Origin of the sequence: Pseudoclavibacter sp. RFBG4, assembly GCF_002931515.1 — a bacterium.
Lineage (GTDB): Bacteria > Actinomycetota > Actinomycetes > Actinomycetales > Microbacteriaceae > Pseudoclavibacter.
Genome location: NZ_PSYC01000029.1, coordinates 115,344 through 169,875, shown reverse-complemented (window position 1 = coordinate 169,875; position 54,532 = coordinate 115,344). Strand labels below are relative to the sequence as shown.

At 67.2% G+C, this 54,532-nt stretch carries 65 protein-coding genes and 1 pseudogene (2 of these 66 only partly in view); 61 read left to right on the top strand and 5 right to left on the bottom strand.

Annotated elements, in window-relative coordinates; genetic code table 11:
* The 41 genes and pseudogenes from rplC to C5E10_RS11990 form a co-directional block, all read left to right on the top strand.
* Positions 1–598 carry the 3' portion of a 50S ribosomal protein L3 gene (gene rplC, locus C5E10_RS12185; RefSeq protein WP_104242682.1) on the top strand. Its footprint begins 56 nt before the window's first position, so 598 of the gene's 654 nt are visible here — the last part of the coding sequence; its start codon lies off the left edge, out of view; the stop codon is at positions 596–598.
* 6 nt (positions 599–604) lie between these two features.
* Positions 605–1,252 (top strand): 50S ribosomal protein L4, encoded by a 648-nt coding sequence (gene rplD / locus C5E10_RS12180; RefSeq protein WP_104299435.1) that lies wholly within the window; start codon positions 605–607, stop codon positions 1,250–1,252.
* The gene (gene rplW / locus C5E10_RS12175; RefSeq protein ID WP_068479290.1) at positions 1,249–1,548 is read left to right on the top strand and encodes a 50S ribosomal protein L23; all 300 of its coding nucleotides are present in this window, start codon (positions 1,249–1,251) and stop codon (positions 1,546–1,548) included. The genes rplD and rplW overlap by 4 nt, the downstream gene beginning before the upstream one ends.
* Positions 1,549–1,573: 25 nt before the next feature.
* Positions 1,574–2,413: a 50S ribosomal protein L2 gene (gene rplB / locus C5E10_RS12170; protein WP_068479288.1), complete on the top strand. Its 840-nt coding sequence runs from the start codon at positions 1,574–1,576 to the stop codon at positions 2,411–2,413.
* A gap of 11 nt (positions 2,414–2,424) precedes the next feature.
* Positions 2,425–2,706 (top strand): 30S ribosomal protein S19, encoded by a 282-nt coding sequence (rpsS, locus tag C5E10_RS12165; RefSeq protein WP_068479286.1) that lies wholly within the window; start codon positions 2,425–2,427, stop codon positions 2,704–2,706.
* 24 nt (positions 2,707–2,730) lie between these two features.
* On the top strand, positions 2,731–3,114 hold the full coding sequence (gene rplV, locus C5E10_RS12160; protein WP_104242678.1) for a 50S ribosomal protein L22: 384 nt from the start codon (positions 2,731–2,733) through the stop codon (positions 3,112–3,114).
* Positions 3,114–3,872, top strand: a complete 759-nt coding sequence (rpsC, locus tag C5E10_RS12155) for a 30S ribosomal protein S3 (RefSeq protein ID WP_104242676.1) — start codon at positions 3,114–3,116, stop codon at positions 3,870–3,872. Before rplV ends, rpsC begins: the two co-directional genes overlap by 1 nt.
* 2 nt (positions 3,873–3,874) lie before the next feature.
* Positions 3,875–4,291 (top strand): 50S ribosomal protein L16, encoded by a 417-nt coding sequence (rplP, locus tag C5E10_RS12150; RefSeq protein ID WP_068479279.1) that lies wholly within the window; start codon positions 3,875–3,877, stop codon positions 4,289–4,291.
* Positions 4,292–4,293: 2 nt separating this feature from the next.
* Entirely contained in the window at positions 4,294–4,623 is a 330-nt protein-coding gene (rpmC, locus tag C5E10_RS12145) for a 50S ribosomal protein L29 (RefSeq protein WP_104299433.1), read from the top strand.
* The gene (gene rpsQ / locus C5E10_RS12140; RefSeq protein WP_104242672.1) at positions 4,623–4,919 is read left to right on the top strand and encodes a 30S ribosomal protein S17; all 297 of its coding nucleotides are present in this window, start codon (positions 4,623–4,625) and stop codon (positions 4,917–4,919) included. Before rpmC ends, rpsQ begins: the two co-directional genes overlap by 1 nt.
* A 40-nt stretch (positions 4,920–4,959) precedes the next feature.
* Entirely contained in the window at positions 4,960–5,328 is a 369-nt protein-coding gene (rplN, locus tag C5E10_RS12135) for a 50S ribosomal protein L14 (RefSeq protein ID WP_068479273.1), read from the top strand.
* A gap of 3 nt (positions 5,329–5,331) precedes the next feature.
* Positions 5,332–5,676: pseudogene (gene rplX / locus C5E10_RS12130) on the top strand (50S ribosomal protein L24); the annotation flags it as partial.
* Positions 5,677–5,801: 125 nt separating this feature from the next.
* Complete coding sequence (rplE, locus tag C5E10_RS12125) at positions 5,802–6,389, top strand: 50S ribosomal protein L5 (protein WP_104242668.1); 588 nt, start codon at positions 5,802–5,804, stop codon at positions 6,387–6,389.
* Between the two features lie 125 nt (positions 6,390–6,514).
* Complete coding sequence (rpsH, locus tag C5E10_RS12120; RefSeq protein ID WP_068479267.1) at positions 6,515–6,913, top strand: 30S ribosomal protein S8; 399 nt, start codon at positions 6,515–6,517, stop codon at positions 6,911–6,913.
* 6 nt (positions 6,914–6,919) lie between these two features.
* Entirely contained in the window at positions 6,920–7,456 is a 537-nt protein-coding gene (gene rplF / locus C5E10_RS12115; RefSeq protein ID WP_104242666.1) for a 50S ribosomal protein L6, read from the top strand.
* A gap of 2 nt (positions 7,457–7,458) precedes the next feature.
* The gene (rplR, locus tag C5E10_RS12110) at positions 7,459–7,830 is read left to right on the top strand and encodes a 50S ribosomal protein L18 (RefSeq protein WP_104242664.1); all 372 of its coding nucleotides are present in this window, start codon (positions 7,459–7,461) and stop codon (positions 7,828–7,830) included.
* A gap of 32 nt (positions 7,831–7,862) precedes the next feature.
* Positions 7,863–8,540 carry a 30S ribosomal protein S5 gene (gene rpsE, locus C5E10_RS12105; protein ID WP_104331901.1) on the top strand — a complete coding sequence of 226 codons (678 nt, stop codon included), beginning with the start codon at positions 7,863–7,865 and terminating at the stop codon, positions 8,538–8,540.
* On the top strand, positions 8,540–8,728 hold the full coding sequence (rpmD, locus tag C5E10_RS12100) for a 50S ribosomal protein L30 (RefSeq protein WP_104242663.1): 189 nt from the start codon (positions 8,540–8,542) through the stop codon (positions 8,726–8,728). Before rpsE ends, rpmD begins: the two co-directional genes overlap by 1 nt.
* Positions 8,725–9,198, top strand: a complete 474-nt coding sequence (gene rplO / locus C5E10_RS12095; protein ID WP_104242661.1) for a 50S ribosomal protein L15 — start codon at positions 8,725–8,727, stop codon at positions 9,196–9,198. Before rpmD ends, rplO begins: the two co-directional genes overlap by 4 nt.
* A gap of 72 nt (positions 9,199–9,270) precedes the next feature.
* Positions 9,271–10,629, top strand: a complete 1,359-nt coding sequence (gene secY / locus C5E10_RS12090; RefSeq protein WP_104242659.1) for a preprotein translocase subunit SecY — start codon at positions 9,271–9,273, stop codon at positions 10,627–10,629.
* Positions 10,626–11,249: an adenylate kinase gene (locus C5E10_RS12085; RefSeq protein WP_104331843.1), complete on the top strand. Its 624-nt coding sequence runs from the start codon at positions 10,626–10,628 to the stop codon at positions 11,247–11,249. Before secY ends, C5E10_RS12085 begins: the two co-directional genes overlap by 4 nt.
* A gap of 209 nt (positions 11,250–11,458) precedes the next feature.
* Positions 11,459–12,631, top strand: coding sequence for an acyl-CoA dehydrogenase family protein (locus C5E10_RS12080; RefSeq protein WP_104331842.1), 1,173 nt, complete (start codon positions 11,459–11,461; stop codon positions 12,629–12,631).
* Positions 12,632–12,640: 9 nt separating this feature from the next.
* Positions 12,641–13,792, top strand: a complete 1,152-nt coding sequence (locus C5E10_RS12075) for a CaiB/BaiF CoA-transferase family protein (protein ID WP_181062751.1) — start codon at positions 12,641–12,643, stop codon at positions 13,790–13,792.
* A 158-nt stretch (positions 13,793–13,950) separates the two neighbouring features.
* The gene (locus tag C5E10_RS12070) at positions 13,951–14,955 is read left to right on the top strand and encodes a hypothetical protein (protein ID WP_146080258.1); all 1,005 of its coding nucleotides are present in this window, start codon (positions 13,951–13,953) and stop codon (positions 14,953–14,955) included.
* Positions 14,933–15,889, top strand: a complete 957-nt coding sequence (locus tag C5E10_RS18890) for a hypothetical protein (protein WP_146080257.1) — start codon at positions 14,933–14,935, stop codon at positions 15,887–15,889. Before C5E10_RS12070 ends, C5E10_RS18890 begins: the two co-directional genes overlap by 23 nt.
* Positions 15,890–15,931: 42 nt before the next feature.
* Positions 15,932–16,771, top strand: coding sequence for a type I methionyl aminopeptidase (map, locus tag C5E10_RS12060; RefSeq protein ID WP_104331839.1), 840 nt, complete (start codon positions 15,932–15,934; stop codon positions 16,769–16,771).
* Positions 16,772–16,921: 150 nt separating this feature from the next.
* A complete protein-coding gene (gene infA, locus C5E10_RS12055; RefSeq protein WP_066056559.1) occupies positions 16,922–17,143 on the top strand; it encodes a translation initiation factor IF-1 in 222 nt (73 codons plus the stop codon).
* 69 nt (positions 17,144–17,212) lie between these two features.
* Positions 17,213–17,326, top strand: a complete 114-nt coding sequence (rpmJ, locus tag C5E10_RS12050) for a 50S ribosomal protein L36 (RefSeq protein ID WP_008361054.1) — start codon at positions 17,213–17,215, stop codon at positions 17,324–17,326.
* A 192-nt stretch (positions 17,327–17,518) separates the two neighbouring features.
* On the top strand, positions 17,519–17,893 hold the full coding sequence (rpsM, locus tag C5E10_RS12045; RefSeq protein WP_068479246.1) for a 30S ribosomal protein S13: 375 nt from the start codon (positions 17,519–17,521) through the stop codon (positions 17,891–17,893).
* A gap of 42 nt (positions 17,894–17,935) precedes the next feature.
* Positions 17,936–18,334, top strand: coding sequence for a 30S ribosomal protein S11 (gene rpsK, locus C5E10_RS12040; RefSeq protein WP_068479244.1), 399 nt, complete (start codon positions 17,936–17,938; stop codon positions 18,332–18,334).
* 149 nt (positions 18,335–18,483) lie between these two features.
* A complete protein-coding gene (locus C5E10_RS12035) occupies positions 18,484–19,479 on the top strand; it encodes a DNA-directed RNA polymerase subunit alpha (protein WP_104242647.1) in 996 nt (331 codons plus the stop codon).
* Between the two features lie 45 nt (positions 19,480–19,524).
* Positions 19,525–20,088 carry a 50S ribosomal protein L17 gene (gene rplQ / locus C5E10_RS12030; RefSeq protein ID WP_104307174.1) on the top strand — a complete coding sequence of 188 codons (564 nt, stop codon included), beginning with the start codon at positions 19,525–19,527 and terminating at the stop codon, positions 20,086–20,088.
* A 98-nt stretch (positions 20,089–20,186) separates the two neighbouring features.
* On the top strand, positions 20,187–21,110 hold the full coding sequence (gene truA / locus C5E10_RS12025) for a tRNA pseudouridine(38-40) synthase TruA (RefSeq protein WP_104331838.1): 924 nt from the start codon (positions 20,187–20,189) through the stop codon (positions 21,108–21,110).
* A 35-nt stretch (positions 21,111–21,145) separates the two neighbouring features.
* Entirely contained in the window at positions 21,146–21,475 is a 330-nt protein-coding gene (locus C5E10_RS12020; RefSeq protein WP_104242641.1) for a hypothetical protein, read from the top strand.
* Between the two features lie 193 nt (positions 21,476–21,668).
* Complete coding sequence (gene rplM / locus C5E10_RS12015; RefSeq protein WP_104242639.1) at positions 21,669–22,112, top strand: 50S ribosomal protein L13; 444 nt, start codon at positions 21,669–21,671, stop codon at positions 22,110–22,112.
* Between the two features lie 26 nt (positions 22,113–22,138).
* Complete coding sequence (gene rpsI / locus C5E10_RS12010; RefSeq protein ID WP_104242637.1) at positions 22,139–22,624, top strand: 30S ribosomal protein S9; 486 nt, start codon at positions 22,139–22,141, stop codon at positions 22,622–22,624.
* Between the two features lie 15 nt (positions 22,625–22,639).
* Positions 22,640–24,004 carry a phosphoglucosamine mutase gene (gene glmM / locus C5E10_RS12005; protein ID WP_104331837.1) on the top strand — a complete coding sequence of 455 codons (1,365 nt, stop codon included), beginning with the start codon at positions 22,640–22,642 and terminating at the stop codon, positions 24,002–24,004.
* 293 nt (positions 24,005–24,297) lie between these two features.
* Positions 24,298–24,555 (top strand): HPr family phosphocarrier protein, encoded by a 258-nt coding sequence (locus tag C5E10_RS12000; RefSeq protein WP_104331836.1) that lies wholly within the window; start codon positions 24,298–24,300, stop codon positions 24,553–24,555.
* A gap of 106 nt (positions 24,556–24,661) precedes the next feature.
* On the top strand, positions 24,662–26,209 hold the full coding sequence (locus tag C5E10_RS11995; RefSeq protein ID WP_181062750.1) for a PTS mannitol transporter subunit IICB: 1,548 nt from the start codon (positions 24,662–24,664) through the stop codon (positions 26,207–26,209).
* Positions 26,210–26,284: 75 nt separating this feature from the next.
* Positions 26,285–26,722, top strand: a complete 438-nt coding sequence (locus tag C5E10_RS19185) for a PTS sugar transporter subunit IIA (RefSeq protein ID WP_181062749.1) — start codon at positions 26,285–26,287, stop codon at positions 26,720–26,722.
* On the top strand, positions 26,719–27,858 hold the full coding sequence (locus tag C5E10_RS11990; RefSeq protein ID WP_104331835.1) for a mannitol-1-phosphate 5-dehydrogenase: 1,140 nt from the start codon (positions 26,719–26,721) through the stop codon (positions 27,856–27,858). The genes C5E10_RS19185 and C5E10_RS11990 overlap by 4 nt, the downstream gene beginning before the upstream one ends.
* Positions 27,859–28,115: 257 nt before the next feature.
* Here C5E10_RS11990 and coaA read toward each other — a convergent pair whose 3' ends face one another.
* Positions 28,116–29,066 carry a type I pantothenate kinase gene (gene coaA / locus C5E10_RS11985; protein WP_104331834.1) on the bottom strand — a complete coding sequence of 317 codons (951 nt, stop codon included), beginning with the start codon at positions 29,064–29,066 and terminating at the stop codon, positions 28,116–28,118.
* Between the two features lie 60 nt (positions 29,067–29,126).
* Between coaA and glmS the strand changes: the two genes are divergently transcribed.
* The 10 genes from glmS to C5E10_RS11930 all read left to right on the top strand — a co-directional run bounded on the left by glmS (position 29,127) and on the right by C5E10_RS11930 (position 39,142).
* On the top strand, positions 29,127–30,977 hold the full coding sequence (gene glmS / locus C5E10_RS11980; RefSeq protein WP_104331833.1) for a glutamine--fructose-6-phosphate transaminase (isomerizing): 1,851 nt from the start codon (positions 29,127–29,129) through the stop codon (positions 30,975–30,977).
* A 6-nt stretch (positions 30,978–30,983) separates the two neighbouring features.
* The gene (locus C5E10_RS11975; RefSeq protein WP_104331832.1) at positions 30,984–31,358 is read left to right on the top strand and encodes a holo-ACP synthase; all 375 of its coding nucleotides are present in this window, start codon (positions 30,984–30,986) and stop codon (positions 31,356–31,358) included.
* Positions 31,355–33,250 carry an alanine racemase gene (locus C5E10_RS19430; RefSeq protein WP_258071107.1) on the top strand — a complete coding sequence of 632 codons (1,896 nt, stop codon included), beginning with the start codon at positions 31,355–31,357 and terminating at the stop codon, positions 33,248–33,250. Before C5E10_RS11975 ends, C5E10_RS19430 begins: the two co-directional genes overlap by 4 nt.
* Positions 33,234–33,818, top strand: a complete 585-nt coding sequence (tsaE, locus tag C5E10_RS11960) for a tRNA (adenosine(37)-N6)-threonylcarbamoyltransferase complex ATPase subunit type 1 TsaE (protein WP_104331831.1) — start codon at positions 33,234–33,236, stop codon at positions 33,816–33,818. The genes C5E10_RS19430 and tsaE overlap by 17 nt, the downstream gene beginning before the upstream one ends.
* Positions 33,819–33,828: 10 nt before the next feature.
* Positions 33,829–34,437 carry a tRNA (adenosine(37)-N6)-threonylcarbamoyltransferase complex dimerization subunit type 1 TsaB gene (tsaB, locus tag C5E10_RS11955; protein WP_104331830.1) on the top strand — a complete coding sequence of 203 codons (609 nt, stop codon included), beginning with the start codon at positions 33,829–33,831 and terminating at the stop codon, positions 34,435–34,437.
* On the top strand, positions 34,437–36,017 hold the full coding sequence (gene tsaD / locus C5E10_RS11950) for a tRNA (adenosine(37)-N6)-threonylcarbamoyltransferase complex transferase subunit TsaD (protein ID WP_181062748.1): 1,581 nt from the start codon (positions 34,437–34,439) through the stop codon (positions 36,015–36,017). Before tsaB ends, tsaD begins: the two co-directional genes overlap by 1 nt.
* On the top strand, positions 36,014–36,550 hold the full coding sequence (locus tag C5E10_RS11945) for a hypothetical protein (RefSeq protein WP_104331829.1): 537 nt from the start codon (positions 36,014–36,016) through the stop codon (positions 36,548–36,550). Before tsaD ends, C5E10_RS11945 begins: the two co-directional genes overlap by 4 nt.
* A gap of 142 nt (positions 36,551–36,692) precedes the next feature.
* Complete coding sequence (locus C5E10_RS11940; RefSeq protein WP_104331828.1) at positions 36,693–37,280, top strand: DUF4190 domain-containing protein; 588 nt, start codon at positions 36,693–36,695, stop codon at positions 37,278–37,280.
* Between the two features lie 156 nt (positions 37,281–37,436).
* Positions 37,437–38,273, top strand: coding sequence for a DUF4190 domain-containing protein (locus C5E10_RS11935; protein WP_104331827.1), 837 nt, complete (start codon positions 37,437–37,439; stop codon positions 38,271–38,273).
* 101 nt (positions 38,274–38,374) lie between these two features.
* Entirely contained in the window at positions 38,375–39,142 is a 768-nt protein-coding gene (locus C5E10_RS11930) for a hypothetical protein (RefSeq protein ID WP_104331826.1), read from the top strand.
* Positions 39,143–39,172: 30 nt separating this feature from the next.
* Here the strand turns inward: C5E10_RS11930 and C5E10_RS11925 are convergent, their stop codons facing one another.
* Positions 39,173–40,363: a class I SAM-dependent methyltransferase gene (locus C5E10_RS11925; RefSeq protein ID WP_104331897.1), complete on the bottom strand. Its 1,191-nt coding sequence runs from the start codon at positions 40,361–40,363 to the stop codon at positions 39,173–39,175.
* A gap of 138 nt (positions 40,364–40,501) precedes the next feature.
* On the opposite strand from C5E10_RS11925, the gene groES reads away from it, so the two are divergent.
* The 9 genes from groES (at position 40,502) to C5E10_RS11880 (ending at position 51,055) form a co-directional block, all read left to right on the top strand.
* Positions 40,502–40,795, top strand: a complete 294-nt coding sequence (gene groES, locus C5E10_RS11920; RefSeq protein WP_068479200.1) for a co-chaperone GroES — start codon at positions 40,502–40,504, stop codon at positions 40,793–40,795.
* Between the two features lie 132 nt (positions 40,796–40,927).
* Positions 40,928–41,866 carry an EamA family transporter RarD gene (gene rarD, locus C5E10_RS11915; protein WP_258071106.1) on the top strand — a complete coding sequence of 313 codons (939 nt, stop codon included), beginning with the start codon at positions 40,928–40,930 and terminating at the stop codon, positions 41,864–41,866.
* Between the two features lie 117 nt (positions 41,867–41,983).
* Positions 41,984–43,489 (top strand): IMP dehydrogenase, encoded by a 1,506-nt coding sequence (guaB, locus tag C5E10_RS11910; RefSeq protein WP_104242608.1) that lies wholly within the window; start codon positions 41,984–41,986, stop codon positions 43,487–43,489.
* Positions 43,490–43,570: 81 nt separating this feature from the next.
* Positions 43,571–44,695: a GuaB3 family IMP dehydrogenase-related protein gene (locus C5E10_RS11905; protein WP_104299419.1), complete on the top strand. Its 1,125-nt coding sequence runs from the start codon at positions 43,571–43,573 to the stop codon at positions 44,693–44,695.
* 89 nt (positions 44,696–44,784) lie between these two features.
* The gene (locus C5E10_RS11900) at positions 44,785–46,629 is read left to right on the top strand and encodes a glycerol-3-phosphate dehydrogenase/oxidase (protein ID WP_104242604.1); all 1,845 of its coding nucleotides are present in this window, start codon (positions 44,785–44,787) and stop codon (positions 46,627–46,629) included.
* On the top strand, positions 46,629–47,579 hold the full coding sequence (locus C5E10_RS11895) for an SURF1 family protein (protein WP_104331825.1): 951 nt from the start codon (positions 46,629–46,631) through the stop codon (positions 47,577–47,579). Before C5E10_RS11900 ends, C5E10_RS11895 begins: the two co-directional genes overlap by 1 nt.
* Before the next feature lie 5 nt (positions 47,580–47,584).
* Entirely contained in the window at positions 47,585–48,124 is a 540-nt protein-coding gene (locus C5E10_RS11890; protein WP_104331824.1) for a DUF3817 domain-containing protein, read from the top strand.
* Positions 48,125–48,180: 56 nt separating this feature from the next.
* Positions 48,181–49,770 carry a glutamine-hydrolyzing GMP synthase gene (gene guaA, locus C5E10_RS11885; protein WP_104331823.1) on the top strand — a complete coding sequence of 530 codons (1,590 nt, stop codon included), beginning with the start codon at positions 48,181–48,183 and terminating at the stop codon, positions 49,768–49,770.
* A 394-nt stretch (positions 49,771–50,164) separates the two neighbouring features.
* Positions 50,165–51,055 (top strand): hypothetical protein, encoded by an 891-nt coding sequence (locus C5E10_RS11880; protein WP_258071105.1) that lies wholly within the window; start codon positions 50,165–50,167, stop codon positions 51,053–51,055.
* 74 nt (positions 51,056–51,129) lie between these two features.
* On the opposite strand, the gene C5E10_RS11875 is transcribed toward C5E10_RS11880, so the two are convergent.
* Positions 51,130–52,008, bottom strand: a complete 879-nt coding sequence (locus C5E10_RS11875) for a Bax inhibitor-1/YccA family protein (protein WP_104331822.1) — start codon at positions 52,006–52,008, stop codon at positions 51,130–51,132.
* Between the two features lie 108 nt (positions 52,009–52,116).
* The gene (locus C5E10_RS11870) at positions 52,117–52,536 is read right to left on the bottom strand and encodes a DUF3054 domain-containing protein (RefSeq protein ID WP_104331821.1); all 420 of its coding nucleotides are present in this window, start codon (positions 52,534–52,536) and stop codon (positions 52,117–52,119) included.
* A 38-nt stretch (positions 52,537–52,574) separates the two neighbouring features.
* Between C5E10_RS11870 and C5E10_RS11865 the strand changes: the two genes are divergently transcribed.
* Positions 52,575–53,600: a glycerophosphodiester phosphodiesterase family protein gene (locus C5E10_RS11865; RefSeq protein ID WP_104331820.1), complete on the top strand. Its 1,026-nt coding sequence runs from the start codon at positions 52,575–52,577 to the stop codon at positions 53,598–53,600.
* Positions 53,601–53,703: 103 nt separating this feature from the next.
* On the opposite strand, the gene C5E10_RS11860 is transcribed toward C5E10_RS11865, so the two are convergent.
* Positions 53,704–54,532, bottom strand: the 3' portion of a protein-coding gene (locus C5E10_RS11860; RefSeq protein ID WP_104331819.1) for an aldo/keto reductase. It continues 128 nt past the right edge of the window; only the last 829 of its 957 coding nucleotides appear in the window; the start codon falls outside the window, past its right edge; the stop codon is at positions 53,704–53,706.

Below are 54,532 nucleotides of genomic sequence, written 5' to 3'. Positions count from 1 at the left end.
CCAGGTCTGGGACGCTGAAAACCGTCTCGTCCCCGTCACGGTCATCCAGGTGAGCACCAACGTCGTCACCGAGATCATGACCGTCGAAAAGAACGGCTACGAAGCCGTTCAGATCGCCGCAGGCGCGATCGACCCGCGCAAGGTGAACAAGCCGGCAGCCGGCAAGTTCGCAGCGGCGGGCGTCACGCCTCGCCGTCACATCACCGAGCTCCGCACCGCTGATGCAGCCTCGTACACGATCGGTCAGGAGCTCGGCGCAGACACGTTCGAGCCCGGCACCAAGATCGACGTCGTCGGCACCAGCAAGGGCAAGGGCTTCGCCGGTGTCATGAAGCGTCACAACTTCTCCGGTGTCGGCGCATCGCACGGTGCGCACAAGAACCACCGTCGCCCCGGCTCCATCGGTGCCTCCGCAACCCCCAGCCGTGTCTTCAAGGGCACGCGCATGGCTGGCCGGATGGGTGGCGACCGCGTCACCGTCCAGAACCTCACGGTTCACGCAGCCGACGCCGAGAAGGGCATCCTCCTCGTCAAGGGTGCTGTCCCCGGCCCCAAGGGTCGTCTCGTTTTCGTTCGCAACGCAGTGAAGGGGGCCTAGTTTCCTATGGCAACCAAGATTGACGTCACCGACGCAGCCGGCAAGAAGTCCGGCTCGGTCGAACTGCCTGCCGCCATCTTCGACGCGCAGACCAATGTCCCGCTGATCCACCAGGTCGTCGTCGCACAGCGTGCGGCTGCTCGTCAGGGCACGCACAAGACGAAGAACCGTGGAGAGGTTTCCGGCTCCGGTCGCAAGCCGTTCAAGCAGAAGGGCACCGGCCGCGCCCGTCAGGGTTCGGTCCGCATGCCGCAGCACAAGGGTGGTGGCATCGTCCACGGACCGACGCCGCGTGACTACTCGCAGCGCACCCCCAAGAAGATGATCGCAGCCGCCCTCATCGGCGCACTGAGCGACCGCGCACGCGGTGGCCACCTGCACATCGTCGACTCCCTCGTCACGGGTGAGAAGGCCTCGACCAAGGTCGCAGCCGCAGCAATCGCGAAGGTCGCGGCGGGACGCAACATCCTCGTCGTCCTCGACCGCAGCGATGAGCTCAGCCTCCTGAGCGTCCGCAACCTGAAGGCACTTCACGTGCTCTTCGTGGACCAGCTCAACGCCTACGACGTCCTCGTCTCGGACGACATCCTCTTCACGAAGGCTGCTTACGACGCGTTCGTCGAGAGCAAGACCAGCAAGGAGCAGGGCGCATGAGCGCAAACAACAAGGACCCGCGCGACATCATCTTCGCGCCGGTGATCTCCGAGAAGAGCTACAGCCTGATCGACCAGGGCAAGTACACCTTCGAGGTCGACCCCCGTTCGAACAAGACCGAGATCAAGCTCGCTATCGAGCAGATCTTCGACGTCAAGGTCGACAAGGTCAACACCTTGAACCGCACGGGCAAGACGCGCCGCACCCGCTTCGGGCTCGGCAAGCGCAAGGACACCAAGCGCGCCATCGTCTCGCTCAAGTCCGGCACCATCGACATCTTCTCGAACGCCGGTTAATCGAGAGCACAGAGGACGAATTCACATGGCTATTCGCAATTACAAGCCCACGACGCCAGGTCGTCGTGGAGCCTCGGTGTCCGAGTTCACCGAGATCACGCGCTCGACTCCCGAAAAGTCGCTGCTCCGCCCCCTCACCAAGTCGGGTGGACGCAACAACCAGGGACGCATCACGACCCGTCACATCGGTGGTGGCCACAAGCGCCAGTACCGCGTCATCGACTTCCGTCGTAACGACAAGGACGGCGTGAACGCCAAGGTCGCTCACATCGAGTACGACCCCAACCGCACCGCTCGTATCGCGCTGCTGCACTTCTTCGACGGATCCAAGCGCTACATCCTGGCTCCCAACAAGCTCAAGCAGGGCGACATCATCGAGTCGGGCGCTGGCGCCGACATCAAGCCGGGCAACAACCTCCCGCTCCGCAACATCCCGACCGGTACGGTCATTCACGCCATCGAGCTCCGCCCAGGCGGCGGCGCGAAGATGGCACGCTCGGCCGGAGCTTCCGTTCGCCTCGTTGCGAAGGACGGCCCCTACGCCCAGCTGCGTCTGCCGAGCGGCGAAGTCCGCAACGTCGACGTGCGCTGCCGCGCGACGATCGGCGAGGTCGGCAACGCCGAGCAGTCGAACATCAACCTGGGCAAGGCCGGCCGCAAGCGCTGGCTCGGCGTTCGCCCGACGGTCCGTGGTGTCGTCATGAACCCGGTCGACCACCCGCACGGTGGTGGTGAGGGCCGCACATCCGGTGGACGTCACCCGGTGAGCCCCTGGGGTAAGCCAGAAGGCCGCACCCGTCGCCCCAACAAGGAGAGCGACAAGCTCATCGTCCGCCGTCGCCCTGCCGGCAAGAAGCGTAAGTAGGAGATCAGAAGATGCCTCGCAGTCTCAAGAAGGGCCCCTTCGTCGACGAACACCTCTTCCAGAAGGTGGTCAAGCAGAACGAAGCTGGCTCGAAGAACGTCATCAAGACCTGGTCGCGCCGATCGATGATCGTGCCGGACATGCTCGGCCACACCATCGCCGTGCACGACGGTCGCAAGCACATCCCCGTGTTTGTCACCGAAACCATGGTCGGCCACAAGCTCGGCGAGTTTGCACCGACCCGCACCTTCCGTGGACACGAGAAGGACGACAAGAAGGGTCGTCGCCGCTAACGCGGCGACGTGAAGGAGGAAAATATGGTGGAGTCAACCGCACGCGTGCGGCACATCCGCGTCACCCCTCAGAAGGCTCGTCGCGTCGTCAACTTGATCCGCGGCAAGCAGGCGCTCGAAGCGCTCGCCATTCTGAAGTTCGCACCTCAGGGTGCCTCTGAGCCGGTCTACAAGGTCGTTGCATCCGCAATCGCCAACGCACGCGTCAAGGCAGACAAGGAAAGCCAGTTCCTTGACGAGCGCGACCTCTACATCGCCAAGGCGTTCGTAGACGAGGGTGCAACCCTCAAGCGCTTCCGTCCGCGTGCACAGGGACGAGCATTCCGCATCAACAAGCGCACAAGCCACATCACGGTTGTGCTGGCGACGCCGGAGCTCGCCGAGGCCGAGAAGGGGAGCAGCAAGTAATGGGCCAGAAGATCAATCCGTACGGCTTCCGTCTCGGAATCACGACCGACCACGTCTCCCGCTGGTACGCAGACTCGACCAAGCCGGGTCAGCGCTACAGCGACTACGTCAAGGAAGACATCCGCATTCGCGAGTATCTCCAGAAGACACTCGACCGTGCAGGCGTCTCCCGCATCGAGATCGAGCGCACGCGTGACCGCGTTCGCGTCGACATCTACACGGCACGCCCCGGCATCGTCATCGGACGACGCGGAGCAGAGGCCGAGCGCATCCGCGCCGACCTCGAGAAGCTCACGGGCAAGCAGATCCAGCTGAACATCCTCGAGGTCAAGAACCCCGAGGCTGACGCTCAGCTGGTCGCGCAGGGTATCGCCGAGCAGCTCTCTGCTCGTGTCGCCTTCCGCCGTGCGATGCGCAAGGGCCTCCAGGGCGCTCAGCGTGCAGGTGCCAAGGGCATCCGCATCCAGGTCTCCGGCCGCCTCGGCGGTGCTGAGATGAGCCGCTCGGAGTTCTACCGCGAGGGACGCGTTCCGCTGCACACGCTCCGCGCCAACATCGACTACGGCTTCTACGAGGCCAAGACCACCTACGGTCGCATCGGTGTCAAGGTGTGGATCTACAAGGGCGACATGACCAACAAGGAACTCGCCCGCGAACAGGCCAACCAGAAGTCGTCCCGTGGGGACCGTAACGACCGCTCACGCCGTGGCCCGCGCCGCGACAACGAGAAGCAGGTCGCCGCAGGAGTTGAGGCGTAACCATGTTGATTCCACGTCGAGTCAAGCACCGTAAGCAGCACCGCCCGGACCGTAGCGGCATGTCGAAGGGTGGCAACACCGTATCGTTCGGCGAGTTCGGCATCCAGGCGCTCACCCCGTCCTACGTGACCAACCGTCAGATCGAGGCAGCTCGTATCGCCATGACGCGTCACATCAAGCGTGGCGGCAAGGTCTGGATCAACATCTACCCGGACCGCCCGATGACCGCTCGCCCCGCCGAGACCCGCATGGGTTCCGGTAAGGGTGCAGTCGACTCCTGGGTTGCGAACGTCAAGCCCGGCCGCGTCCTCTTCGAGGTCGCCGGCGTCAGCGAGGAGCTCGCTCGCGAGGCCCTCACGCGCGCCATCCACAAGCTGCCGCTCAAGGCACGCATCATTTCGCGCGAGGAAGGCGAGTAATCATGGCGATTGGTACCAAGGAGCTCGCCACCACCGAGCTCGACAACTTCGAAGACGGACGTCTCGTCGAGGAGCTCAAGAAGGCCAAGGAAGAGCTGTTCAACCTGCGCTTCCAGGCCGTGACCAACCAGGTCGAAGAGCGCGGACGCATCCGTCAGGTCAAGCGCGACATCGCGCGCATCTACACGGTGATCCGCGAGCGTGAGCTCGGGATCCGCGCAACCCCGGCCCCGGTCGAGAAGCCGGCCAAGAAGTCGAAGGCCACCAAGGCTTCGAAGAAGGCCGAAGCCTCCGAGGCTGCGCCCGAGGCTGAGAACGAGGAGACCAAGTAATGGCTGAAAGCACGACACAGCCCGAGGCAACGGAAGAGGCGCACGAGCGCAACTACCGCAAGACCCGGCGCGGCTACGTCACGAGCGACAAGATGGAAAAGACCATCACCGTCTCGGTCGAAGAGCGCGTCAAGCACCCCCTCTACGGCAAGGTGCTCCGCCGCTCGAGCAAGGTCAAGGCGCACGACGCCGACAACCAGGCCGGCATCGGCGACCTCGTCCTGATTGCAGAGACCCGTCCCCTCAGCGCTACCAAGCGCTGGCGCCTGGTCGAGATCCTGGAGAAGGCGAAGTAGGCCTCGCCTTCTTCGACCACTCAGCGAAGGAATTTGACAGATGCTTCAGCAAGAATCACGAGTCCGTGTCGCCGACAACACCGGCGCCAAGGAACTCCTCACGATCCGCGTACTCGGTGGCTCCGGCCGCCGCTACGCGGGGATCGGTGACGTCATCGTCGCGACCGTCAAGGACGCGATCCCTGGCGGAAACCTCAAGAAGGGTGAGGTCGTCAAGGCCGTCATCGTTCGCACAGTCAAGTCGACCCGTCGTCCCGACGGTTCGTACATCAAGTTCGACGAGAACGCAGCCGTCATCCTCAAGGGTGACAACGAGCCGCGTGGCACTCGAATCTTCGGACCGGTCGGTCGCGAACTCCGCGACAAGAAGTTCATGAAGATCGTGTCGCTCGCGCCGGAGGTGATTTAACCCATGGCAACGATCCGCAAGGGCGACCTGGTCCAGGTCATCTCGGGCCCGAGCCAGGCTCGTGGTGGAGACCGCGGCAAGCAGGGCGAAGTGCTCGAGGTGCTCCGCGAAGAGAACCGCATTCTCGTTCAGGGAATCAACTTCGTGACCAAGCACGTTCGCGTCGGACAGACGCAGCGTGGCACGAAGACGGGTGGCATCGAGACCGTCGAGGCCCCCATCCACATCTCCAACGTCGCACTCGTCGACCCCGAGACCAAGCAGCCGGCTCGTACCGGTGTGCAGGTCGAAGAGGTCACGAAGGACGGCGTGACCAAGACGGTGCGCACGCGCGTCTTCAAGCCATCCCGCCGCGCTGCGAAGCCGGCCAAGGTCGAGAAGGCCGCCAAGGCCGACAAGGCCGAGAAGGCTGAGAAGAAGCCCGCGACGAAGGCCAAGGCCGCCGCACCGAAGAAGAAGGACGACGAGTAGATATGACTGACATCGCCACGGAGGCTGGCAAAATCCAGCCCCGTCTCAAGCTGAAGTACCGCGACGAGCTCAAGGCTCAGCTGCAGGCAGACCTCGGCGTGAGCAACGTCCACCAGGTTCCCGGTCTCGTGAAGATCGTCGTGAACATGGGTGTTGGCGAAGCAGCTCGCGACGGAAAGATCATCGAAGGTGCCATCACGGACCTCACGGCGATCACCGGTCAGAAGCCGAAGGTCACGAAGGCCACGAAGTCGATCGCACAGTTCAAGCTGCGCGAAGGACAGCCGATCGGCGCGCACGTCACACTGCGCGGCGACCGCATGTGGGAGTTCCTCGACCGCCTGCTCTCGCTCGCTCTTCCCCGTATCCGCGACTTCCGTGGTCTCAACGACCGCCAGTTCGACGGAAACGGAAACTACACCTTCGGCCTCACGGAGCAGGTAATGTTCCATGAGATCGATCCAGACAAGATCGACCGCACACGCGGTATGGACATCACCGTCGTCACGACGGCGAAGAACGACGAAGATGGGCGCGCCCTCCTGGGCAAGCTCGGCTTCCCGTTCCAGGCCGGTCTCCAGCAGAACTAGTCTGAACACCCGAGGGTCACGGCGTATGCCGTGACCCCATCGGGCTGTTGCAACCGCAGCGGCCCGTCCACCACAGGTCGCGGGGCCGTGTACGGCCCCGCGAAACCAGGCGAAAGGCACTCATCATGACGATGACAGATCCCGTCGCAGATATGCTGACGCGACTGCGCAACGCGAACTCGGCGCACCACGACTCCGTGTCGATGCCGAGCTCGAAGCTCAAGTCCCACATTGCCGACATCCTCAAGCGCGAGGGCTACATCACCGACTGGACAGTCGAAGATGCACGAGTGGGCCAGACCCTCACTCTCTCGCTGAAGTTCGGTCCGAACCGCGAGAGGTCGATCGTCGGCATCAAGCGCGTCTCCAAGCCAGGTCTCCGCGTGTACGCGCGCTCGACCGAGCTGCCAAGCGTCCTCGGCGGCCTCGGCATTGCCATCCTGTCCACCTCCTCCGGTCTCCTCACGGACCGTCAGGCCGAGCAGAAGGGCGTAGGCGGAGAAGTCCTCGCCTACGTGTGGTAATCCGTCATGTCACGAATTGGTCGTCTCCCGATCAGCGTCCCAGCTGGCGTTGACATCAAGATCGACGCGCAGAACGTCACCGTCAAGGGACCGAAGGGCGAGCTCGCGCTCGTCGTCGCGAACCCCATCGAGGTCAAGCTCGAAGACGGTCAGCTTCTCGTCACGCGTCCGAACGACGAGCGTGAGTCCCGTGCACTGCACGGCCTGACCCGCACGCTCATCAACAACAACATCATCGGCGTCACCGAGGGCTACACGAAGAAGCTCGAGGTCGTTGGAACCGGTTACCGCATCGTTTCCAAGGGCACGGGCGTCGAGTTCGCACTCGGCTACTCGCACCCGATCAACGTCGAGCCCCCGCAGGGCATCACGTTCCAGGTCGAGGGCAACAACAAGCTCACGGTCGTCGGAATCGACAAGCAGGCTGTCGGCGAGGTCGCAGCGAACATCCGCAAGCTCCGCCTCCCCGAGCCCTACAAGGGCAAGGGCGTGCGTTACGAGGGCGAGCAGATCCGCCGCAAGGCCGGAAAGTCAGGTAAGTAACCATGGGACTCGGAACTCGAGGAAAGAGCAAGCAGGCAGCGACCCGTCGCCGCCACGTCCGCCTTCGCAAGAAGGTCTCGGGCGACGCACAGCGTCCCCGTCTCGTCGTCACGCGCTCGGCGCGTCACGTCTTCGTCCAGGTTGTCGACGACACCAAGGGCATCACGCTCGCATCGGCATCCACCATGGAAGCCGAGCTGCGTGAGTTCGACGGTGATAAGTCGGCCAAGGCAAAGCGCGTCGGCGAGCTCGTCGGCGCACGCGCCAAGGACGCCGGCATCGAAAGCGTGGTCTTCGACCGCGGCGGCAACAAGTACGCCGGTCGCGTCGCGGCCATCGCTGATGGAGCACGAGAGGCAGGGCTGAACCTGTGACCGAGAAAATCGACACCAACACGCCCGACAACATGACCGACACGCCCGTTGAGACGGCCGCGTCGAGTGAGTCGGCACAGCGCGAGGGTGGCCGTGACAACAACCGTCGCGGTGGCCGTGGCGAGCGTGGCCAGGGCGGCCGCGACCGCAACTCCCGCGATGACAAGAGCCAGTTCCTGGAGCGCGTCGTCACCATCAACCGCGTCTCGAAGGTCGTCAAGGGCGGTCGTCGCTTCGCGTTCACGGCGCTCGTCGTCGTCGGCGACGGCAACGGACTCGTGGGCGTCGGCTACGGCAAGGCCCGTGAGGTCCCGCTGGCCATCTCCAAGGGCGTCGAAGAGGCGAAGAAGAACTTCTTCCGCGTTCCTCGCGTCCTGAAGACGATCCCGCACCCCGTGCAGGGCGAGGCAGCAGCAGGCGTCGTCCTGCTCCGTCCCGCCGCTGCAGGTACCGGTGTTATCGCCGGTGGCCCCGTTCGCGCCGTGCTTGAGTGCGCGGGCATCCACGACGTCCTGTCGAAGTCGCTCGGTTCGTCGAACACGATCAACATCGTGCACGCAACCGTCGCGGCGCTGAAGCAGCTCGAGGAGCCGCGCGCAGTCGCAGCTCGTCGTGGCCTGCCCGTCGACCAGGTCGTTCCGCAGCGCATTCTGCGTGCCGAGGCCAACGCGGCCAAGGCCGCAGCCGAAGCACAGAAGGTCGGTGCCTGATGGCCAAGAGTCTCAAGGTGACCCAGATCAAGTCCAAGATCAGCGAGAAGCAGAACCAGCGCGACACACTGCGCTCGCTCGGCCTCAAGCGCATTGGCCACACCGTCGTCAAGCCGGACAACTCGGTGAACCGCGGCTACGTCAAGACAGTCGCTCACCTGGTTTCAGTTGAGGAGATCTCCGAATGACCAAGAACGAGAACGAGAAGGATGTGACCTCCGAGCCTCAGCTCAAGGTCCACCACCTCCGCCCCGCTCCCGGTGCCAAGAAGTCCAAGACGCGCGTCGGTCGCGGTGAGGGCTCCAAGGGCAAGACCGCCGGTCGCGGCACCAAGGGCTCGAAGGCGCGCACGACAGTGCGTATCGGCTTCGAGGGTGGCCAGATGCCGCTGCACATGCGTACGCCGAAGCTGCGCGGGTTCAAGAACCCGTTCCGCGTCGAGTACCAGGTCGTCAACCTCTCCAAGCTGGCCGAGCTCTTCCCCGAGGGCGGCGATGTCACCATCGCGAACCTCGTGGCAAAGGGTGCGGTTCGCAAGAACGAGCCCGTCAAGGTGCTCGGCAATGGTGAGATTGCGGTTAAGCTGAACGTCGCGGTCGACAAGGTCTCCAGCTCAGCAGAGCAGAAGATCGTTGCCGCCGGCGGTTCCGTCAAGTAGCAACTCCAAGCGGGGGTCGGCGGTTGCCGACCCCCGTTTGTCTCTTTCACGAGAAATGAAAGCAGGAACGTAGTGTTCAGTGCCGTCGCACGAGTGTTCAAGACACCGGATCTTCGTCGCAAGATCCTCTTCACGCTCGCTATGGTCGCCATCTACCGGATCGGCACCACGGTTCCTGGCCCATTTGTGAACTACGTCAACGTGCAGCAGTGTCTCGACACTGGAACGCAGATGGCCGGTCTCTACGACATGGTCAACCTGTTCTCCGGTGGCGCTCTGCTGCAGTTGTCGATCTTCGCGCTGGGCATCATGCCGTACATCACGGCCTCGATCATCACGCAGCTGCTGCGTGTGGTCATCCCGCACTTCGAGGCGCTCCACAAGGAGGGTCAGGCCGGTCAGTCGAAGCTCACGCAGTACACGCGCTACCTGACCATCGCCCTCGCGATCCTCCAGGCGACGACGCTCGTGACGGTGGCGAAGTCGGGAACGCTCTTCGGTACGGGCAACCCTGCCTGCGAGAACGTCCTCGACATGCTCAACGAGTCCGCCGCGACCCCGGAGAACGCCGTCATCAACATGGTGCGCGTCGTGCTCATGGTCGCAGCCATGACAGCTGGCACCGCGGTCATCATGTGGATGGCAGAGCTCATCACCGAGCGCGGCGTCGGCAACGGCATGTCGCTCCTGATCTTCACGTCGATCGCAGCCTCGTTCCCGTCCGCCTTCGGCGCCATCGCCGCCGGTACCGGTGGAATGACCACGCTGGTCATCGTCATCGCGATCGGGCTGCTCATCATGATGGCCGTCGTGTTCGTCGAGCAGTCGCAGCGCCGCATCCCCGTCCAGTACGCGAAGCGCATGGTCGGACGCCGCACCTATGGCGGCAACAGCACGTACATCCCGATCAAGGTGAACCAGGCGGGCGTTATCCCTGTCATCTTCGCCTCGTCGCTGCTGTACCTGCCGGCGCTCGTCGCCCAGTTCAACCAGCCTGCCGCGGGGGAGACCCCGCCAGAGTGGGTCACCTGGGTCATGAACAACTTCACGACGGGCGACCACCCGCTCTACATGGCGGTCTACTTCCTCCTCATCATCGGCTTCACGTACTTCTACGTCGCGATCGCCTTCAACCCTGAGGAGGTTGCCGAGAACATGCGAAAGCACGGTGGCTTCGTTCCCGGCATCCGTGCCGGACGCCCCACCGCCGAGTACCTGAACTTCGTGCTCACGCGAATCACCTTCCCCGGTTCGCTCTACCTCGGCGTGCTCGCGCTCATCCCGCTCATCGCGTTGTCCACGGTCAATGCGAATGCCAACTTCCCGTTCGGCGGCGCATCGATCCTCATCGTCGTGGGTGTCGGACTCGAGACGGTGAAGCAGATCGACGCTCAACTCCAACAACGCAACTACGAGGGGCTTCTCCGATGACACATCACGACCAGACCTTCCGCCTGCTCATCGTTGGTCCCCCCGGGGCCGGCAAGGGAACGCAGGCCGTCGGCATCGCCGAGGCCTTCGGTATCCCCGCCATCTCGACCGGTGACATCTTCCGTGCCAACATCAAGAACGGCACGAACCTCGGCATCCAGGTCCGCGAGATCATCGAGAGCGGCAACCTCGTTCCCGACTCGCTGACGAACGAGCTCGTCCGCGACCGCCTCACGGAGGCAGACGCAGCTGGCGGCTTCCTCCTCGACGGCTACCCGCGCACACTCGAGCAGGTCGCGTTCCTCACTCAGCTCCTCGCTGATCAGGGCACTGCGATCGACGCGGTCATCGAGCTCAAGGTCGAGGTCGACAGCGTCGTGGAGCGCCTGCGCCGCCGCGCGCTCGAGCAGGGCCGCGCAGACGACACGGAAGAGGCAATCAGGCACCGTCAGAACGTGTACCTGCAGGAGACCGCGCCGCTTCTCGAGACTTACTCCGCTCGCGGGACGCTCGTGAGCGTCAACGGCTTCGGCACCGTCGAGGAAGTCCGGAACCGCATCTTCGCTGCTCTGGAGCAGCGGGGACTGCGTCACCCGCTGCACCGTCTGAGCGGCAAGTAGGACTCAACCGGCACGACAAGCAAGGACCCGAGCGGATTTCTCCCGCTCGGGTCCTCTTGCGTTTGTCGGAATGCCCGCCAAGAAGCCACCGCGGTGCCGTTCGCACCTGGTCGAGCGCTGTCATCGTCGGCTAGCGTTGGCCTGTCGGCGGCTCCAGCTCGGAGCGCCGGAGAACCTGTTGACGCAGTTGTCCAGGAACGGAGACACAGATGTCCTCACCCTCAGCTGAGCCCCACGACCTCATCGACTTCGACGTGCTCTTGAGCGAGAAGGAGCTGGCGCTGCGCAGCCGTGTCCGACTCCTCGTCGACGAGCACGTCCGGCCGCACATCGCGTCCTGGTACGAGGACGCCGTCTTCCCGATCGACCTCGTGCCGATGCTCGCGAGCGAAGGGCTGCTCGGCATGCACCTGACCGGCTACGGGTGCGCTGGTCGCAGCGCCGTCGAGTACGGCATCGCCGCGGCGGAGCTCGAGGCGGGCGACTCCGGTATTCGCACCTTCGTCTCCGTGCAGGGCTCTCTGGCCATGAGCGCCATCTGGAAGCACGGCAGCGAGGAGCAGAAGGGCGAATGGCTGCCGCGCATGGCGGCTGGCGAGGTCATCGGCTGCTTCGGGCTGACCGAGCCCGGTGCCGGATCCGATCCGGGAACGATGGGCACCTTCGCGCGTCGAGAGGGCTCGGATTGGGTGCTCAGCGGCACCAAGCGCTGGATCGGCCTGGCGTCCCTTGCCCACATCGCGATCATCTGGGCACAGACGGACGAGGGCATCAGGGGGTTCATCGTGCCGACGGCTTCCGCTGGCTTCTCGGCGACCCCCATCGCTCCGAAGCTCTCGATGCGCGCGTCCGTCCAGTGCGACGTCGTCCTCGATGAGGTCAGGGTTCCAGCCGCTGCGATGCTCCCCGGTGCGCGCGGGCTGCGTGGGCCGTTCGAGTGCCTCAACGAGGCTCGCTACGGTATCGCCTGGGGTGTCATGGGCGCCGCGAGGGACAGCTTCGAGGCCGCGCTCGCGTACGCGGGAGAGCGGCTGCCGTTCAACCGTCCGCTTGCAGGCTTCCAGCTCACGCAGCAGAAGCTCGTGGACATGGCGCTCGAGATCAACAAGGGCTTCCTGTTGGCTCTTCAGCTCGGGCGGCTGAAGGACGCGGGCCGCATCCAGCCGCACCACATCTCCGCTGGCAAGCTCAACAACACCCGCGAGGCGATCGTGATCGCTCGCGAGGCGAGGACGATCCTCGGCGGCAACGGCATCACCCTCGACCACTCGCCGCTTCGCCACGCCAACAACCTGGAGTCGGTGCGCACCTATGAGGGGACCGATGAGATCCACACGCTCGTGCTGGGCAACAAGCTCACCGGCATCCCGGCGTTCCGGTAGGGATTCCAAGTGCTTTCGGATGGTGAACACGACGGCGTGCTGAGCGGCGTGCGCGTCGCGGACTTCTCCCGGGTGCTCGCCGGACCGTACGCGACGATGATGCTCGCCGACTTCGGCGCCGACGTCATCAAGGTGGAGCCCCCGGGCGGCGACGAGACGAGGGCCTGGACTCCACCGGTGGATGCGCGCGGTCAGTCGACGTACTTCTCCGGCGTGAATCGCGGCAAGCGGTCTCTTGTGCTCGACCTCAACCGCGCCGAGGACGTTGCCGCGGCGCGCAGACTCGCACGGGAGGCGGACATCGTCGTCGAGAACTTCCGGCCTGGGGTCATGGCGCGCTTCGGGCTCGACTTCGACTCGGTGCGGGCCGAGAACCCGATGGCGATCTTCTGCTCGATCACCGGTTTCGGCGGAGGCGGGGGAGCGACGCTGCCGGGCTACGACCTCCTCGTGCAGGCTGTCGGCGGACTCATGAGCATCACGGGCCCGGCGGACGGTGAGCCGAGCAAGGTCGGCGTTGCGCTCGTCGACGTGCTGACAGGGCTGAACGCGGTCACGGGCATTCTGCTCGCCCTGCGCGAACGCGAACGGGCTGGGGCGGGCCAGCGCGTGGAGGTGGACCTGATGACGAGCCTGCTGTCGGCACTCGCCAATCAGGCGTCTAGCACGCTGGCGACGGGCCGTGCTCCCACACGACTCGGCAACGCTCATCCGAGCATCGCGCCGTACGAGCTGTTCGACGCGAGCGACCGTCCGCTCGTGATCGCCGTCGGCAACGATCGGCAGTTCGCAGCGCTTGTCGGGGTCCTCGGCGCACCTGACCTCGCTGGAGACCCGCGCTTCGCCACCAACCAGCTCCGCGTGCACAACCGCGACGCCCTCCGTGCGCTCCTCTCGGCGAGGCTGGGCGAGCGCGTGGCCGGCGAGTGGGTCGAGCTCCTGACGAGCGCACGCGTGCCGGCTGGCCTCGTGAACGACGTCGCCGAGGCGTTTGCGTTCGCCGAGCGGCTCGGGCTCGAGCCGGTCGTGGAACTCCTGGCGGCTGGAGGCGCCCCGGTCAGATCGACCGCCAACCCGATCCACCTTTCCGCGACGCCCGCGCGTCCCGGCGGACCGTCGCCGGAACTCGGCTCGGCGGGCGCCGCCGTCGCCTGGAGGTAGGCCGAGACCTGGCACGAGCCTGACCGGTTACTGAACCGTGACCTGCATCTCGCCGGTGTTGCCGAAGCGTTGTCGTCTCCTGGCCGAAATCCGCGCGGTGGGAGGCTAGCTTCGCAGGACCCCATCGAGTCGGTGATGGGCCGTGCACGGAGGACCTCTTGACTTGGACCGCGAACGCTGTGGCGAACGACACGACTCCCGGGGCGGCGCCGTCAGCGCAGCCCGAAGCTGACGGACACCTTGCCCCGGCTGCCACTCCCGCCGTCTGGCAGCGCAACCTCGCCCTGGCAGTCTTCCTCGCCTCGTTGCTCGTCGGCATGACGGCATGGCGGGCATTCGCGATGACGATCTGGTGGGAGCCGAGTGACCACAGCGAGAGCTCATTCCGGGAACTCATCGGGAGCTACCTCGGACCTGGCCTCTCGCTTGCCGTCTGGCCGCTGCTGGTCATCGCTGCCGCCCTGATGCTCGTCCTCGCGCTGCGGAGCACGCGATCCTCGGCAGCGCGGCTCTCCTGCGCCGCGGCCGTCATCGCGGCCACCCACCTGGGCTTCACCGTGCATTGGACGCTCGAGGCCGAACGCATGGTGACCGAGTTCGCGGGCCAGGCAGCGCAGGTGTCTGGCGCGCCCGCGCCTCCGGACCCACTGCTCGGCCCGGAGGAGACGCCTGATGCGGTGGGCTGGGTGGACGAGCAGCCCCTGGACCCAGCGGGATCGGTGACCGCTCTCTCGAAGGAGGAGCGCGCTGCCGGAGTCGACTCGCTGCGGGTCGCGACGCTCGGAGCGATGGTGGCCCCGATCCCGAACCTCTTGGTGGGGACGCTCGACGCACCGCCAGAGGAGGTCGCCTGCGTGCCGGGCGGCGAGACGGGGGATGTTCCGGACGAACATTCCGCCTCGGGGATCGCGTACGTCCTCACGCTCAGCCTCTCCGGCCCCGACACGATCACCGACGAGCAGAACATCATGGAGCTCTGGCAGGAGCGGGGTCTGAGGTACGACCGAGCCATGGGCACCAACTATGCGGGAGGGCCGGTCTCCCAGGCGATCGATCAGGTGCGGATGCGCGGTGACGCCCAGGGCTGGCTGAATATCACGATCACGAGCCACTGCGCTCCCGACGAAGGTGCTGAGACCCATGCCGATCGACCTGACCGCTGAGCCGGGGGGCGAGAGACGACCGGCCGAGGTGGAGACCGGGAGCTCCTCGGCGCTCGTCGCGCTGTGCATACTGACGGCTGCGTTTCCCATCGCGGCAGTCTGGTGGCTGCTGACCGGCGCGGCCAGCGCCGTCCCGACGCCGAATCTCTTCGGCAGCCCGCACCTGCCCGCCTGGGTGGTTCCCCTCGAGCCCCGGTCGTACCTGCGGATGATGGCCTCCGTCGCGGTGCTGTGCCTCTGCGCGCTCACCGCCCTGCTGCTCTCCGGGATTGCACGGCAGGTCTCGACACGGCTCCGCGCTCTGGGCGCGGACCTGCAGGCGGGTGCCCTGATCACCGCGCGAATCATCGCGCGCCTCTCCGGTATCGCTACGTTCGTGCTGGCCGCCCTGTTCCTCTCGGGTGCCGCAGCTTCAGTGCTCTGGGAGGGCGCGGCAGCGGAATCGGCAGTGGTCGAGCCCGCACCGTCCGAGGAGGTGGTCGGCGGCCCGCCCCCGCAGCCTACCGACGCACCCGTGCCGCCGCCGGTGGGTGACAACGGGCCGATCTTCTCAGCCTCAGCGACGACAGCCGAGCGGGAGGCAGCAGTTCGAGACCTCGCGGAGCTGACCCTGCAGCATTTCCCCGGTGACCTCGAGGAGATCGACTACGTCGGAGCGCCGGGCATGGAGATCTCGCGGCAGGTCTGCGGTGGATACTCGCGATCAGGTGACCACTACTTCGTCGGGCACAGTTTCCGCACGGACGCGGGCGCTGCCGAACTGGAGCAGATAGAGGCGCTCTGGACGGAGAAGGGATTGAACATCGGCACCACACCGAGCTCCATCTCGGGCGACGGCCTGCGGAGCGACACGATCGAAAACGCCTCCCTGAGCTATGACACGGACGGGACCTTCCACCTCTTCATCACCGGACGATGCGGTGATATCCCCTGAGTCGGCCGGAGGAGCGAGGCGGCCGGCGCGTAGACTCTCCTGATGCGCAAGAGCATCTACAAGACACCCGCCGAGCTCGTGGCGATGGTGCCAGCTGGCCGGATCACGGCCCTCGCCCTCGATGCCGTCGCCGAGGCGGTCCGACCGGGGGTGACGACGCTGGAGCTCGACGCCATCGCCGAGCGTGTCGTCCGGGAGGGGGGCGCAGTGCCGAACTTCGCGTTGGTTCCGGGGTACCGGCACACGATCTGCGCCTCCGTCGACGATGCAGTGGTCCACGGCATCCCGAACGACAAGCCGCTCGAGGCAGGCCAGCTCGTCTCCATCGACGCCGGGGCCATGTTCGAGGGCTGGAACGGCGACTCGGCCCGGACGTTCGTCGTCCCTGGCGAAGCAGCGGACACGAACACGGTGGCTGACGGGTCGCGCCTCAGCGAGGCCTGCGAGCGCTCGCTCTGGGCGGGCATCGCGAAGCTGGCGACCGCTCGGCACCTCGCTGAGGTCGGAGCCGCCGTCGAGGAGTCCATCGAACAGTTCGGTGACTATGGCATCCTCGAGGACTTCGCGGGGCACGGCATCGGCCGCAGCATGCACGAGGAACCGACCGTGCACAACATCCGCGTCTTCGGGCGCGGGCCGGTGGTCAAGCCTGGCCTGGCCATCTGCATCGAGCCCATGATCACGCTCGGGGGCCCTGACGTCGTCATCGATGACGACGACTGGACCGTTCGCTCGGCGGACGGCTCGCTCGGGGCCCACTGGGAGCACACGATCCTGGTGCACGCCGACGGCATCTGGGTCTCCACCGCCCATGACGGGGGAGCGGCAGGGCTCGAGCCGTTCGGAGTCGTCCCTGCTCTTCCAGCCGGCGTGAGAGCCTGACCCCCATCAGCGGTGCGGTCCCGCACTTGCACTCCACGGGGAGACCACCTAGAGTTGACGCTTGGTGTCTTTTGCGTTGCGTTTTCGCGCGCGTGGTCACCGTCCATCCGCACGACCAGCGTGCATTCAATAGCAAACGACAGTGAGGCTATGGCCAAGAAAGACGGCGTCATCGAGATCGAGGGTTCGGTTGTCGAGGCATTGCCAAATGCAATGTTCCGCGTAGAACTCTCGAACGGACACAAGGTTCTTGCTCACATCTCGGGCAAGATGCGTCAGCACTACATCCGCATCCTTCCCGAGGACCGCGTGATCGTGGAGTTGAGCCCGTACGACTTGACCCGCGGCCGCATCGTCTACCGCTACAAGTAGGCACGCTGTAAGGAACGGCTGGGCAGGCGTCTGCCCAGCACGAGGCCAGCGATCACAGAAGGAACTTCAATGAAGGTCAACCCCAGCGTCAAGAAGATCTGCGACAAGTGCAAGGTTATCCGCCGTCACGGTCGCGTCATGGTCATCTGCGAGAACCCGCGCCACAAGCAGCGCCAGGGCTAATCGCTCGGGACTCACCTCGCCGGCCCCTCCAGGCAAGCGGGACGTCCCATGGGTGCGCATGCACCCGACGTCACAACTGAATACGAAACAGCACCAGTAAGAACTGCCGGGCTTCGACCCAGGCGGGGACACCTTCGGACCGAGGCCGGGGCCCATCCGGTGCATCACACCTCAACCCACAGGAGAAATCCCATGGCACGTCTCGCAGGCGTCGATCTCCCACGCGAAAAGCGCGTTGAGATCGCACTCACCTACATCTACGGCGTCGGCCGCACGAGCGCCCTCAAGGCACTCGAGGACACCGGCATCGACGGCAACATCCGCGTCAAGAACCTCGACGACGAGCAGCTGGTTCAGCTCCGCGACTACATCGAAGGCAACTTCAAGGTAGAAGGTGACCTCCGCCGTGAGGTCGCAGCTGACATCCGCCGCAAGGTCGAAATCGGCAGCTACGAGGGTCTCCGCCACCGCCGCGGCCTTCCCGTGCGCGGTCAGCGCACGAAGACGAACGCTCGTACCCGCAAGGGCCCGAAGCGCACGGTCGCCGGCAAGAAGAAGGCACGCTAGTCGCCGCCGCGACAGCGCCCGCAGATTTCGTAGGAGAGAAAATTGGCTACCCCAAAGAGCGCCGCTCGTAAGCCGCGCAAGAAGGACAAGAAGAACGTCGCAGTGGGCCAGGCTCACATCAAGTCGACCTTCAACAACACGATCGTGTCGATCACCGACCCGTCCGGCGCTGTCATCAGCTGGGCTTCCTCCGGTGGAGTCGGCTTCAAGGGCTCGCGCAAGTCGACGCCCTTCGCCGCGCAGCTCGCAGCCGAGGCCGCAGCCCGCCAGGCGCAGGAGCACGGCATGAAGAAGGTCGACGTCTTCGTCAAGGGACCGGGCTCCGGTCGCGAGACCGCGATCCGCTCGCTTCAGGCCGCAGGCCTCGAGGTCGGCTCGATCAACGACGTCACCCCTCAGGCACACAACGGCTGCCGCCCTCCGAAGCGTCGCCGCGTCTAGCCTCCCGTCCGCTGCGAGGCTCTCCCGCAAGGGAGGGCCTTGTGGCGGATGTTCGGCGTCCCCGCTCGAACTCCACACCCGGTCGACGACGTGCGTCGGCTGAATCGCCAAGTGTCATATAGCGGACACTTTGCCGAAAGGAACCCATAGTGCTTATCGCACAGCGTCCAACGCTCACCGAGGAAAGCCTCTCCGAGAACCGCTCGAAGTTCACGATCGGACCACTCGAGCCTGGCTTCGGCTACACCCTCGGCAACTCACTGCGTCGCACCCTGCTGTCCTCTATCCCCGGAGCAGCAGTCACGAGCATCCGTCTCGACGGTGTCCTCCACAAGTTCACCACCATCCCCGGTGTGAAGGAAGACGTCACCGAGATCATCCTCAACATCAAGCAGCTGGTCGTCTCCAGCGAGCACGATGAGCCGATCACGGCCTACCTCCGCAAGACCGGAGCGGGCGAAGTGACGGCGGCTGACATCTCAGCACCTGCCGGTGTCGAGGTGCACAACCCGGAGCTCGTCATCGCGACGCTCAACGATGACGCCAAGTTCGAGCTCGAGCTGACCATCGAGCGCGGCCGCGGCTACGTCTCGGCGACCCAGAACCGCAACGAGTTCTCCGAGGCCGGTCAGGTCCCGATCGACTCGATCTACTCGCCGGTCCTCAAGGTCACCTACCGCGTCGACGCGACCCGTGCCGGTGAGCGCACCGACTTCGACAACCTCGTCGTCGACGTGGAGACGAAGCCGGCCATCTCGCCGCGCGACGCGATCGCATCTGCCGGTCGCACGCTCGTCGAGCTCTTCAGCCTCGCTCGCGAGCTGAACGAGCAGGCAGAGGGCATCGAGATCGGCCCAGCGCCGGTCGACGCCGTCCTCACCAACGAGCTCTCGATGCCGATCGAGGATCTCGACCTCTCCGTGCGCTCGTACAACTGCCTCAAGCGCGAGGGCATCAACACGGTTTCCGAGCTCGTCGCTCTCAGTGAGACGCAGCTCATGAACATCCGCAACTTCGGTCAGAAGTCGGTCGACGAGGTGCGCGACAAGCTCACCGAGCTCGGCCTCTCGCTCAAGGACTCGGTTCCCGGGTTCGAGGGTGCTCACTTCTACGGTGCCGGCGACGACACCGGCGAGTACGTCTAAACAGACCTGCCCGCCAGACCGACTTCACACGAAAGAGAATGACGAATGCCTAAGCCCAACAAGGGTCCTCGCCTCGGAGGCGGCCCCGCACACGAGCGCCTCATGCTCGCTACGCTCGCGGCGCAGCTGTACACGCACAAGCGCATCCAGACGACCGAGACGAAGGCCAAGCGCCTCCGTCCGCTCGCCGAGCGCCTGATCACCTTCGCGAAGCGCGGAGACATCCACGCTCGCCGTCGCGTGCTGCAGATTGTCACCGACAAGACCGTCGTGCACGAGCTCTTCACGGAGATCGCACCGCAGATGGAAGGTCGCGAAGGCGGGTACACCCGCATCATCAAGACCGGCTACCGCAAGGGCGACAACGCCCCCATGGCAGTCATCGAGCTCGTCCTCGAGCCCGTCACGCCGAAGGCCTCCGCAGTGAAGACGGCTCCGGCCGCCGCACCTGCCGAGCCTGAGGTCGACGAGCCCGCGACCGACGAGGTCGACGCAGCCGCAGGCGACACGGAGGCTTCCGAGCCCACGGCCGACGGCGGAACGCAGCCTTCCGAGGCTGCAGACGCCGCTGAGTCGGACGCTGACGCGAAGGCCGACGACGCCAAGTAGTCGAAGCTGATCGTCGAAGCCCCCGAGCAATCATCGCGATTGCTCGGGGGCTTCGTCGTGTCGTCGATAAACCGGCTCGGGTGAGGGAGGATGGGCGCATGGGGCACGGACGAGACAGCACACGGTTCCGTCTGGACATCGCCTACGACGGGTCCGCATTCAGCGGGTGGGCGGCGCAGCCGGAACTGCGCACGGTGCAGGGCGCCCTCGAGGACGCCATCAGGCTCGTCGCACGAGAGCTTCCCGATGGTCCGCTGCTCACGGTCGCGGGCCGAACCGACGCTGGAGTCCACGCGACGGCGCAGGTCGCGCACCTCGACCTCGACGACCTCGGGGTCGAGAACGTCCGACGTCGGTCCAGCGACGAGGTGTCCGACATCCTGCTCCGTCGCGTGAACGGAGTTCTCGGTCGAGACAGCGACGTCGTCGTCGCGGCGGTGGCACCTGCACCGGAAGGGTTCGACGCTCGGTTCTCGGCGATCTCCCGAAGCTACGAGTTCCGCATCGCAGATCGCCGAACGCCTCCGAACCCCATCGAGCGGCACCGCACAGCAGTCGTTCCCCGTGAGCTCGACGCGGCCCTCATGCAAGTGGCCGCGGACAAGCTCATCGGCCTCCACGACTTCGCCGGCTTCTGCCGACCGCGCCCGAACTCCACGACGATCCGAACCCTGCAGCGCTTCGACTGGGTCCGCGATGAGCAGGGCGTCGTGGTCGCGAAGCTCGAAGCAGATGCCTTCTGCCACTCCATGGTCAGGTCGCTCGTCGGCATGTGCGCTGAGGTCGGTGCCGGACGCATCCGGCTCTCGGACGTGCCGGAGCTGCTCCAGGCGACGGAGCGAAGCAGCGCCTTCCCCGTCCTGGCGGCGAAGGGGCTCACGCTCACGGGAGTGGGCTACCCGGCGGATGCTCATCTCCGTGAGCGCCAGGCCGTGACGCGGGCGCAGCGGCCCGCCCTCCGTCTGGTGGAGCCGCTCACCTCGCCTGCGGGCGTCGCTGACCGATCTACATCTCTCGACTGATTCCCAGGAATCTTCCGAGGGTACAGACTGGAGTCATGGTCGACCTCATCAGCTACGCGGCGCTGGCCCTGCCTGTCGCCGTCTTCGCCGTGCTGAGTGTGGTCGGCAGGCTGTGGCCCCGGGCCATCGTGCCTGCGGCTTGGTCGGCCCTCGGGGTTGCGGTCCTCGTTCTGGCGTACGCGCTGCTCAGCATCCTGATGCCCGCACTGGACCCGACCGACCCCGACGTCTTCCTCGGCTCCTTCTTCTTCTCAGCGTCGCTCATCGCTGGGGGAGTTGGGACCATGCTCATGGTCGGCGTCTTCGGCGCGGCCGCTCGGTTCAGAACGGTCCGCGCGCGGCGCCTCGCGGCTCCATCGGTCTGAGATTGCGCCCAGGCGGCCACTGACGTAAGCTACTCAAGTTGTCTGCACTTCGGTGTCGGCTTCGAAGTTGAGCCCTCGACGGTGACGTTCGTGGTGAGGCCTCCCCGGGAGAATCCTTCCCGGAGGCTCAACCGCAACCATCACGACCGAGTGGGATTCACGACCTCCTCATTTCGACGAAAGGTGCACATCCATGCGCACGTACACACCAAAGGGCGGTGACATCACCCATGACTGGGTGGTCATCGACGCGACTGATGTCGTTCTCGGCCGGCTCGCAACCCACGCGGCAGCTCTGCTCCGCGGCAAGCACAAGGCAACCTACGCTCAGCACGTTGACATGGGCGACTTCGTCGTCGTCATCAACGCAGAGAAGGTCGCGCTGACGGGCTCCAAGCTCCAGAAGAAGCTCGCCTACCGCCACTCGGGATACCCGGGTGGACTGACGGCGACCTCCTACACGGAGATGCTCGAGAAGCACCCGACGCGCGCCGTCGAGAAGGCGATCCGCGGCATGCTCCCCAAGAACACGCTCGGACGCAACCAGCTCAAGAAGCTCAAGGTCTACGCAGGTGCAGAGCACCCGCACGCAGCCCAGCAGCCGAAGCCGTACGTCTTCGACCAGGTTGCCCAGTAGCGGCCCGAGCTAGGAAAGAGAACACAGTGGCAACCATCGCAGAGTCCATCGAGCAGCCGCAGAGCTACTCGACCGAAACCCCCGAGGCAGAGGCGGCCGTCCAGGCTCCTCGTCCGGCACTCACCGTTCCCGGTGCAGCCGTCGGCCGTCGCAAGCAGGCAATCGCCCGCGTGCGCCTCATCCCGGGAACCGGCACCATCACGGTCAACGACCGTGACATCGCCGACTACTTCCCGAACAAGCTGCACCAGCAGCTGATCAACGACCCGTTCACGATCCTGAGCCTGGGTGGCGCATACGACGTCATCGCACGCATCTCGGGTGGCGGACCTTCCGGCCAGGCCGGCGCGCTTCGCCTCGGCATCGCGCGCGCTCTCAACGAGATCGACCGCGAGAACAACCGCCCGGAGCTCAAGAAGGCTGGCTTCCTGTCACGCGACGCTCGCGTCAAGGAGCGCAAGAAGGCCGGACTCAAGAAGGCCCGTAAGGCGCCTCAGTACTCGAAGCGCTAAGTCCAGACATTTCGAATGCCTAGGCTTTTCGGAACGGACGGGGTTCGTGGGCTTGCGAACGACCACCTCACGGTCGAGCTCGCCCTCAGCCTCGCCCAGGCCGCTGCCATCGTGCTCGCGACATCAGCTCGCGAGCACGGGCGGCGGCCTCGTGCTGTTTTAGCCCGCGATCCGCGGGTTTCAGGTGAGTTCATCTCTGCCGCCGTGGCGGCGGGGCTCGCCTCCTCTGGCGTCGACGTGCTCGACGCGGGAGTCATCCCGACGCCGGCGGCGGCGTTTCTCACCGCCGAGATCGGGGCCGACTTCGGCGTCATGATCTCGGCCTCCCATAATCCCGCCCCCGACAACGGCATCAAGTTCTTCGCTCGCGGCGGTCGCAAGCTCGCCGACGACCTCGAGAACCAGATCGAGGCGCTGCTCGGTGGGGAGAAGCTCACCCCGACGGGGGCTGGGGTCGGAAGCATCGAGCGTTTCGCGGATGCCGAAGATCGCTATGCCCTGCACCTGCTTCGCAGCCTGCCGCTCCGCGAGGACGGCACCTCGCCACTCCGTGGACTCCACGTCGTGCTCGACTGCGCGCACGGTGCCGCGGCCGGCGTGTCGCCCGAGGTCTTCACGGACGCGGGCGCTCAGGTCACGGTCATCGGCAACGCACCGAACGGACTCAACATCAACGAGGGTGTCGGTTCGACGCACCTCGGCGAACTCGCTCGCACGGTCACGGAACTCGGAGCGGACCTGGGCATCGCCCACGACGGAGACGCCGACAGGTGCCTTGCCATCGACGCCGACGGCAATGTCGTCGACGGCGATCAGATCATGGCCATCCTCGCGGTCTCCATGCGTCGGCGCGGCGCGCTGCGCGAGGACACCCTCGTCGCCACCGTCATGTCGAACCTCGGCCTCAAGATCGCGATGCGCGAAGCCGGCATCCGCATGATCGAGACCAAGGTCGGTGACCGGTACGTCCTCGAGGAGCTGAACGAACGGGGGCTCGCCCTCGGTGGCGAGCAGTCCGGACACGTCATCCTCACCGACTTCGCCACGACGGGAGACGGCATCCTCACCGGTCTGCACATCGCGGCCGAGATGCGGCGAACCGGCAAGACGCTCGCCGAGCTCGCGTCCGTCATGCGCGTCTACCCGCAGGTGCTCATCAACGTGCCCGGCGTCCGCAAGGAGGACTGCGCGAGTGACGAGCCGCTCCAGGCCGCGGTCGCCCAGGTCGCCCTCGAGCTCGGTGAGACCGGACGCGTCCTGCTGCGGCCATCCGGAACGGAGCCGCTCGTGCGCGTCATGATCGAGGCGGGGGAGCAGGAGACCGCGCAGCGTCACGCCGAGGCTCTCGCCGCCGTCGTCCGCGAGCGGTTGGCGCTCTAAGGCCAGCGCTCTGCAAGGTCTCTGATCTCGAGCCGCTCGGACAGAAGCTCAGAACGAGGTCCCGCTCCACCGTCATCTGGTGGAGCGGGACCTCTTTCTCGTTCTGCGGGACACCTCTTGCCCTGCCAGCTTCGAAGCGGCCAACCTCAGAGAGCCTCTCGGTCCGGGCTCCCACCCGAGTGTGAGAAAGAAACAAGCGCCGAGGCAAAGTTTTGGTGACAATCTCGCATCTGGGGCTTCTCGCGTAGATAAGCTCAACACGCGGAAATCCCGCCACACCTAAGGAGCTCTCCATGATCGAACGCAAGATCACCGTCGCCTCGGAGCACGGACTTCACGCACGTCCCGCAGCGATCTTCGTGCAGGCAGCCACCGAAGCCGGCGTCCCCGTGACGATCGCCAAGGGCGACAAGACCGTCAACGCGGCCAGCATCCTCGGTGTCCTCTCACTCGGCGTCTCCAAGGGCGACGAGATCACCCTCTCCGTCGACGGCGACGAAGCTGTCGCCGACCAGCTCGTGACTCTCCTGGAGACCAACCACGACGCTTGAGCCGCCGCGCGCGCTCATGGCCGTTCGGCCGATTCTTGAAATCCGGGAACAGTCGCACTGACCTTTCCCCTCCTATCCCCGCGCATGGGGATTGCTTGGAGCAATAATGACTGCAGAAGCCACAACGACTGAACGCAAGGGCGCCCGCGTCGGGGTCCAGAAGTTCGGTGCGTTCCTCTCCGGCATGGTCATGCCGAATATCCCGGCGTTCATCGCCTGGGGCCTCATCACCAGCCTCTTCATCGAGACCGGCTGGCTGAACGAGCTGTTCCCCGCCAACGGCCAGCTCTGGGGCACCCTCGGTGGCTGGGCCATCGACCCGGCGACCATCACCGACGAGACCCCAGAGGGAACGCCGTTCATGGGGCTCGTCAGTCCGATGATCACCTACCTCCTGCCCCTCCTCATCGCCTACCAGGGCGGCAAGATGGTCTACGACACGCGTGGTGGCGTCGTCGGCGCCATCGCGACCATGGGCGTCATCGTGGGCGCGGGCATCCCGATGTTCATCGGTGCCATGATCATGGGTCCGCTCGCAGCATGGGTCATGAAGAAGGTCGACAGCATCTGGGACGGCAAGATCCGTGCCGGCTTCGAGATGCTCGTCAACAACTTCTCAGCCGGCATCCTCGCGATGCTGCTCGCCCTCGGCGGGTTCTTCGCGATCGCCCCGGTCATCACGTGGCTCACGGAACGCCTCGGCGAGGGCGTCGATGCGCTGGTCAACGCAGGGCTCCTGCCCCTCGCGAGCATCCTCATCGAGCCCGCGAAGATCCTCTTCCTCAACAACGCGATCAACCAGGGAGTGCTCACGCCCCTCGGCGTCGCGCAGTCGGAGGAAGCCGGCAAGAGCATCCTGTTCCTCCTCGAGGCGAACCCGGGCCCTGGCCTCGGTCTGCTCCTCGCGTTCTGCTTCTTCGGCGTCGGCGTCGCTCGCGCGAGCGCACCCGGCGCAGTCGTGATCCAGTTCCTCGGCGGCATCCACGAGATCTACTTCCCGTACGTGCTCGCCAAGCCCGCTCTGATCCTCGCCGTCATCGGTGGTGGCGCGACGGGTGTCCTCACCAACGTCATCTTCGACTCGGGCCTCGTCGCTCCGGCATCTCCCGGCTCGATCTTCGCTGTCATGATCATGACCGCCCAGGGGAGCCACCTCGGTGTCATCCTGTCGGTCCTGTTCTCGGCGGCAGTCACGTTCGCGATCGCCGCGGCGATCCTGTTGAGCTCACGCAAGAAGGACCTCGCCGCAGAGGCCGCGGGAGGCAACGGCTTCGCCGATGCCGTCGCCAGGACCGAGGCCAACAAGGGGAAGAAGTCCGACGCGCTGTCGGGTCTCTCCTCGCAGGCCGCTGGCAGCTCAGTCGACACGAGGGTCATCACCAACGTCGTCTTCGCCTGCGATGCCGGTATGGGGTCGAGCGCGATGGGAGCGTCCGTCCTCCGCAACAAGATCAAGAAGGCGGGAATCGAAGGGGTCAACGTGAAGAACGTCTCGATCGCGAACCTCGACGCGACCCCCGACCTGATCGTCACCCACCAGGACCTCACCGACCGCGCGAAGCAGAAGTCTCCAGACGCCATCCACGTGTCCGTGGAAAACTTCATGAACAGCCCCAGGTACGACGAGGTCGTGGAACGGCTCTCCAACCAGTGAGTCGCACCTTCGACTGACCCGGGCCCCGAGCTGGACCATCCCGCTCGGGGCCTCCTATCGGAAGGAACGCAGAAAATGGCAGAAGTACTGAGCCTCGACAGCATCCGCCTCGGCGGAACCGCGCGCACGCGAGAAGAAGCCATCACGGAAGCGGGTGAGCTGCTCGTCGCGGCTGGCGCCGTGACGCAGGACTACATTCAGGCGATGCACGACCGCGAGCAGAGCGTCTCGACGTTCATGGGCAACTACCTCGCCATTCCGCACGGCACGAACGAGGCCAAGGACTCGATCCTCGGCTCCGCGCTCTCCGTCGTCCGGTACGACGAGCCCATCGACTGGGGCGGAAACGAGACCCGCTTCGTCATCGGCATCGCAGGCAAGGATGGGGGCCACCTCGAGATCCTGTCGAGCGTCGCCATCGTGTTCAGCCACGAGGACAACGTCGAGGCTCTGCTCAAGGCGGAGACGCCGGAAGAGCTGGCTCAGCTCCTCGGGGACGTGAACGAGGAATGAAGGCAGTCCACATCGGCGCGGGCAACATCGGTCGCGGTTTCATCGGGCTCGTCCTGCATGAAGCCGGGTACGAGGTCGTCTACGCCGACGTCAACGCCGATCTCATCGGCGCTCTCCAGGCCGTCGACACCTACACGGTGCACGAGGTCGGACCGGCAGCCAAGAGCCACGTCGTCGATCGCTTCCGGGCGATCAACTCGGCGACGCACGAGGACGAGGTCGTGCAGGAGATCGCCACTGCCGACATCGTCACGTGCGCCGTCGGGCCGAACGTGCTCCGCTTCATCGCGCCCGTCATCCGCAAGGGCCTCGCGGCCCGCGCGGTTGACGCGCCGAAGCTGGCGGTCATGGCGTGCGAGAACGCGATCGGTGCATCCGACACGCTCAAGGGGCTTGTCCTCGAGGGCGCCGAGGAGCTCGACGCCCGCGCGGTCTTCGCCAACACGGCGGTCGACCGCATCGTCCCAGAGCAGGCGGTCGAGGGCGTCGACGTCACCGTCGAGGACTTCTTCGAGTGGACGATCGACCGGACACCGTTCGCTGGTGCCGAGCCGAGCATCCCGGATGCCCACTTCGTGGACGACCTGAAGCCGTTCATCGAGCGCAAGCTCTTCACGGTGAACACGGGACACGCGACTATCGCGTACCACGGCTTCGTGGCTGGCGCGACGAACATGCAGGACGCGCTGGCCATCTCTGCGGTCGCGTCCGAGGTCGAGGCCGTGCTCGGTGAGACGAGCCGCGTGCTCGTGTCGCAGTTCGGGTTCTCGGAAGAGGACCACGCCGAGTACGTCGCCACGACGCTCTCGCGTTTCGCCAACCGCGATCTGCCGGACCAGCCCGCACGTGTGGGCCGTCAGCCGTTGCGCAAGCTCTCCGCGAAGGAGCGCTTCGTGCGGCCCGCTTCGGAGGCCGCGGCTGCGGGACTCCCGTACGACGCGCTCGTGCGAGCGATCGGTGCGGCTCTCCGCTTCGACTTCCCGGCCGATCAGGAGAGCGTCGAGCTGCAGGAGAAGCTCGCGACGCTCGACGCGGAGACGTTCACGCGGGAGGTCACCGGCCTCGAGGGCGGCGCGCTCTTCGCGGCGGTCGTCGCCGAGGTCGAGCAGGCGCAGGCCGAACGCGTGGCCGCGTGAGGCTCTGACAGCTCGTCTGTCGTGAAGAAGCCCCTCCCGAGTTCGCTCGGGAGGGGCTTCTTCCTCCTCCCAGGCGTCCCGTCTCTGAAGCGTCCCGTCATCGGTGTCCTCGCCCGCTCCGCCGTCGTCTGCTTCGTCGTCGTCTGTCTCGTCGTCACCTCGGGATGGGAACGTCCCTCTTGTGGCGAGAAGTTCCCAGCACGAAGCGACTTCTCCATCCGGAGACGACGGGCTGGCGGGATGATCCCTCCGGGGGCTCAGACCTTGCGGAGCAGGACGCTGCGGACCGTGTGGTCGCTCGATTTGCGCAGCACGAGCTGAGCCCGTGACCGAGTCGGCATGACGTTCTCGCGCAGGTTCGGACCGTTGATGCGCGACCAGATGCTGCGGGCATGCTCGAGGGCCTCATCCGTGCTCAGGTCGGCGAAGCGGCGGAAGTACGAGCGCGGGTTGGTGAACGCCCCTCGCTGCAGCGACAGGAAGCGCTGCTCGTACCAGCGCGCGATGTCCTCTGATCGGGCGTCGACGTAGATGGAGAAGTCGAACATGTCGCTCACCGCGAGCGAGTGAGCGCGGGGCGGCTGGAGCACGTTGAGGCCCTCGACGATGAGCACGTCCGGTTGGTTGACGACGATCTCCGCATCCGGGACGATGTCGTAGCTCAGGTGCGAGTAGAACGGCGCTCGGGCCTCCGCCGCGCCGCTTTTGACCTTCGTGATGAAGCGCAGGAGCGCACGCTGGTCGTACGACTCGGGGAAGCCCTTGCGCTCCATGAGCCCGCGTCGTTCGAGCTCGGCGTTCGGGTAGAGGAAGCCATCCGTGGTGACGAGCTCGACCCGAGGCGTGTCCTCCCAGCGGCGGAGGAGCTCGCGAAGCAGCCTCGACACCGTCGACTTGCCGACCGCGACCGACCCTGCGACACCGATGACGAAGGGGGTGGATGCGCTGCGCTCGCCGAGGAAGCCGCTCGTCGCACGGTGCAGCGAACGAGCGTTCGAGACATACAGGTTGATGAGGCGGGAGAGCGGCACGTAGACGTCGCGCACCTCGTCGAGGTCGAGGTGGTCGCCGAGGCCGCGCAGCCTGATGAGGTCTGATTCGTCCAGCGACATCGGCGTCGACGGTGCGAGGTCCGCCCAGTCCTGGCGGAGGATCTCGACGAAGGGCGAGTCTCCTCCGCTGCGCGGAATCTGACCAGTTGCGGACATAGAAGGCGAGTCTAGTGCGGTGTCCGACCCCGGAAGAGCGGTGCCCCTAAGATGGCCCGTATGTGCGGAATTGTTGGTTACGTTGGTCCACGAGAGAGCCTTGACATCCTGATGGGCGGCCTCGCAAGACTCGAGTACCGGGGGTACGACTCCGCAGGTGTCGCGGTCATCGACGACGAGGGACGGATCGAGACCCGCAAGCGTGCGGGCAAGCTGAAGGTGCTGCGCGAAGACCTGGAGCGCAACGCGCTGCCGGATGGCCACACGGGCATCGGCCACACCAGGTGGGCGACACATGGCGGTCCGACGGACGCGAATGCGCATCCGCACCTCGCCGATGGCGGCAAGCTCGCCGTCATCCACAACGGCATCATCGAGAACTTCGCCGAGCTGAAGACCGAGCTCGTGGAGCTCGGCTACACCTTCGAGTCGGAGACCGACACCGAGGTCGCGGCCGTCATGATCGGCCACGTCTACCGCGAGGTGGGGAGCCTCGAGCAGGCGTTCCGCGCAGTGGTCCGCCGTCTCGACGGAGCGTTCACGCTCCTCGCGGTGCACGCCGACGAACCGGGCCTGATCGTCGGTGCGCGTCTGAACTCGCCGCTGGTCATCGGGCTCGGCGACGGAGAGAACTTCCTCGGCTCGGACGTGGCAGCGTTCGTGGAGTACACGCCCCGCGCGCTGGCCGTCGGCCAGGAGCAGATCGTGCTCGTGCGCCCCGACTCCGTGAACATCACGACGTTCGACGGAGAGCCCGCCACCGCAGAGGCCTTCGAGGTCTCCTGGGACGCATCAGCTGCTGAGAAAGGCGGCTGGCCGAGCTTCATGGCCAAGGAGATCGACGAGGACCCCGAGGCCGTGGCGAACACGCTTCGCGGCCGGATCGTCGAGGGCCGCGTGCACCTTCCCGACCTCGACGCGCTCGGGGACGACTTCTTCAACGACATCCACCGCATCATCATCGTCGCGTGCGGCACTGCCGCCTACTCGGCGCAGGTCGGTGCGTACGCCATGGAGAAGTGGGCCCGCGTGCCCGTCCAGGTCGAGCTCGCGCACGAGTTCCGCTACCGCGACCCGGTGCTCGACTCCCGCACGCTGATCGTGTCGATGAGCCAGTCCGGCGAGACGATGGACACGCTCATGGCGGTTCGCTACGCGATGTCTCGCGGCGCGAAGACCCTCTCCATCTGCAACACGCAGGGAGCGACCATCCCTCGCGAGTCCGATGCGGTTGTCTACACGCATGCCGGCCCGGAGGTCGCGGTCGCGTCGACGAAGGCGTTCCTCGCCCAGATCACGGCCCTCTACCTGCTTGGCATCTACACGGCGACGATTCGCGGCACGATGGCGGATGAGCGTCGCGAGGAGCTCCTGACGGAGTTCCAGACGATCCCGGAGAAGGTCCGCACGGTCCTCGGCGTTCGGGAGCGCATCCACGAGCTCGCGAACTGGATGGCGGACACCCGCTCCGTGCTGTACCTGGGTCGCAACGTGGGCTACCCGATCGCGCTCGAGGGTGCCCTCAAGCTCAAGGAGATCGCGTACATCCATGCTGAGGGCTTCGCTGCCGGCGAGCTGAAGCACGGCCCGATCGCGCTCATCGAGCCGGGCCAGCCGGTCTTCGTGATCGTGCCGAGCCCTCGCCACGACGACACGCTGCACCCGAAGATCGTGTCGAACATCCAGGAGATCCGTGCGCGCGGCGCTCGTGTGCTCGCGATCTGCGAGGTCGGCGACGCGGCCGTGCTGCCGTATGCGGACGAGGTCATCGCGGTTCCCCCGACGGAGCCCTTCTTCGAGCCGCTGCTCGCGGTCGTGCCGCTCCAGATCTTTGCGATCGAGCTCGCCACGGCGAAGGGGCTCGACGTGGATCAGCCTCGCAACCTGGCGAAGTCCGTCACCGTCGAGTAGCTGAGCGTGATCGTCGGTATCGGTGTCGACACGGTGGAGCTCGCGCGGTTCGCGCGGGCTCTGCAGCGTGCCCCGCGCCTCCGCGAGCGTCTCTTCGCGCCGGCGGAGCGCGACAGGTCGCTGGCGTCTCTCGGCGCTCGGTTCGCCGCTCGGGAGGCCGCGGTGAAGGCGCTCGGCGGCATCGGCTCGCTCAGCTTCCTCGACTTCGAGGTCGAGAGCGGGCCAGCTGGTCGTCCGGAGTTCGCCGTGACTCCCGCGCTTCGGGCGCATCTCGAGCTGGTGGGGGTCGATCACCTGCACCTCTCGCTGACACACGAGCGCACGACCGCGACGGCGTTTGTCATCGCCGAGCGTGGGGCATCGGCTGGGGCCGGCTCGTGAGCGGCGCGCGCGTCGATGTCGATCTCGACGCGGTCCGGGCGAACGTCCGTGCCATCGCGGATCTCACGCGCACACCGCTCCTCGCGGTCGTGAAGGCGAATGCGTACGGACACGGGGCGCCCGACGTGGCTCGTGCCGCGCTCGAGGGAGGTGCCGTGCGCCTCGGCGTCGTCGACCTCCGGGAGGCCGTGGCACTCCGGGAGGCGGGCATCACCGCGCCGATCCTCGCGTGGATGCACGGGGCTCGCACCGACTGGATCGCCGCGCTGGACGCGGAGATCGAGCTCGGCATCTCCTCGCTCGCGCAGCTCGAGCTCGTCGATATCGGCCTGGGTCGTCTCGAGCACTCCGAGCGCTGCGTGGTCGTGCACCTCAAGCTGGACACGGGTCTCGGGCGCAACGGGATCAGCCCGGCTGAGTGGGAGTCGGCGTTCACGAAGGCGGCGGAGCTCGAGGGGCGTGGGCTCATCCGCCTCGAGGGACTGTTCAGCCATCTGGCTGGTGCGGGTCCTGATGCCGATCGTGCGCAGCTCGCTTCGTTCGAGCGTGCGCTCGAGCTCGCGGCTCGGCGTGGATTGACCCCGTCGGTGCGTCACCTCGCCGCGACGGCCGGTTCGATGTCGCTGCCGGAGGCGCGCTTCGATCTCGTGCGCCTCGGAGTCTCCCTGTACGGTCTCTCGCCGTTCTCCGCTGACACGGACTGCCCGGTCGCGCTGAGGCCCGCCCTGTCGCTGAGCGCCCCGATCTTCGAGGATCAGCGCGGCTTCAGGGTCGACCTCGGGCACGCTGCCGGTCTGCCGCCCATCGAGCCTGGCTCCCTGGAGCTCGCCGACGATACCGGTGCTCGCTGGAATGTCGTCGCCCTCGACACCCTCGAGCTGCGAGTCGAACCGCTCGAGGGAACCGCGTCGGCGTCCGGACGCCTGGGCCGCAGCGACGAGCCGCCTCGGCTGCTGGTCATCGACGCCGCACGCTCGGCGAGCGCGGACGCCTGGGCCGCCGCCGCCGGGACCATCAACTACGAGATCGTCACTCGGCTGAGCTCACGCATCCCGCGCCGCTCCTCGGACGCGAGCTCTTCCGCCGAGCCTCACCGTGCGGCTGCTGGCGCTCCGGACAAGGAGGCGGCGCTGGCGCTTGCGCCCCGCCGCGAGCTCTGGGTCGACGTCGACCTGCTGCGGGACCGCATGGGCGAACGGGCACGCGAGCTCGCCGCGGCGTTGAGGGACGGCATGGGTGCGCGGCACGCGGCCAGGCTCTTCAGCGTCGACGTCTCCGCCGACGCGTACGGACTCGGTGGTGCTCTCGTGGCCGATCTGGCGCTCGAGCACGGCTTGCTGCCACTCGTCGCGGCGAACGCGGACCTCGCGCACGTCGGGCAGGCTGCACGGTCGACCACGCTCGTCGACCACGAGCGCACCAGGGATCCTGGCAGCCGCGGAATCTACGGCTTCGATGAGCCGAGCGCGCCGCTTCCTGTCGCGCTCACGACGGAGCTCGTGCACGTGAAACGGGTGACGGCCGGCCACGGTGTCTCCTACGGCTACGACTGGGTGGCGGAGGAATCCACGACGCTCGGGCTCGTGCCGCTCGGCTACGCCGACGCCATCCCTCGCAGGGCCGCGGGGCAGGGTGAGGTCGTCGTGGGCGGCCAGCGTCGCCCGATCGTCGGCCGAGTCGCCATGGATCAGATCGTCATCGACCTGCAGGACCAGGAGGCGTGGATCGGCATGCCGGTCTCGGTGTTCGGACCCGAACCGGGCGATATCCACCTGCAGGAGTGGGCGTCGTGGTCAGCAGTGTCACCGCAGGCGTTCGTTGCCGCGCTCGGGCCGCGGGTCGAGCGGCGGGAACGACGCGATCAAGGAGGGGCGGATGGGTGTGGGCACTGACCTGACTCCGAGCATCACGGTGGAGCTCGCGACCGCGGAGGACATGGTCCGCGCGGGAGAGCTCATCGGCGGGCTCCTGCTCGCGGGCGATGTGCTCGTGCTGACAGGGCCGTTGGGTGCGGGCAAGACGACGTTCGCGCGGGGTCTCGGGAATGCGCTCGACGTGCGGGGTCCGGTCACGAGTCCGACCTTCGTCCTTGCACGCACGCATCCTTCCCTTGGAGCGGGGCCCGAGCTCATCCACGTGGATGCGTACCGTCTCGGCGATCCGGCCGAGCTCGACGACCTCGGCCTCGATCTGGCCGCCAGCGTCACCGTCGTCGAGTGGGGGCGCGAAGCGGTCCCGCTGATCACCGACCGCTGGCTGGAGATCACGATCGACCGTTCCGCGGCCTCCCCGCCGCTCGAGCCCGAGGTCGTCGAGGGGCCCGGTGGTGTCGACTGGAGCGACGAAGAGCCGTTGGACCCGCGCCGCGTCACGCTCACGGTCGCGGGCACGTGGGATCGCCCGGTAGCCGCCGCTCTCGTGGACGCGCTGCGGACCGAGTTCGGCGCAGCCCCCGCGTAGAATCACTCGCATGCTCTTAGCGATCGATACGTCAGCGGGCACGGATGTCGCGATCGTCACCCCGCACGGCCGGGTGCTCGCAGAACGGCGCACCGCCGACACCCGACATCATGCTGAGGTCGTCGGCGTGGCGATCGCGGAGGTGCTCGCAGACGCCGGGCTCTCTCCGCAGCACGTCACGCAGGTCGTCGGCGGCATGGGCCCCGGTCCCTTCACGGGGCTGCGTGTCGGCGTGGCCGCCGCGCGCACGTTCGCGTTCGCACGCGGCGCCCGTTTCATCCCGATGCCCAGCCACGATGCCGCGGCCCACGAGTGGCGCGCGGAGCATCCGGAGGCTGGCGGCGATCTGCTGGTCACGACGGATGCCCGCAGGGGGGAGCTCGCCTGCTCCCGGTATGAGCAGGGGCTGCTCGTCGCGAGCAGATCCGAGCTGCACCGGCCTGACGCCGTCCCCGCTGCCGACCACCGCTTCGACACGAGGACCATCTCGGCCGCTCACCTCGCACTCGCCTGGCTCGACCGCGAGGTCCAGGGGCTCGAAGCCGAGGCCAACACGATCCTGTACCTGCGGGGTGCCGACGCGGTGCCGTCGAACGGCCCGAAGCGGGTGACCGGCTGATGCGCGCAGTGCTGCGAGATGCCTCGCACGAGGACATCCCGTCGATGGTGCGTCTCGACGAGGCCGCCTTCCCGCTCGACCCGTGGTCGCCGTCGATGCTCGCCGGCGAGGTCAAGAGCGAGCACACGCGATATGTGGTCGTCGAGGACGCCGCGAGCGGCGAGATCCTGGCGGCTGCTGGCGTCATGGCTCTCCAGGGTGGCGGTGAGGCTGATCTGCAGACCATCGCCGTCGATGAGCGGCTGCGGCGCGGCGGATGGGCCACTCGGATGCTGGCCGAGCTCTTCGCGTGGGCCGAGGCGCGCGGCGCGAAGCAGGTGTTCCTCGAGGTGCGCGAGAACGGCGAGGCCGCTCGTGCCCTCTACTCGCGGCTCGGCTTCGAGGAGATCGGACGCCGACCCAGGTACTACCCGCGAGAGGGTGTGGATGCGATCGTGATGCGCGGACAGCTGCCGGGGGTGCGGGCGTCCGCCGAGGCTCGTGTCGCGGCCGGTGCTCTCAGGGAGCCGCTTGTGCTCGGCATCGAATCGTCGTGTGACGAGACGGGTGTCGGCATCGTCCGCGGTCGGGTGCTGCTCGCCAACGAGGTCGCTTCCTCGATGGAGGAGCACGCCATCTTCGGTGGCGTCGTTCCCGAGATCGCCGCACGTGCCCACGCTGACGCAATAGTGCCGACCATCTCGGCGGCGCTCGAGACGGCCGGAGTCTCGCTCGAGGACCTCGACGCGATCGCCGTCACCCAGGGCCCTGGCCTCGCTGGTGCGCTCATGGTCGGAACGGCGGCGGCGAAGGCCCTGCACGTCGCCACCGGCATCCCGCTCTATACCGTGAACCATCTGGTGGGCCATGTCGCCGCTGACGTCCTGCGCGACGACGTGGGTCAGCTCGAGCTACCAGCGGTGGCCCTGCTCGTCTCGGGCGGGCACACGTCCCTCCTGCATGTTCGCGACCTCGTCGACGACGTGGAGCAGCTCGGCGAGACGATCGACGATGCGGCTGGCGAGGCGTTCGACAAGGTGGCGCGACTGCTGCGCCTGCCCTACCCGGGTGGACCCGAGATCGACAAGGCCGCTGCCGGAGGGGATCCGAAGGCGATCCGGTTCCCGCGCGGGCTCACGAAGCCGAAGGACCTCGAGCGGCACCGCTACGACTTCTCCTTCTCCGGACTCAAGACCGCCGTGGCCCGCTGGGTCGAGGCCAAGGAGGACGCGGGGGAGCCGGTGCCGGTCGCCGATGTCGCGGCGAGCTTCCGCGAGGCCGTCGCCGACGTGCTGACGGCGAAGGCGGTGGCGGCCTGCACGGCCCTCGGCGTGCCCCGCCTCGTGCTCGGCGGGGGAGTGGCCGCGAACGCGCGCGTGCGTGAGCTCGCGGAGGAGCGGTGCGCTGCCGCCGGCATCGAGTTGCGCATCCCACCGCTTCGGCTCTGCACCGACAACGGGGCGATGATCGCAGCCGTCGGCGCAATGCTCGTCGCTGCCGGCAAGCCTCCGTCCCCGCTCGACTTCGCGGCGGACTCGACGCTTCCGGTGGCCACGCAGCCTGCGCCGCAGGAGAGACCAGCTCTGGGGGAGCACCGATGACAACACCCGATCAGCCGAAGCTGCCGCCGCGCAAGCCCGTGGAGCTTCCCCCGATCGACCGCACTCCGGTCGATGACACCAGCAACGCCGCATACTCGGCTCTCACCCCGCGCTCGCGGGGCGAGGAGAAGTCGGCTCCGGCCGTGGGGAGTTCTGCGCCCCGGTCCGAGGAGCGCCGGGGTGCGGAGGCCGGCCAGGACATCGACCCGGCGGTCGCGCACGTGCAGGAGAGCGCGATGGCTCCGGCATCCGCTCGCGCCGCGACGGCACCGGTGCCTCCTGGGCTCGGGCTCAGTCGCCTCGCGATCATCGTCTCCGTGCTGCTGTCGCTTGCCGCGGCGGTCCTCGCTGTCGCGCTCTCCGCATCCGTGACCCCCTCGCCGCTCTGGCCCCTGTACCTCGGGGCGAGTCTCGGCGCGGTCGCACTTCTGCTCGCGGTGCTCGGGCGGCGCCACCGCGGTTGGCTGCTCGCCCTCGCGCTTGCTGCGGCGGCAGTCGTGGGCTGCGTTGGGTTCGCCTTCGTCGTCGCCTGAGTCCGCCGTCCAGCGAGAGCCCTGCCCTGCGAGGCTCGAAGTCATCCTGCGGGATGACGAACCCGAGGCCATGGGGATGACGTGCCGTCGAGCAGGTCGCCGTAACGTTGGAGCATCTCATCACCTCTCGAAAGGAGCGGACATGACCTGGTCGACACCAGATGGCCCCGTCGAGCGGATACCGGCCCCGAACGTCGGCGCGCAGCCCGTCGGCGAGCCGCGGGAGGCGCGAGGCGACGCCCTCGGCCCCGGCCACGGCAACAGCTACGGGCACGACTCGGGCCACGGGCAGGGTTTCGGCTACGGCCAGGAAGCCGGCTACGGCCACACCGCGCCAAGCGACAACTGGGGCCCTGGCAGCAACGCGGCGCAGGCGGCGCCCTCGCAGCACCTCGCCTATCCGGTGACGCCCTATGTCCAGGCGCCGTACACGGCACCTCGACCGGCCGGTGCCGGGACGCTGACCTTGAGCGTCGTGGCCCTGTGCCTGAGTGGAGGGTCGTTCTTCGTCTCGCTCATCCCCATCCTCCAGTTCGTCTGGTGGATGGTCGGGATCGCTGGCATCGTGTGCGGCTTCATCGCGTTGCGTCGCGAGCCGCGCGGACGGGCGCTCGCCATCACCGCCATCGTGCTCGGCTTCATCTCGGTCTTCGGGCTCCTGCTGCTGCTTGTCCTCGCCCTTCTCTTCTTCGGGGGAATCGGACTGCTCGGAGGCCTCAGCTCTTACTGAGCGCGGGCTTTCCTGAACCTTGTGTGACGGTTCCCAGTCAAACCCTGGGAACCTAGGACATGGGCGTGCGCCACTGAAGGCGTCGCCGCTTGCTCCACGCACGTGAACACCAGCCTCAACCGCCGCGAAATCGGCTGAACCGGAAGGAGCTCCGCAATGAGCGACAGCAACGCAACCCCAGGTGACAAGCCACGGCTTCCGGAGGACGGCAGCACACCTCCCCAGTACGAGGCACCGGCCGCCTACACGCCGCCTGCTGAGTCGGTCGACTACTCCGCCCCGGCAGCCACCGGCACCGACTACACGCCGCCCTCCGTCTCGGGCACCGACGCGTCGACTTCGGCCGCGCCGTACTCCGACTCCTCCGCACCCTCAGCGTCGGGCAGCGGATACACGCCGCCAGCCGCACCCGGCTCTGGCTCCGGCTCTGGCTCTGGCACCGACTACTCGGCTCCTTCGTCGTCCGGCACCGACTACTCGGCTCCTTCGTCGTCCGGCACCGACTCCACGCCGCCCGCAGCGTCTGGTTCGGTGAGCTACACGCCGCCGAGCGAGCCGGCCGCGGCACCGGGCGCGGCTCCGTACGGTCAGGCTCCGTCCGCGAGCCAGGCTCCCGCCGGCGCAGCTCCGGCATACGGCGCGCCGCAGTCGCAGGGACAGTCGCAGGGCTATGGGGCACCGCAGGGGTACGCGACGCCCGGCTACCCGGCCCAGTCCACGGCTCCCAAGCGCACGCTCAGCATCGTCGCACTGTCCCTCGGCGGTGCGGGCATCTTGCTCACCTTCGTGACGGCGTTCCTCGGACTTCCCCTCGGTATCGCAGGCCTGGTCTGCGCCATCATGGCCAAGTCGCGGGAGCCGCAGGCCGGGCCGCTGCGTGTGTGGGGCCTCTGGGTCTCGATCGCAGCCATCGTGCTCTCGGTGATCGTGGCGATCATCGGCATCGTCGTCGCCGCCATGTTCCTCGGCGATATGTCGTCCTACGGATACTGATCACCCGCTGAAAGAACCGGCAGGAGTGCGGGTGGATGCATCCGCCCGCACTCTAAGCTTGTTCAGCACCTGCAGCCTTGTCGACGACTGAGAAGGACACCATGTCTGACCCGAACGGCCCCCAGTACCCGCAGCAGCCCCACCAGAACGGCCAGCACCAGAACGGCCAGCACCAGAACGGCCAGCCACCATTCGGCGCGCAGCAGCCCGGCCAGGGCCAGTACGGCCAGGGCCAGTACGGGCAATCTCAGCCGCAGTACGGGCAGCAGAATGATCAGCAGCCCGGCCGCCAGCAGCAGCCCGGGTACGGCGCGGCTGACGGTGGCTATGGCCAGCAGCAGCCGGGGTACTCGACCGGCTACGGCGCTCAGCAGGCGTCCGGTCAGCAGGCGTCCGGTCAGCAGCAGGCTCCCGCGCAGCAGGGCTACGGCCAGCCGCAGCAGAACCAGTACGGGCAGCCGCAGTACGGCGCCCCGCAGCAGGATCAGTTCGGGCAGCCGCAGTACGGCGCCCCGCAGCAGGACCAGTTCGGGCAGCCCCAGTACGGTGCTCCGCAGCAGGGGCAGTTCGGTCAGCAGCCCGGCCAGCAGTTCGGCGTGCAGGGATACGGCCAGCAGCCGAAGGCACCTGCGCCGGTGCTCGGCATCATCGGCGTCGCGCTCGGCGCGATCTCGCTGCTCCTCCTCCTACTTCCCGGGTGGGCGTACATCGTGGCCCTGGTGCTCGGGCTCGGCGCCGTCGGGCTCGGAATCGCGGGACTTCGCGCGCCGAAGGGCCTCGGACGCACGCTTTCAGTCGTGGGGCTCGTGGCGGGTGGTCTCGCGGTCCTTCTTGCCATCGTGACGCTCGTCGTCGTGCTGGTCGTCTAGGCACGAGACGCGCCGACGGCTCGGCTGTCCTCAGCTGAGCCGATCGGCGAGGATGGCGACGCGCTTGTCGCCGATCCTCGTGAGGATGAGCACCGCGGACGCGTCTCCCTTGAGCGAGAGCTTCCGCCTGAACTCCGCAGGGTCGATGTCGACCCCCCGCTTCTTGATCTCGAGCACGCCGATGCCCCGCTTCCGCAGCTCGCCCTTGAGCGACGACGCATGCAGGGGCAGCACCTCTCGGACCGAGAACGCGCTCGCGAACGGCGTCGGGGTGAAGTGCTCGGCGGTCATCCACGCGATGCTCTCCGAGATCATCGTCGCTTCGAGCGAACGTGCGAGGTCGCCGATGAGGCGCGCGCGGATGATCGCCGCGTCCGGCTCGTAGAGCACGGCGCCCAGCGCAGCGACGTCCGCGTCCCGGACGTCCTCGCCGGTCGTCAGCTCGGCGGTGCCGTGCCTGCCGATCACGAGGGCCGAACGGCGGATGCCCGCCCTCGCCGTGCCGTGCATCCACACCGTCGCCTCGACGAGGTCGCCGTTGGAGGAGACCCACTGCGTTTCCGCGTCATCCGGGAGGTAGGCGTGGTCGATCCCCGGTCCCAGCTTGATGCCCGTCGGGCGCTCGCGGCCTGCGGCGAAGACGAAGTCGAGGGATGGACTCCAATCGGCGGGATCGAAGTGGCGTGCCGTGCTCCCGCCGCTGGTGGTCCTGCGGGCCGGATCGAACCAGAGCGCATCGAAGGCCGCCAGGTCCACCTCCTCGGCGCGGTCGTGCCTGACCTGGGCATTGGGAAACGGGGCCAGGTTGTGGGCTGCGATCGCGGCGGTGACCTCGTCGACGTCGAACGCGGTGACCTCGAGACCGAGGGAGGCGAATGCCATGGAGTCTGCGCCGATCCCGCACCCGAGGTCTGCCACGCTCACGGCGCCGGCCTGCCTGAACCGGTTCGCGTGGTGCGCCGCGACCTGCAGTCGCGTCGCCTGCTGCAGGCCAGCGTCGGTGAAGAGCATCCGCTCGGCGAACGGGCCGAACTTGACGGATGCGCGCCGGCGGAGCTTCGCCTGCGTGACGACGGCGGCAACCACCTCCGCGGAGCCTCCTGCCGCGCGCAGCCTCGTCACGAGTGCAAGCGCGTCTCCCGCTGACTCGACGGGGGGCGCGTCGTCGAGCAGGGTCATCGCCTCTGGTGTGAGGAGGGCCAGGAGTTCGTCGCGTTGCACCAGCACTACGCTACCGGCGTACGCCACGAGACGTCGCCGCGTTGCAGTCGTCGCCGCCTGGCCCCTACACTCTGAGTTAGCACTCTCATGGGGAGGGTGCTAATTCTGAACTTCCTATCGCTGAGAAAGAGGTCAACCGTGTCGGTGAACATTCAGCCGCTCGAGGATCGCATCGTCATCAAGCAGGTCGAAGCCGAGCAGACCACGGCTTCGGGTCTTGTGATTCCGGACACCGCCAAGGAGAAGCCCCAGGAGGGCGAAGTCGTCGCAGTCGGCCCCGGCCGCATCGATGACAACGGAAACCGCGTGCCGCTCGACCTCGTGGTCGGCGACAAGGTCATCTACTCCAAGTACGGCGGAACCGAGGTCAAGTACGGCGGCGAGGAGCTCCTTGTGCTCTCCGCTCGCGACATCCTCGCGAAGATCGTCTAGTCTCCTGACCTTCTGAGGCCGAGCCGGTTCGGGCGGTCTCATCTGCAGGAGCAGCATCGCGCATGGCGCCCACCCCTCGGGGTCGGGCGCCATGCGTGTTTCAGCGGCCCGACGTGGGCGTACGATCTCGAGGTGACGGAATCTCCTCGGTCCGGCCTCTGGCTGGCGTTCAGCGCGTACGCGCTCTGGGGCTTCATGCCCCTCTACGTCGTTGCGACCGCTCCGACAACACCCGTGGAGCTCATCGCGTGGCGCATCATCCTGAGCGTCGTGTTCTGCCTGCTCGGCGTGCTCGTCATGCGGGCCTGGCGTCCGTTCCGGGAGCTCATCTCGAAGAAGCGGGTCGTGCTCGGCCTCGGCGTCGCCGGGATCCTGGTGTCGGCGAACTGGCTGTTCTACGTGCAGGCGGTCGCGACAGGCCACACTCTCGACGCCGCGCTCGGCTACTTCCTCAACCCGATCGTGTCCGTCGCGCTCGGGCTGGTCTTCCTCCGCGAGAAGCTCAGGCCCCTGCAGTGGGTCGCCGTCGGACTCTCCCTCCTCGCTGTGCTCGTCATCTCGCTCGGCTACGGCCGCATCCCGTGGCTCGGCCTGGGCGTCGCCATGACCTTCGGGCTGTATGGGCTCGTGAAGAAGCGGGTGGGGGTCCAGGCGGACGCGCTCTCCGGACTGGCGGTCGAGACGACGCTCATCATGCCCATCGGCGCGATCTGCCTGCTCTGGACGGTGCTCTTCGGCGGCGGCATCACCTTCGGCTCCGTGTCGGCGGTCAACACGGGCGTCCTGCTGTTCGCCGGCGTCGTCACGAGCGTGCCGCTCCTGCTGTTCGCGGCGGCCGCGCGAAGGCTGCGCCTCATCGAGCTCGGACTCATGCAGTACATCGCGCCGATCCTGCAGTTCGTGCTCGCCGTGGCGGTCTTCTCGGAGCCCATGCCGCTCGAGCGCTGGATCGGGTTCGCGATCGTCTGGGTCGCGCTCATCCTCTTCACGATCGACCTCGTGCGCACGGCTAGACTTGGCGCCAAGATTCCCTCGGTCGCGGACGTACTCGGTCCGCCGACACGAGGCTGATGAGCTGAGGACCCCGGGAATGCGTCCGGGGTCGTCGCTGTTCCATCACCACTGAGCTGTTTCCCGATGCACGAGGATGCCGCCGAACGGCGCATCCCAGATACCTCCTGGAGCGTAATGACCGAGTCGGACCCCTTTGGCTTCACCGGATTGACCTACGACGACGTGCTGCTGCTTCCCGGGCACACCGACGTCATCCCGTCTGAGGTCGACACGACGACGCGGCTGACGCGCGGCATCACCCTGCGCGTCCCGCTCGTCTCGGCGGCGATGGACACGGTCACTGAGGCCCGCATGGCGATCGCCATGGCGCGTCAGGGAGGCATGGGCATCCTGCACCGCAACCTGTCGATCGACGACCAGGTCGAGATGGTCGATCGCGTGAAGCGCTCCGAGTCCGGCATGGTGACGAATCCGGTGACGACGACCCCCAACGCGACGGTCGCGGAGGTCGATGAGATCTGCGGGCAGTACCGCGTCTCCGGCCTGCCGGTCGTCGACGAGGAGACGGGCAAGCTCGTCGGCATCATCTCCAACCGGGACATGCGCTTCGTGCCCGAGTCGGAGAAGCGCACGACCCGCGTGCACGAGGTCATGACGGGCGAGGGCCTCGTGACCGGTCCCGTCGGTATCTCCGGCGACGACGCCTACAAGCTCCTCGGCAAGCACCGCATCGAGAAGCTGCCGCTCATCGACGACGAGGGCAAGCTCGCCGGCCTCATCACGGTGAAGGACTTCGACAAGAGCGACAAGTACCCGAACGCGACGAAGGACGACGCCGGGCGCCTGCGCGTCGGCGCGGCGATCGGCTTCTTCGGCGACGGCTGGGAGCGCGCGGAGCGCCTCGTGGCTGCCGGTGTCGACGTGCTCGTCGTCGACACGGCGAACGGCCAGTCGGCCGGCGTGCTCGACATGATCCGCCGCCTCAAGAGCGACCCGGTGATGGGCCACGTGCAGGTCGTCGGCGGCAACGTCGCGACCCGCGAGGGCGCCCAGGCGCTCGTGGATGCGGGTGCTGACGCCGTCAAGGTCGGCGTCGGTCCTGGCTCCATCTGCACGACGCGCATCGTCGCGGGAGTCGGCGTCCCCCAGATCACAGCCGTCTACGAGGCGTCGCTCGCCGCGACCCCGGCTGGCGTGCCGGTCATCGCGGACGGCGGCCTGCAGTACTCGGGCGAGATCGCGAAGGCGCTCGTCGCCGGCGCATCCGCGGTCATGGTCGGATCGCTGCTGGCCGGCACCGACGAGTCGCCAGGCGACCTCATCTTCGTCAACGGCAAGCAGTTCAAGAGCTACCGCGGCATGGGCTCGCTCGGCGCCCTGCAGTCGCGCGGCGAGCGCACCTCGTACTCGAAGGACCGCTACTTCCAGGCGGATGTCCCAAGCGACGACGAGCTCATCGCCGAGGGGATCGAGGGCAAGGTCGCGTACCGCGGCTCGATCCGCCAGTCGGTGTTCCAGCTCACGGGCGGCCTGCGCCAGTCGATGTTCTACGTCGGCGCTCGCACCGTCGCGGAGCTCAAGGAGAAGGGCCGCTTCGTGCGGATCACTCCGGCAGGGCTGAAGGAGTCGCACCCGCACGATGTGCAGATGGTCTCGGAAGCCCCCAACTACCGTCGCTAGCAGCGCGATCGGCGCGGCGGGTCGGGGTCTCCCCGCCGCCGCGCCGCAGCAGCGAGGACCGCGGAGGGCTAGGCTAGGCAGGTGACTGAGATCGAGATCGGCCGCGCAAAGCGAGCCCGCCGCGTGTACTCCTTCGACGACGTGGCCATCGTGCCATCGCGGCGAACCCGTGACCCGGAGGACGTTTCCATCACGTGGAAGATCGACGCGTTCACGTTCGATATCCCGCTCATCGCAGCCCCTATGGACTCGGTGATGTCGCCCGAGACCGCGATCGGCTTCGGCAAGCTCGGCGGCCTCGGCGTGCTCGACCTCGAGGGCCTGTGGACTCGCTACGACGACCCGGCCCCGCTGCTCGCGCAGATCGCTGATCTGCCGGCGAAGCAGGCGACGGCCAAGCTGCAGGAGATCTACCGGGAGCCGGTCAAGGGCACGCTCATCAAGGAGCGCCTGCAGCAGATCCGCGAGGCCGGAGTGCCGGCCGCTGGCGCACTCTCCCCGCAGCGCACGCAGCAGTTCATGGACGATGTGCTCGAGGCCGGCACCGACCTGTTCGTCATCCGCGGCACGACCGTCTCCGCAGAGCACGTGTCCCGCAACCAGGAGCCGCTCAACCTCAAGCAGTTCATCTACGAGCTCGACGTTCCCGTCATCGTCGGCGGTGCGGCGACCTACACGGCAGCGCTGCACCTCATGCGCACCGGTGCCGCTGGAGTGCTCGTCGGCTTCGGCGGGGGAGCGGCCTCGACCACCCGTCGGGTGCTCGGCATCCACGCACCCATGGCGACGGCCATCGCCGACGTCGCCGGCGCGCGGCGCGACTACCTCGACGAGTCCGGCGGACGCTACGTGCACGTCATCGCCGACGGCGGCATCGGCACCTCCGGCGACCTCGTGAAGGCCATCGCATCCGGCGCGGACGCCGTCATGATCGGTGCCGCGCTCGCGCGTGCCACCGACGCCCCGGGTCGCGGCTGGCACTGGGGTGCCGAGGCACGCCATGAGAAGCTCCCGCGCGGCAACCGCGTGCAGGTCGGCCAGGTCGCGCCCATGGCGGAGATCGTCGCCGGCCCCGCCGAGAGCGCCGACGGCATCTCGAACCTCACCGGCGCGCTCCGCCACTCGATGGCGACGACCGGCTACTCGGGGCTCAAGGAGTTCCAGCGAGCCGAGATGGTCGTCGCGCCCTACACGCCGACCGCCTGATCAGGACGACTGAGCCGCCTGACGGCTTGGCCGAAGGTTGAGCGTCCAGACTTCCCCCACAAGCAGCAACTGAGAACGAGGAGCAGGTTATGGCGAACAGCGTCTCTCGAAGCGACAAGCTCGGCCCCCAGGAACGCGCGGCGGCTATCGAGTCCCTCAAGACCAAGAACCTCGACGTGCTCGTCGTGGGTGGCGGTGTGGTCGGCGCGGGTGCGGCGCTCGACGCCGTCACGCGAGGCCTGAGCGTCGGCATGGTCGAGGCGCGCGACTTCGCGTCCGGCACGTCCAGCCGCTCGTCGAAGCTCATCCACGGCGGCATCCGCTACCTCGAGCAGATGGACTTCGGGCTCGTGCGCGAGGCGCTCCTCGAGCGCGGGCTGCTGCTGCAGCGCCTCGCGCCGCACCTGGTCAAGCCCATCCGCTTCCTCTACCCGCTGAAGAACCCGCTCGAGCGGTTCTACATCGGGGCCGGGATGCTCATGTACGACCTCTTCGCGAAGACCGGTGAGGTGCGTCCCGGCGTGCCGATGCACCGCCACTACACCCGCGGCCAGGTCGCGAAGATGTCGCCTGGGCTCTCCAAGAACGCCTTCTCCGGCGGTCTCACGTACTACGACGCCGGCGTCGACGACGCGCGCTTCGTCGCCGTCCTCGCCCGCACCGCGTCGTTCTACGGGGCCCACGTCGCCCCGCGAGTGCGCGTCGAGGGCTTCCTGAAGGTCGGACAGCGCGTCGTCGGCGCGCAGGTCGTCGACCTCGAGACCGGCGAGCGGTTCGAGATCCGCGCCAAGCAGGTCGTCAACGCGACCGGCGTGTGGACCGACGACACGAACAAGATGGTCGGCGAGCGCGCGTCGTTCCGCGTCCGCGCGTCCAAGGGCGTGCACCTCGTCGTCCCTCGCGACCGGTTCCAGTCCGCGTCGGGGCTCCTGTTGCGCACGGAGAAGAGCGTGCTCTTCGTCATCCCGAACGGCCGTCACTGGATCATCGGCACGACCGACACCGACTGGAAGCTCGACAAGGCGCACCCGGCAGCGACGGCCGCCGACATCGACTACATCCTCGAGCACGTCAACGAGGTCCTCGCGGTGAAGCTCACGCGTGCCGACGTCGAGGGCGTGTACGCCGGGCTCCGCCCGCTGCTCTCCGGCGAGTCGGAGGAGACGTCGAAGCTCTCGCGCGAGCACATGGTGGCGCACTCGGTGCCGGGCCTCGTGCTCATCGCCGGTGGCAAGTACACGACCTACCGCATCATGGCGCAGGACGCCATCGACGCCGCGGCCGACGCCCTCGACGGCAAGATTCCCGCCTCCACGACGAAGGACATCCCGCTGCTCGGCGCCGTCGGCTATAAGGCCGCCTGGAACCGCCGCGGCAAGATCGCCCGCGCCTTCGGTCTCCACCGCGTGCGCATCGAGCACCTCCTCAACCGCTACGGAACCCTGACGGACGAGATCCTCGACCTCATCCGCCAGAACCCGCAGCTGGCCGAGCCGATGCCGGGTGCCGACGACTATCTGCAGGCCGAGATCACCTACGCCGCGACGCACGAGGGTGCTCTGCACCTCGACGACGTGCTCGCGCGACGCACGCGCATCTCGATCGAGGCGTGGGACCGCGGCATCTCGGCCGCGCCCGTCGCCGCGCGGCTCATGGCGGAAGCCCTCGGCTGGGACGAGGAGCGCACGCAGCGCGAGATCGACACCTACGTCGAGCGGGTCGCCGCGGAGCTCGCGAGCCAGGAGCAGCCCGACGACGAGTCGGCGGACCGCATCCGCCTCGAGGCGCCCGACATCGACTCCGTGCTGGGTCACGCCGGTGACAACACGCCGTTCGGCACGGCCCCGTCGCTGCCGATGATCGAGGTCGACGAGACCGTCGACGTCGAGGCGGCAACCGTCAAGGCGGAGTCGAAGGACGCTCAGAAGTCGTAATGTCCGCAGCTGTCCGCGCCCAGGCCGCGCCGCCGTCGATGGGTCGAGTGCTTGTCCGCCCCAAGTGGTTGGGTGTCCTTGCGCTCGCCCTCGTCGTCGCGTCGATCTTCGCGTGGCTCGGGCGCTGGCAGCTGGAGTCCGCGTTCCTGTCGCTGGAGCACGGTCGCACCGTCGCCGAGGAGGCCACGCAGCCTCCCGTCGGCCTCGGCGAGCTGGCTCAGCCCCAGGAGCGGGTGGCGGATGCCGCCGTCGGTCGTCAGGTGACGTTTGAGGGCGCGGTGGATGCGCGCGACTTCGATGTCGTCGCCGATCGTCTCCAGGGCGAGCTGCTCGGCTACTGGGTGATCGGGCACGTCGCCGTCACCGACGACGAGGCCGGCACGTCCACGGACGCCGATGTCGCACCGGGACTCGCCGTCGCGCTCGGGTGGACCGCGGACGAGGCCTCCGCTCGGGAGCTCGCCACGGCACTGCAGGGCTCTGGGCGAGGCGCAGAGCTTCCGCTCTCCGGCAGACTCGAGTACGGCCAGGCGCCACAGGTGAACCGCGGCGAAGACGCGCAGGCGCTCATCTCGATGGCCCCGACGCACCTCATCAATCGCTGGGTGGAACCGGCGGCCCAGAACTATGGCATCTACGTGAGCCTCGACGAGGCGTCGATGGAGGCTGTCCTCGGGGAGTCCGCGAGTGCCGCCCCGCTCGATGCGATCACGCCCCAGGCGCTCGAGGCCCCGCAGCTGAACTGGCTGAACATCTTCTACGCCATCGAGTGGGTGCTCTTCGCGGGGTTCGCGATCTTCATGTGGTGGCGCCTCGCTCGCGACGAATACGAGAAGGAGCGTCGTGAGGCCGCCGAGGCCCCCAGCGTGCTGGCCGAGCACCTCAAGCGCGACCGGCTGAAGGCCATGCTGGACGAGCGAACGAAGCGCGAGGCCGTTCGCCTAGACTAGAGGTCATGCCTCACGACGCCCTCCTGACTGCCAACCCCGGTTTCCGACGGGCGCTCCGCTTCTATCAGGTGACGGCCTACGTGACCGGCATCCTCCTCCTGCTGCTGTGCGTCGAGATGTTCCTTAAGTACGTCTTCCACCTCGAGGTCGAGGCGTTCGGCCCGTTCGGGGTCATCGCACTGGTCCAGGAGGACACGACGACGGCGCTCAACCTGAGCCTGTGGGTGCTCATCGTCCACGGCTGGTTCTACGTCGTGTACCTCATCGCCTCGTACGTGCTGTGGCAGCAGATGCGCTGGCCCATCGTGTGGCTGCTCGCCATGGCTGCCGGCGGCATCGTCCCGTTCCTGTCGTTCATCACGGAGTGGTTCATGTCGCGCCGAGCGAAGCGCGACCTCGTGCTCCGCGAAGAGCAGCGACTCGCTGAAGCCGGCGAGGAGCAGAAGCTCCGCGCGTTCGAGGCCAGCCTGAGCGAGGCAGAACGCGAACAGCTCGACGCCGATGTGCAGCAGTCGCTCGCCGAGCACCAGCGCCGCACGAAGTAGCTCCCCACACCACCGCAGTCGCACCGAGTTCTCTCCGCACCACCCGAAAGGTGTCCATGGCAACCACCGACCCGCAGGCCACAGACCAGCGCCCAGTGCTCGTCGTCGATTTCGGCGCGCAGTACGCGCAGCTCATCGCGCGGCGCGTCCGCGAGGCGAGCGTCTACTCGGAGATCGTGCCGCACACGATCTCGGCAGAGGAGGTCGCCGAGAAGAACCCCGTCGGCATCATCCTCTCCGGCGGCCCCTCCAGCGTGTACGCGGAGCAGGCGCCGTCCCTCGACTCCGGCATCCTCGAGCTCGGCGTTCCGACGCTGGGCATCTGCTACGGATTCCAGGTCATGGCGACGCAGCTCGGCGGCGAGGTCGCGAAGACTGGCCGACGCGAGTACGGCTCGACGGCGGTCAAGCTCGAGGCCGGAGCTTCAACGCTTCTCGACGGCCAGCCGGGCGACCAGACCGTCTGGATGAGCCACGGTGACTCGGTGGCGCGCGCCCCCGAGGGCTTCACGGTCCTCGCGACGACCGAGGACACGCCTGTCGCGGCCTTCCAGAACACCGAGCGCGGCCTCTACGGCGTGCAGTGGCACCCCGAGGTGCTGCACTCGGAGCACGGCCAGGCGCTCATCGAGGGGTTCCTGCACCGTGCAGCTGGCATCCCGAGCGACTGGACGCCCGCCTCGGTCATCGACGAGCAGGTCGCGCGCATCCGCGAGCAGGTCGGCGACGCCAAGGTCATCTGCGGCCTGTCCGGCGGCGTCGACTCTGCAGTCGCAGCCGCCCTCGTCTACAAGGCCGTCGGCAGCCAGCTCACGTGCGTCTTCGTCGACCACGGCCTCCTGCGTCAGGACGAGCGGCGCCAGGTCGAAGAGGACTTCGTCGATGCGATCGGCGTGCGCCTCGTGACCGTGGATGCGCGAGAGCAGTTCCTCACGGCGCTCGCGGGCATCACCGATCCTGAGGCGAAGCGCAAGGCCATCGGGCGTGAGTTCATCCGCAGCTTCGAGCAGGCGGAGGTCGACCTCATCAAGGAGGCCCAGGAATCGGGGGAGCGCATCCGCTTCCTCGTCCAGGGAACCCTGTACCCCGACGTGGTCGAGTCGGGCGGCGGCACCGGAACCGCGAACATCAAGAGCCACCACAACGTCGGCGGCCTCCCCGAGGACATGCAGTTCGAGCTCGTCGAGCCCCTGCGCACGCTGTTCAAGGACGAGGTGCGCGCGGTCGGCCGTGAGCTGGGCGTTCCCGAGCCCATCGTCGCGCGTCAGCCGTTCCCTGGCCCAGGCCTCGGCATCAGGATCATCGGCGAGGTCACCCAGGAGCGGCTCGACCTGCTCCGTGAAGCCGACGCGATCGTGCGTCAGGAGCTGACGGCCGCGGGCCTCGACACCGAGATCTGGCAGTGCCCGGTCGTCCTGCTTGCAGATGTGCGTTCGGTGGGCGTCCAGGGTGACGGTCGCACCTACGGCCACCCGATCGTGCTGCGTCCCGTGTCGAGCGAGGACGCCATGACGGCCGACTGGACCCGCCTGCCGTACGACCTGCTGGCCCGCATCTCGAACCGCATCACGAATGAGGTCGACGACGTGAACCGTGTTGTGCTCGACGTGACGTCGAAGCCGCCGGGAACCATCGAGTGGGAGTAGCTCTCGACGAGGGCTGAGGCGAGCGGGGATGCACCATGTGCATCCCCGTTCGTTCATTTTGTGCCATCTGGTGGGAAATCTGCGCACTTTTGTGGCGGCCCCCGCCGAGGCCGTGATGGTGGCCGTTCAAGGGCGATCCGCGGGGTGAAAAACCTCCGGGCAATTGTGCCCGGACATAAATGCCTGGTAATAGAGGTCAAAAACGGAGTAGACGAAAGGTTTTCGGTTTTTCCGACTCACGATTCCGGATTTACGAATCGGGGTTTTTCGACCCCGTGCTGGTGAAAAGGCGGACGGCGCGGCAGAAGATGTTGCTGGCCAAGGTCGTTGGGTAGTGGCATGGTTGGGGTAAATCACGACTGGCAATTCCCCTTCAGTTCAGAGAGTTCGCGACATGGCGCCACGATTCCCCACCGATCCGCACCCCCAGGTACCGGCAGAGACGGGTGTGCTCCCGTCACTGCCACGAGAGGAGCTGCCGTCCGGGCACCTCGTGGACCACGCACTCCTCCAGGACGCCGCCAATCAGCTCGCCGAGGTGAACCCCGATCACGGAGTCTCCGTCGAGTACCAGGGCCAGTGGGTCTCCGTCATGCCAGGGGAGCACATCGAGATCGGCCGCGACGCGGACATCCGCCTCGACGCCAACCCGTTCCTGCACCGCAAGCTCCTCCGCATCGCCGCGAAGGATGGACTCTGGTTCGTGGCCAACATCGGCACGAGGATGACGCTCAGCGTCGTCGACGGCTCCGGGCGAGTGCAGGCCAGGCTCCTCCCGGGCGCTCGGATCCCGGTCGTCTTCGAGCGCACGAGCATCCACTTCTCGGCAGGGGAGCGCCACTACGAGGTCAAGATCCATGCGGTCTCACCCGTCTACATGGACCTTCCTGCAGGTTCCGGCGCTCCGTTCGAGGCTCCAGGACGCGAAGCCACCCACATCTCGCTGACGCCCGCGCAGCGGCTCCTGCTCCTCGCCCTCTGCGAATCGGTGCTGCTTCGAGGCGAGAACGGTCTTGGCGACATCCCCACGAGCGCCCGAGCAGCGGAGCGGCTCGGCTGGACCGTCACCGCCTTCAACCGCAAGCTCGACAACGTCTGCGAGAAGCTTGATCGGGTCGGCGTCGAGGGGCTCCGTGGAGGCGCGCGCTCGTACGCGACCAACCGCCGCGCTCGCCTCGTCGACTACGCCGTGCGCAATCGTCTCGTCTCGGAGGAGGAGCTGTACCTCCTCGACATCGACCCGGAAGCTGGCATCGACGACCGGACACTGCCCGCGCGACGGTAGCCGCAAGCCCGCCCGAACGACAGAATGGCCGCTCCCGGAGGAGCGGCCATTCTGTGTGTCGAGGACGTGCTGCGCTAGTTGTTGCCGCGCAGGATCGCGAGGACGCGGATGATCTCGACGTAGATGAACACGACCGTGGAGACGAGGCTGTAGGCCCCGATCCAGCCGTACTTGCGGGGAGCTCCGCCTTCGACGCCGTTCTTGATGAGCTCGAAGTCCATGACCAGCATGTACGCACCCATGAGGACGGCGAAGATGCCGAGGATGACGCCGAGCGGGATGCCGAAGACCTCCATGGAGCGCATGCCCCACGGGCCGGCGGCGCTCTGGAAGCCGAACATCATCATGCCGAAGTTGATGAGCGAGAAGAGCGCGTAGCCGAGCATCGCGACGAGCACGATCTTCGTCATACGAGGCGAGGTGCGGACCTTGCCGAAGCGGAACAGCACGAGCGTCACGGCGACCACGGAGAACGTCGCGAGGACGGCCTGCATGGCGATGCCCGGGTACAGCTGCTCGAGGATCGAGGAGAGGCCACCGACCAGGAGACCCTCAGCCGCCGCGAAGGCGAAGATGAGGCCGGTCTTCGGCTCGCGCTGGAACGCCAGCACCAGCGAGAGCACCAGGGCGCCGATAGCGCCGATGATCATCAGCAGTGGGACGAACCACGCGACCGCTGCCGCGACGAGCACGATGCCGAAGAGGCCCGCGGTCTTGGCGATGGTGTCCTCGTAGGACATCCGGTCCATCTGGTCGGGGCTCGCAGGGGGTGCCTGGAACTGTGCGTTCAGCTGCTCGGCCGTGAGGGGCGCGGGAGGCTGCTGACCGTGTGTCGGCGCGGACTGCGCCCTCCCGTATTGGGGAGCGGAGGGAGCCTGGCCGAACTGTTGGCCGTGCTGCCTGCGTGCCTCCCCGTTGAAGTAAGGGTTGCGTTCTAGCGCGGAATTCGCCATGGCTGTCCGTGAGTCCGTTCTGTCTCGAAGGTCAAGATGCCCGCCGTGGACGGGGTTCCCGGGATTCTAGCGAAAGAGTTCGTGAATCCAGCCTGGAGCTGTGCGCCGTCAGCGGACACTCGGCGAGCGAGGTGCACTCCCGCGCACATCCCGGCCGGTGCCGAAGAGGATGCGCGGAAGCAGCAGGAACGCGCCGAGCACGATCGATGCGACCACGACGAACGCCGTCTCGGCCGTGTCTCCGACGAGGAGGCGAAGCAGCATGCCTCCACTGACTGTGACGACCCAGATGAACACTCCGGACGGGAGCGGACGCCATGGCTTCCATCTGAACAGCGTCACGAGTACCCAGCCGACGAGGAGCCCGAGCACAAACGGCCAGCCCGTGGTCACGATGCCGGCCAGGGACAGCCCCTCGGAGTGGCTCATCCGCCCGATGACCGCGAAGACCACGACGAGCAGGAGATCCACGATGAGTGGGAGCGCGTAGCCGCCGCCAGCGCGATAGATCGAACGAGTACGCCGCATGACACCAACGGTACGCCGGGGTACGACATACTGCGCGCGTGAACGCGCCCATTCACCAGACCACGCCCCTCCTCATCGGCCACAGAGGGGCTCCCGCCCATCTCCCTGAGCACACCATCGACGGCTATCTCCTGGCGCTGCGGCAGGGGGCCGACGCGCTCGAACCGGACGTCGTCCCGACCCGCGACGGGGTGCTCCTCGTGCGACACGAGCCCCTCCTCGGCGAGAGCACCGACGTCGGGGCGAGAACCGCCGAGTTCGGACCCGCTCGGCGAGCGTGGACGCCGGACGGCATGGTCACGGACTGGTTCGCCCACGACTACACGTGGGAGCAGCTGCGCACGCTGAACGCGGTGGAGCGAATTCCGAGCATCCGCCCTGCGAACACCGAGTTCGACGGGCAGCTGCCGATGCTCCGGCTCCGCGAGCTCGTCGAACTCCTCGCCGATCGGCGGACGAATGCGGGCCATCGGCCTCGCCTCGTGGTCGAGCTGAAGCACGCGAGCTGGTTCCGTGCACTCGGCTTCGACCTGGTCGAGCTCCTCGACAGGGAGCTTGCCGGTCTCTGGGGCTCGCCCGTGCTCGACGCCCTCGTGCTCGAGAGCTTCGAAGGGGAGGTGCTGCGCGAGGTGCGGCGACGCGGCGTGGCCGAGGGCGCATCCCTCATCTACCTCATCGACAGCGAGGGCGTTCCGGACGACCGGCGGGTCCGGGACGGTGCTGCTGCGCGCGACTACACGAGCGATCTCACCGATCGGGGGCTGGATGCGGTCGCGGAGTGGGCGGACGGCATCAGTCCCAGCCACCTGCTGCTCGGGATCGCGGACGAGGCACGCGCGGTGCATCCGGAAGTGGGTCGGAGCCTGGTCGGCCGCGCCCACGCGAGGGACCTGCGGGTGTTCACGTGGACGCTGCGGCCAGAAGACCACTTCCTGCCTCCCGCGCTCGCGGGTAGACCGGAGGTCTACTGGCGCGGCATCCTGCGGACTGGCGTCGACGGGGTCTTCGCGGATGCGCCCGGTCGTGTCCGGGCGCTGATCGACGAGCTCCACCCGACCCGGTGAGGCCCAGGCGACAGAAGTGCCAGGCGATAGAAGCGCGAGAGATGCAGGCTCCCGGTGCGGGGAGCCTGCATCTCTCACACCTCTCTGGCGCTCGGGTCGGAAGTCAGGCCTTCGCGGAGACCCTGTCGAGCGTCTTCAGCTCGTCGTCGCTGAGCTTCAGCGTGAAGGCGTCCGTGATGAGCGGCAGCTGCGCGGCCGTGCGCGCGCTTGCGATCGGCGCCACCACGCCGGGTTGAGCGGCGAGCCAGGCGAGCGCCACGGTGCCCGGCTGGGCGTCGTGGGTCTTCGCGATGGCGGCGACCGCATCCGCGATCGCGTAGCCGTGGTCGTTCCGGTACTGCTCGACGGAGCCTGCGCGCGCCGACTCGACCTTGACGTGCCTGCGGTACTTGCCGGTCAGGAAGCCGTGCGCCAGCGCGAAGTACGGGACGACGCCGATGCCGGCCTCGCGGGCGAGCGGCAGCAGCTCGCCTTCGATGTCGCGCTCGAGGAGGTTGTACTCGGGCTGCAGCGCCGTCGGCTGGTGCAGACGACCGTTCTCGACGGCCGCAAGCCACTCGCGCAGCCGAGGCGCCGAGTAGTTCGAGACGCCGATCGCCGTGATCTTGCCGGCGTCGACAAGCTCGGAGAACACGGCGGCGGTCTCGGCGATGGGCGTGTCCGGGTCGTCGCGGTGCGCGTAATAGAGGTCGATCCGCTCGACGCCGAGACGCTCGAGGCTGTCGTCGACGGCAGCCCGAACGTTGTCGGCGCTGAGGCCCGGCCGCTTCGCGAACTGCGCGACCTTGGTCGCGATGACAAGGTCTTCCGGGCGACCGCGGGAGCGGAGCCACTCACCGATGATGGTCTCGGATTCCGCACCCGAGTTGCCCGGAATCCAGGCCGAGTAGACGTCGGCGGTATCGATGAAGTTGCCGCCGGCCTCGACGTAG

Coding starts and splice junctions, on each gene's coding strand:
- rplE (WP_104242668.1), top strand. CDS start 5,802: ATGACTGACATCGCCACGGAGGCTGGCAAAATCCAGCCCCGTCTCAAG.
- C5E10_RS11930 (WP_104331826.1), top strand. CDS start 38,375: ATGTCTGACCCGAACGGCCCCCAGTACCCGCAGCAGCCCCACCAGAAC.
- C5E10_RS11880 (WP_258071105.1), top strand. CDS start 50,165: ATGGCGCCACGATTCCCCACCGATCCGCACCCCCAGGTACCGGCAGAG.
- rplR (WP_104242664.1), top strand. CDS start 7,459: ATGGGACTCGGAACTCGAGGAAAGAGCAAGCAGGCAGCGACCCGTCGC.
- C5E10_RS11940 (WP_104331828.1), top strand. CDS start 36,693: ATGACCTGGTCGACACCAGATGGCCCCGTCGAGCGGATACCGGCCCCG.
- C5E10_RS11870 (WP_104331821.1), bottom strand. CDS start 52,536: ATGCGGCGTACTCGTTCGATCTATCGCGCTGGCGGCGGCTACGCGCTC.
- rpsS (WP_068479286.1), top strand. CDS start 2,425: ATGCCTCGCAGTCTCAAGAAGGGCCCCTTCGTCGACGAACACCTCTTC.
- glmM (WP_104331837.1), top strand. CDS start 22,640: ATGCCTAGGCTTTTCGGAACGGACGGGGTTCGTGGGCTTGCGAACGAC.
- rplQ (WP_104307174.1), top strand. CDS start 19,525: ATGCCTAAGCCCAACAAGGGTCCTCGCCTCGGAGGCGGCCCCGCACAC.
- rplO (WP_104242661.1), top strand. CDS start 8,725: ATGACCAAGAACGAGAACGAGAAGGATGTGACCTCCGAGCCTCAGCTC.
- tsaD (WP_181062748.1), top strand. CDS start 34,437: ATGCGCGCAGTGCTGCGAGATGCCTCGCACGAGGACATCCCGTCGATG.
- glmS (WP_104331833.1), top strand. CDS start 29,127: ATGTGCGGAATTGTTGGTTACGTTGGTCCACGAGAGAGCCTTGACATC.
- rpsE (WP_104331901.1), top strand. CDS start 7,863: ATGACCGACACGCCCGTTGAGACGGCCGCGTCGAGTGAGTCGGCACAG.
- C5E10_RS11935 (WP_104331827.1), top strand. CDS start 37,437: ATGAGCGACAGCAACGCAACCCCAGGTGACAAGCCACGGCTTCCGGAG.
- rpsQ (WP_104242672.1), top strand. CDS start 4,623: ATGGCTGAAAGCACGACACAGCCCGAGGCAACGGAAGAGGCGCACGAG.
- rpmD (WP_104242663.1), top strand. CDS start 8,540: ATGGCCAAGAGTCTCAAGGTGACCCAGATCAAGTCCAAGATCAGCGAG.
- rplN (WP_068479273.1), top strand. CDS start 4,960: ATGCTTCAGCAAGAATCACGAGTCCGTGTCGCCGACAACACCGGCGCC.
- rplF (WP_104242666.1), top strand. CDS start 6,920: ATGTCACGAATTGGTCGTCTCCCGATCAGCGTCCCAGCTGGCGTTGAC.
- rpsC (WP_104242676.1), top strand. CDS start 3,114: ATGGGCCAGAAGATCAATCCGTACGGCTTCCGTCTCGGAATCACGACC.
- rplM (WP_104242639.1), top strand. CDS start 21,669: ATGCGCACGTACACACCAAAGGGCGGTGACATCACCCATGACTGGGTG.
- rplW (WP_068479290.1), top strand. CDS start 1,249: ATGAGCGCAAACAACAAGGACCCGCGCGACATCATCTTCGCGCCGGTG.
- tsaE (WP_104331831.1), top strand. CDS start 33,234: ATGGGTGTGGGCACTGACCTGACTCCGAGCATCACGGTGGAGCTCGCG.
- rplD (WP_104299435.1), top strand. CDS start 605: ATGGCAACCAAGATTGACGTCACCGACGCAGCCGGCAAGAAGTCCGGC.
- coaA (WP_104331834.1), bottom strand. CDS start 29,066: ATGTCCGCAACTGGTCAGATTCCGCGCAGCGGAGGAGACTCGCCCTTC.
- rplV (WP_104242678.1), top strand. CDS start 2,731: ATGGTGGAGTCAACCGCACGCGTGCGGCACATCCGCGTCACCCCTCAG.
- C5E10_RS11900 (WP_104242604.1), top strand. CDS start 44,785: ATGGCGAACAGCGTCTCTCGAAGCGACAAGCTCGGCCCCCAGGAACGC.
- guaA (WP_104331823.1), top strand. CDS start 48,181: ATGGCAACCACCGACCCGCAGGCCACAGACCAGCGCCCAGTGCTCGTC.
- C5E10_RS11945 (WP_104331829.1), top strand. CDS start 36,014: ATGACAACACCCGATCAGCCGAAGCTGCCGCCGCGCAAGCCCGTGGAG.
- guaB (WP_104242608.1), top strand. CDS start 41,984: ATGACCGAGTCGGACCCCTTTGGCTTCACCGGATTGACCTACGACGAC.
- rpmC (WP_104299433.1), top strand. CDS start 4,294: ATGGCGATTGGTACCAAGGAGCTCGCCACCACCGAGCTCGACAACTTC.
- C5E10_RS18890 (WP_146080257.1), top strand. CDS start 14,933: ATGCCGATCGACCTGACCGCTGAGCCGGGGGGCGAGAGACGACCGGCC.
- C5E10_RS19185 (WP_181062749.1), top strand. CDS start 26,285: ATGGCAGAAGTACTGAGCCTCGACAGCATCCGCCTCGGCGGAACCGCG.
- rpsM (WP_068479246.1), top strand. CDS start 17,519: ATGGCACGTCTCGCAGGCGTCGATCTCCCACGCGAAAAGCGCGTTGAG.
- C5E10_RS11895 (WP_104331825.1), top strand. CDS start 46,629: ATGTCCGCAGCTGTCCGCGCCCAGGCCGCGCCGCCGTCGATGGGTCGA.
- C5E10_RS12080 (WP_104331842.1), top strand. CDS start 11,459: ATGTCCTCACCCTCAGCTGAGCCCCACGACCTCATCGACTTCGACGTG.
- C5E10_RS11890 (WP_104331824.1), top strand. CDS start 47,585: ATGCCTCACGACGCCCTCCTGACTGCCAACCCCGGTTTCCGACGGGCG.
- C5E10_RS11995 (WP_181062750.1), top strand. CDS start 24,662: ATGACTGCAGAAGCCACAACGACTGAACGCAAGGGCGCCCGCGTCGGG.
- C5E10_RS12085 (WP_104331843.1), top strand. CDS start 10,626: ATGACACATCACGACCAGACCTTCCGCCTGCTCATCGTTGGTCCCCCC.
- C5E10_RS12020 (WP_104242641.1), top strand. CDS start 21,146: ATGGTCGACCTCATCAGCTACGCGGCGCTGGCCCTGCCTGTCGCCGTC.
- rpsH (WP_068479267.1), top strand. CDS start 6,515: ATGACGATGACAGATCCCGTCGCAGATATGCTGACGCGACTGCGCAAC.
- truA (WP_104331838.1), top strand. CDS start 20,187: ATGGGGCACGGACGAGACAGCACACGGTTCCGTCTGGACATCGCCTAC.
- rplP (WP_068479279.1), top strand. CDS start 3,875: ATGTTGATTCCACGTCGAGTCAAGCACCGTAAGCAGCACCGCCCGGAC.
- C5E10_RS11875 (WP_104331822.1), bottom strand. CDS start 52,008: ATGGCGAATTCCGCGCTAGAACGCAACCCTTACTTCAACGGGGAGGCA.
- tsaB (WP_104331830.1), top strand. CDS start 33,829: ATGCTCTTAGCGATCGATACGTCAGCGGGCACGGATGTCGCGATCGTC.
- C5E10_RS11990 (WP_104331835.1), top strand. CDS start 26,719: ATGAAGGCAGTCCACATCGGCGCGGGCAACATCGGTCGCGGTTTCATC.
- C5E10_RS12000 (WP_104331836.1), top strand. CDS start 24,298: ATGATCGAACGCAAGATCACCGTCGCCTCGGAGCACGGACTTCACGCA.
- rplB (WP_068479288.1), top strand. CDS start 1,574: ATGGCTATTCGCAATTACAAGCCCACGACGCCAGGTCGTCGTGGAGCC.
- rpmJ (WP_008361054.1), top strand. CDS start 17,213: ATGAAGGTCAACCCCAGCGTCAAGAAGATCTGCGACAAGTGCAAGGTT.
- map (WP_104331839.1), top strand. CDS start 15,932: ATGCGCAAGAGCATCTACAAGACACCCGCCGAGCTCGTGGCGATGGTG.
- infA (WP_066056559.1), top strand. CDS start 16,922: ATGGCCAAGAAAGACGGCGTCATCGAGATCGAGGGTTCGGTTGTCGAG.